General features: G+C 69.2%; 59 protein-coding genes and 1 tRNA gene (1 of these 60 only partly in view). 31 read left to right on the plus strand and 29 right to left on the minus strand.

Features of this window, described 5'->3' with window-relative positions:
• From WJM96_RS13870 to WJM96_RS13885, 4 genes are all read right to left on the minus strand, one after another.
• Window positions 1-786, minus strand: a 786-nt coding sequence (locus tag WJM96_RS13870; protein WP_424813107.1) for an outer membrane protein, incomplete at its 3' end; no start/stop codon positions are given.
• Window positions 787-968: 182 nt separating this feature from the next.
• On the minus strand, window positions 969-2,102 hold the full coding sequence (locus tag WJM96_RS13875) for a 5-(carboxyamino)imidazole ribonucleotide synthase (RefSeq protein ID WP_424813108.1): 1,134 nt from the start codon (window positions 2,100-2,102) through the stop codon (window positions 969-971).
• The gene (gene purE, locus WJM96_RS13880; protein WP_424813109.1) at window positions 2,089-2,586 is read right to left on the minus strand and encodes a 5-(carboxyamino)imidazole ribonucleotide mutase; all 498 of its coding nucleotides are present in this window, start codon (window positions 2,584-2,586) and stop codon (window positions 2,089-2,091) included. The genes WJM96_RS13875 and purE overlap by 14 nt, the downstream gene beginning before the upstream one ends.
• Window positions 2,586-2,786 (minus strand): YdcH family protein, encoded by a 201-nt coding sequence (locus WJM96_RS13885; RefSeq protein WP_424813597.1) that lies wholly within the window; start codon window positions 2,784-2,786, stop codon window positions 2,586-2,588. Before WJM96_RS13885 ends, purE begins: the two co-directional genes overlap by 1 nt.
• 181 nt (window positions 2,787-2,967) lie before the next feature.
• On the opposite strand from WJM96_RS13885, the gene WJM96_RS13890 reads away from it, so the two are divergent.
• Window positions 2,968-3,138 carry a YdcH family protein gene (locus WJM96_RS13890; RefSeq protein WP_424813110.1) on the plus strand — a complete coding sequence of 57 codons (171 nt, stop codon included), beginning with the start codon at window positions 2,968-2,970 and terminating at the stop codon, window positions 3,136-3,138.
• 15 nt (window positions 3,139-3,153) lie between these two features.
• Here the strand turns inward: WJM96_RS13890 and WJM96_RS13895 are convergent, their stop codons facing one another.
• Window positions 3,154-3,735: a DUF1013 domain-containing protein gene (locus tag WJM96_RS13895; RefSeq protein WP_424813111.1), complete on the minus strand. Its 582-nt coding sequence runs from the start codon at window positions 3,733-3,735 to the stop codon at window positions 3,154-3,156.
• A 131-nt stretch (window positions 3,736-3,866) separates the two neighbouring features.
• On the opposite strand from WJM96_RS13895, the gene WJM96_RS13900 reads away from it, so the two are divergent.
• Window positions 3,867-4,058: a DUF1192 family protein gene (locus WJM96_RS13900; RefSeq protein ID WP_424813112.1), complete on the plus strand. Its 192-nt coding sequence runs from the start codon at window positions 3,867-3,869 to the stop codon at window positions 4,056-4,058.
• Between the two features lie 29 nt (window positions 4,059-4,087).
• Here WJM96_RS13900 and WJM96_RS13905 read toward each other — a convergent pair whose 3' ends face one another.
• Window positions 4,088-4,546, minus strand: coding sequence for an Hsp20 family protein (locus WJM96_RS13905; RefSeq protein WP_424813113.1), 459 nt, complete (start codon window positions 4,544-4,546; stop codon window positions 4,088-4,090).
• 228 nt (window positions 4,547-4,774) lie between these two features.
• On the minus strand, window positions 4,775-5,002 hold the full coding sequence (rpmE, locus tag WJM96_RS13910) for a 50S ribosomal protein L31 (RefSeq protein WP_424813114.1): 228 nt from the start codon (window positions 5,000-5,002) through the stop codon (window positions 4,775-4,777).
• A 162-nt stretch (window positions 5,003-5,164) separates the two neighbouring features.
• Here rpmE and WJM96_RS13915 point away from each other — a divergent pair, with 162 nt between their 5' ends.
• From WJM96_RS13915 to WJM96_RS13935, 5 genes are read left to right on the plus strand one after another with little or no spacing between them, the layout of a single operon-like run.
• Window positions 5,165-5,722 carry a LemA family protein gene (locus WJM96_RS13915; RefSeq protein ID WP_424813115.1) on the plus strand — a complete coding sequence of 186 codons (558 nt, stop codon included), beginning with the start codon at window positions 5,165-5,167 and terminating at the stop codon, window positions 5,720-5,722.
• Window positions 5,723-5,731: 9 nt separating this feature from the next.
• Entirely contained in the window at window positions 5,732-6,715 is a 984-nt protein-coding gene (locus WJM96_RS13920) for a M48 family metallopeptidase (RefSeq protein ID WP_424813116.1), read from the plus strand.
• Window positions 6,716-6,749: 34 nt separating this feature from the next.
• Window positions 6,750-7,751: a hypothetical protein gene (locus tag WJM96_RS13925; protein ID WP_424813117.1), complete on the plus strand. Its 1,002-nt coding sequence runs from the start codon at window positions 6,750-6,752 to the stop codon at window positions 7,749-7,751.
• A 47-nt stretch (window positions 7,752-7,798) separates the two neighbouring features.
• Entirely contained in the window at window positions 7,799-8,233 is a 435-nt protein-coding gene (gene nikR, locus WJM96_RS13930) for a nickel-responsive transcriptional regulator NikR (protein ID WP_424813118.1), read from the plus strand.
• A 50-nt stretch (window positions 8,234-8,283) separates the two neighbouring features.
• Window positions 8,284-10,314: a TonB-dependent receptor gene (locus tag WJM96_RS13935; RefSeq protein WP_424813119.1), complete on the plus strand. Its 2,031-nt coding sequence runs from the start codon at window positions 8,284-8,286 to the stop codon at window positions 10,312-10,314.
• 60 nt (window positions 10,315-10,374) lie between these two features.
• Here the strand turns inward: WJM96_RS13935 and WJM96_RS13940 are convergent, their stop codons facing one another.
• The 4 genes from WJM96_RS13940 to WJM96_RS13955 all read right to left on the minus strand — a co-directional run bounded on the left by WJM96_RS13940 (window position 10,375) and on the right by WJM96_RS13955 (window position 11,934).
• Complete coding sequence (locus tag WJM96_RS13940) at window positions 10,375-10,707, minus strand: hypothetical protein (RefSeq protein ID WP_424813120.1); 333 nt, start codon at window positions 10,705-10,707, stop codon at window positions 10,375-10,377.
• 55 nt (window positions 10,708-10,762) lie between these two features.
• A complete protein-coding gene (locus WJM96_RS13945) occupies window positions 10,763-10,987 on the minus strand; it encodes a hypothetical protein (RefSeq protein WP_424813121.1) in 225 nt (74 codons plus the stop codon).
• A 13-nt stretch (window positions 10,988-11,000) separates the two neighbouring features.
• The gene (locus WJM96_RS13950; RefSeq protein ID WP_424813122.1) at window positions 11,001-11,615 is read right to left on the minus strand and encodes a class I SAM-dependent methyltransferase; all 615 of its coding nucleotides are present in this window, start codon (window positions 11,613-11,615) and stop codon (window positions 11,001-11,003) included.
• Between the two features lie 244 nt (window positions 11,616-11,859).
• Window positions 11,860-11,934, minus strand: a tRNA-Val gene (locus WJM96_RS13955).
• Window positions 11,935-12,018: 84 nt separating this feature from the next.
• On the opposite strand from WJM96_RS13955, the gene WJM96_RS13960 reads away from it, so the two are divergent.
• Window positions 12,019-12,771 (plus strand): DUF3108 domain-containing protein, encoded by a 753-nt coding sequence (locus WJM96_RS13960; protein ID WP_424813123.1) that lies wholly within the window; start codon window positions 12,019-12,021, stop codon window positions 12,769-12,771.
• Here WJM96_RS13960 and WJM96_RS13965 read toward each other — a convergent pair.
• Window positions 12,768-13,394: an HAD-IA family hydrolase gene (locus tag WJM96_RS13965; RefSeq protein WP_424813124.1), complete on the minus strand. Its 627-nt coding sequence runs from the start codon at window positions 13,392-13,394 to the stop codon at window positions 12,768-12,770. The genes WJM96_RS13960 and WJM96_RS13965 overlap by 4 nt on opposite strands.
• 93 nt (window positions 13,395-13,487) lie before the next feature.
• On the opposite strand from WJM96_RS13965, the gene glmU reads away from it, so the two are divergent.
• The gene (glmU, locus tag WJM96_RS13970) at window positions 13,488-14,783 is read left to right on the plus strand and encodes a bifunctional UDP-N-acetylglucosamine diphosphorylase/glucosamine-1-phosphate N-acetyltransferase GlmU (RefSeq protein WP_424813125.1); all 1,296 of its coding nucleotides are present in this window, start codon (window positions 13,488-13,490) and stop codon (window positions 14,781-14,783) included.
• A 1-nt stretch (window position 14,784) separates the two neighbouring features.
• Window positions 14,785-16,608 carry a glutamine--fructose-6-phosphate transaminase (isomerizing) gene (glmS, locus tag WJM96_RS13975; protein ID WP_424813126.1) on the plus strand — a complete coding sequence of 608 codons (1,824 nt, stop codon included), beginning with the start codon at window positions 14,785-14,787 and terminating at the stop codon, window positions 16,606-16,608.
• On the opposite strand, the gene WJM96_RS13980 is transcribed toward glmS, so the two are convergent.
• Window positions 16,609-16,890, minus strand: coding sequence for a hypothetical protein (locus WJM96_RS13980; protein ID WP_424813127.1), 282 nt, complete (start codon window positions 16,888-16,890; stop codon window positions 16,609-16,611).
• A gap of 71 nt (window positions 16,891-16,961) precedes the next feature.
• Window positions 16,962-17,813 carry a LysR family transcriptional regulator gene (locus WJM96_RS13985; protein ID WP_424813128.1) on the minus strand — a complete coding sequence of 284 codons (852 nt, stop codon included), beginning with the start codon at window positions 17,811-17,813 and terminating at the stop codon, window positions 16,962-16,964.
• A 77-nt stretch (window positions 17,814-17,890) separates the two neighbouring features.
• Between WJM96_RS13985 and WJM96_RS13990 the strand changes: the two genes are divergently transcribed.
• Window positions 17,891-18,901 carry a bile acid:sodium symporter family protein gene (locus WJM96_RS13990; RefSeq protein WP_424813129.1) on the plus strand — a complete coding sequence of 337 codons (1,011 nt, stop codon included), beginning with the start codon at window positions 17,891-17,893 and terminating at the stop codon, window positions 18,899-18,901.
• Between the two features lie 16 nt (window positions 18,902-18,917).
• Here WJM96_RS13990 and WJM96_RS13995 read toward each other — a convergent pair whose 3' ends face one another.
• Window positions 18,918-19,706 (minus strand): cyclase family protein, encoded by a 789-nt coding sequence (locus tag WJM96_RS13995; protein WP_424813130.1) that lies wholly within the window; start codon window positions 19,704-19,706, stop codon window positions 18,918-18,920.
• A 107-nt stretch (window positions 19,707-19,813) separates the two neighbouring features.
• On the opposite strand from WJM96_RS13995, the gene gabD reads away from it, so the two are divergent.
• The 12 genes from gabD to WJM96_RS14055 are packed head-to-tail and all read left to right on the plus strand — an operon-like array spanning window position 19,814 to window position 33,380.
• Window positions 19,814-21,286: an NADP-dependent succinate-semialdehyde dehydrogenase gene (gabD, locus tag WJM96_RS14000; protein WP_424813131.1), complete on the plus strand. Its 1,473-nt coding sequence runs from the start codon at window positions 19,814-19,816 to the stop codon at window positions 21,284-21,286.
• A 7-nt stretch (window positions 21,287-21,293) separates the two neighbouring features.
• Entirely contained in the window at window positions 21,294-22,373 is a 1,080-nt protein-coding gene (locus WJM96_RS14005) for a class I SAM-dependent methyltransferase (protein ID WP_424813132.1), read from the plus strand.
• On the plus strand, window positions 22,370-23,764 hold the full coding sequence (gene gorA, locus WJM96_RS14010) for a glutathione-disulfide reductase (protein WP_424813133.1): 1,395 nt from the start codon (window positions 22,370-22,372) through the stop codon (window positions 23,762-23,764). The genes WJM96_RS14005 and gorA overlap by 4 nt, the downstream gene beginning before the upstream one ends.
• A 57-nt stretch (window positions 23,765-23,821) precedes the next feature.
• Complete coding sequence (locus WJM96_RS14015; RefSeq protein WP_424813134.1) at window positions 23,822-25,207, plus strand: class II 3-deoxy-7-phosphoheptulonate synthase; 1,386 nt, start codon at window positions 23,822-23,824, stop codon at window positions 25,205-25,207.
• Entirely contained in the window at window positions 25,204-26,394 is a 1,191-nt protein-coding gene (locus tag WJM96_RS14020; RefSeq protein ID WP_424813135.1) for a nicotinate phosphoribosyltransferase, read from the plus strand. Before WJM96_RS14015 ends, WJM96_RS14020 begins: the two co-directional genes overlap by 4 nt.
• Window positions 26,395-26,435: 41 nt before the next feature.
• Window positions 26,436-27,272 carry a DMT family transporter gene (locus WJM96_RS14025; protein ID WP_424813136.1) on the plus strand — a complete coding sequence of 279 codons (837 nt, stop codon included), beginning with the start codon at window positions 26,436-26,438 and terminating at the stop codon, window positions 27,270-27,272.
• 31 nt (window positions 27,273-27,303) lie between these two features.
• Complete coding sequence (locus tag WJM96_RS14030) at window positions 27,304-28,968, plus strand: NAD+ synthase (protein ID WP_424813137.1); 1,665 nt, start codon at window positions 27,304-27,306, stop codon at window positions 28,966-28,968.
• Entirely contained in the window at window positions 28,965-29,360 is a 396-nt protein-coding gene (locus WJM96_RS14035) for a hypothetical protein (protein ID WP_424813138.1), read from the plus strand. Before WJM96_RS14030 ends, WJM96_RS14035 begins: the two co-directional genes overlap by 4 nt.
• Window positions 29,357-30,679 carry a glutamate--tRNA ligase gene (locus tag WJM96_RS14040; protein WP_424813139.1) on the plus strand — a complete coding sequence of 441 codons (1,323 nt, stop codon included), beginning with the start codon at window positions 29,357-29,359 and terminating at the stop codon, window positions 30,677-30,679. Before WJM96_RS14035 ends, WJM96_RS14040 begins: the two co-directional genes overlap by 4 nt.
• Window positions 30,676-32,097 carry a cysteine--tRNA ligase gene (gene cysS / locus WJM96_RS14045; protein WP_424813140.1) on the plus strand — a complete coding sequence of 474 codons (1,422 nt, stop codon included), beginning with the start codon at window positions 30,676-30,678 and terminating at the stop codon, window positions 32,095-32,097. The genes WJM96_RS14040 and cysS overlap by 4 nt, the downstream gene beginning before the upstream one ends.
• A 3-nt stretch (window positions 32,098-32,100) precedes the next feature.
• On the plus strand, window positions 32,101-32,889 hold the full coding sequence (locus WJM96_RS14050) for an RNA methyltransferase (RefSeq protein WP_424813141.1): 789 nt from the start codon (window positions 32,101-32,103) through the stop codon (window positions 32,887-32,889).
• Entirely contained in the window at window positions 32,886-33,380 is a 495-nt protein-coding gene (locus WJM96_RS14055; protein ID WP_424813142.1) for a DUF2165 family protein, read from the plus strand. The genes WJM96_RS14050 and WJM96_RS14055 overlap by 4 nt, the downstream gene beginning before the upstream one ends.
• On the opposite strand, the gene WJM96_RS14060 is transcribed toward WJM96_RS14055, so the two are convergent.
• Window positions 33,377-34,291 carry a LysR substrate-binding domain-containing protein gene (locus WJM96_RS14060; RefSeq protein ID WP_424813144.1) on the minus strand — a complete coding sequence of 305 codons (915 nt, stop codon included), beginning with the start codon at window positions 34,289-34,291 and terminating at the stop codon, window positions 33,377-33,379. The genes WJM96_RS14055 and WJM96_RS14060 overlap by 4 nt on opposite strands.
• Before the next feature lie 73 nt (window positions 34,292-34,364).
• Between WJM96_RS14060 and WJM96_RS14065 the strand changes: the two genes are divergently transcribed.
• Genes WJM96_RS14065 through WJM96_RS14075 form a run of 3 tightly spaced genes read left to right on the plus strand, consistent with a single transcriptional unit; the run spans window position 34,365 to window position 37,020 of the window.
• Complete coding sequence (locus WJM96_RS14065; RefSeq protein ID WP_424813145.1) at window positions 34,365-35,561, plus strand: CaiB/BaiF CoA transferase family protein; 1,197 nt, start codon at window positions 34,365-34,367, stop codon at window positions 35,559-35,561.
• A gap of 17 nt (window positions 35,562-35,578) precedes the next feature.
• Window positions 35,579-36,532, plus strand: coding sequence for a tripartite tricarboxylate transporter substrate binding protein (locus tag WJM96_RS14070; protein WP_424813146.1), 954 nt, complete (start codon window positions 35,579-35,581; stop codon window positions 36,530-36,532).
• Window positions 36,529-37,020 carry a MaoC family dehydratase gene (locus tag WJM96_RS14075; protein WP_424813147.1) on the plus strand — a complete coding sequence of 164 codons (492 nt, stop codon included), beginning with the start codon at window positions 36,529-36,531 and terminating at the stop codon, window positions 37,018-37,020. The genes WJM96_RS14070 and WJM96_RS14075 overlap by 4 nt, the downstream gene beginning before the upstream one ends.
• Window positions 37,021-37,075: 55 nt before the next feature.
• On the opposite strand, the gene WJM96_RS14080 is transcribed toward WJM96_RS14075, so the two are convergent.
• Window positions 37,076-37,279 carry a hypothetical protein gene (locus tag WJM96_RS14080; RefSeq protein WP_424813148.1) on the minus strand — a complete coding sequence of 68 codons (204 nt, stop codon included), beginning with the start codon at window positions 37,277-37,279 and terminating at the stop codon, window positions 37,076-37,078.
• Window positions 37,280-37,491: 212 nt separating this feature from the next.
• Here WJM96_RS14080 and rpsD point away from each other — a divergent pair, with 212 nt between their 5' ends.
• Window positions 37,492-38,133 carry a 30S ribosomal protein S4 gene (gene rpsD, locus WJM96_RS14085; RefSeq protein WP_424813149.1) on the plus strand — a complete coding sequence of 214 codons (642 nt, stop codon included), beginning with the start codon at window positions 37,492-37,494 and terminating at the stop codon, window positions 38,131-38,133.
• A 244-nt stretch (window positions 38,134-38,377) separates the two neighbouring features.
• Window positions 38,378-39,178: a hypothetical protein gene (locus WJM96_RS14090; RefSeq protein WP_424813150.1), complete on the plus strand. Its 801-nt coding sequence runs from the start codon at window positions 38,378-38,380 to the stop codon at window positions 39,176-39,178.
• A 56-nt stretch (window positions 39,179-39,234) separates the two neighbouring features.
• Here WJM96_RS14090 and grxD read toward each other — a convergent pair whose 3' ends face one another.
• The 11 genes from grxD to WJM96_RS14145 all read right to left on the minus strand — a co-directional run bounded on the left by grxD (window position 39,235) and on the right by WJM96_RS14145 (window position 49,317).
• Window positions 39,235-39,570, minus strand: a complete 336-nt coding sequence (gene grxD, locus WJM96_RS14095; protein ID WP_424813151.1) for a Grx4 family monothiol glutaredoxin — start codon at window positions 39,568-39,570, stop codon at window positions 39,235-39,237.
• A 25-nt stretch (window positions 39,571-39,595) separates the two neighbouring features.
• Window positions 39,596-39,829: a BolA family protein gene (locus WJM96_RS14100; RefSeq protein WP_424813152.1), complete on the minus strand. Its 234-nt coding sequence runs from the start codon at window positions 39,827-39,829 to the stop codon at window positions 39,596-39,598.
• Window positions 39,830-39,833: 4 nt separating this feature from the next.
• Window positions 39,834-42,032, minus strand: coding sequence for a phosphoribosylformylglycinamidine synthase subunit PurL (gene purL, locus WJM96_RS14105; protein WP_424813598.1), 2,199 nt, complete (start codon window positions 42,030-42,032; stop codon window positions 39,834-39,836).
• Window positions 42,033-42,079: 47 nt separating this feature from the next.
• Window positions 42,080-42,661 (minus strand): transposase, encoded by a 582-nt coding sequence (locus WJM96_RS14110; RefSeq protein ID WP_424813153.1) that lies wholly within the window; start codon window positions 42,659-42,661, stop codon window positions 42,080-42,082.
• Between the two features lie 52 nt (window positions 42,662-42,713).
• Window positions 42,714-43,673 (minus strand): Bug family tripartite tricarboxylate transporter substrate binding protein, encoded by a 960-nt coding sequence (locus WJM96_RS14115; RefSeq protein WP_424813154.1) that lies wholly within the window; start codon window positions 43,671-43,673, stop codon window positions 42,714-42,716.
• A 4-nt stretch (window positions 43,674-43,677) separates the two neighbouring features.
• Complete coding sequence (locus WJM96_RS14120; RefSeq protein ID WP_424813155.1) at window positions 43,678-44,133, minus strand: cupin domain-containing protein; 456 nt, start codon at window positions 44,131-44,133, stop codon at window positions 43,678-43,680.
• A 126-nt stretch (window positions 44,134-44,259) separates the two neighbouring features.
• Entirely contained in the window at window positions 44,260-44,511 is a 252-nt protein-coding gene (locus WJM96_RS14125) for a GlsB/YeaQ/YmgE family stress response membrane protein (RefSeq protein ID WP_424813156.1), read from the minus strand.
• A gap of 122 nt (window positions 44,512-44,633) precedes the next feature.
• Window positions 44,634-45,122: a PaaI family thioesterase gene (locus tag WJM96_RS14130; protein WP_424813157.1), complete on the minus strand. Its 489-nt coding sequence runs from the start codon at window positions 45,120-45,122 to the stop codon at window positions 44,634-44,636.
• Between the two features lie 84 nt (window positions 45,123-45,206).
• Complete coding sequence (locus WJM96_RS14135) at window positions 45,207-46,340, minus strand: sensor histidine kinase (RefSeq protein WP_424813158.1); 1,134 nt, start codon at window positions 46,338-46,340, stop codon at window positions 45,207-45,209.
• A 117-nt stretch (window positions 46,341-46,457) separates the two neighbouring features.
• Window positions 46,458-47,525: a P1 family peptidase gene (locus tag WJM96_RS14140; protein WP_424813160.1), complete on the minus strand. Its 1,068-nt coding sequence runs from the start codon at window positions 47,523-47,525 to the stop codon at window positions 46,458-46,460.
• A gap of 52 nt (window positions 47,526-47,577) precedes the next feature.
• Window positions 47,578-49,317 (minus strand): hypothetical protein, encoded by a 1,740-nt coding sequence (locus WJM96_RS14145; RefSeq protein ID WP_424813161.1) that lies wholly within the window; start codon window positions 49,315-49,317, stop codon window positions 47,578-47,580.
• 28 nt (window positions 49,318-49,345) lie between these two features.
• Between WJM96_RS14145 and WJM96_RS14150 the strand changes: the two genes are divergently transcribed.
• The 3 genes from WJM96_RS14150 to WJM96_RS14160 are packed head-to-tail and all read left to right on the plus strand — an operon-like array spanning window position 49,346 to window position 51,488.
• Window positions 49,346-50,017 (plus strand): DUF892 family protein, encoded by a 672-nt coding sequence (locus tag WJM96_RS14150; RefSeq protein WP_424813162.1) that lies wholly within the window; start codon window positions 49,346-49,348, stop codon window positions 50,015-50,017.
• A 29-nt stretch (window positions 50,018-50,046) separates the two neighbouring features.
• Entirely contained in the window at window positions 50,047-50,967 is a 921-nt protein-coding gene (locus WJM96_RS14155) for a manganese catalase family protein (RefSeq protein ID WP_424813163.1), read from the plus strand.
• 11 nt (window positions 50,968-50,978) lie between these two features.
• A complete protein-coding gene (locus WJM96_RS14160) occupies window positions 50,979-51,488 on the plus strand; it encodes a ferritin-like domain-containing protein (protein WP_424813164.1) in 510 nt (169 codons plus the stop codon).
• Between the two features lie 442 nt (window positions 51,489-51,930).
• Here the strand turns inward: WJM96_RS14160 and glf are convergent, their stop codons facing one another.
• Window positions 51,931-53,385, minus strand: the 3' portion of a protein-coding gene (glf, locus tag WJM96_RS14165; protein WP_424813165.1) for a UDP-galactopyranose mutase. Its footprint extends 813 nt past the window's final position; the window shows 1,455 of its 2,268 coding nt (coding positions 814-2,268); its start codon lies beyond the right edge, outside the window — the gene reads right to left on this strand; it ends in the stop codon at window positions 51,931-51,933.

The raw sequence follows: 53,385 nt of genomic DNA on the forward strand, positions 1-53,385 counted from the left end.
GAGGAAGGTACGGGCCGGAGCCGGAGCCGGGGCCGGAGCCGCCACCACCGGAGCCGGGCGCGGCGCGTTGAACGCGTAGCGCAGACCGACGAGGACCGAGTGGTTGTAGTTGGTCGGCTTGTAGTTGCCGGCGCCGAGCGGCGCACCGTTGTTCGCCAGGGCGACCGTGTTCAGCTCGGGCTCAAGCGTGCCCATGAAGCGGTACTCGGTCGTCAGCGCCAGGCCAGGGACCACGGCGTCGAGGCCGAAAGCCAGACCGGCGATGCCCTGATAGGCGAACTGACCGTCGCGGTCGTCCGTGCGGAGGCGCAGCGAGTTGTTCACGCGGCCGCCGACATTGCGCCAGTCGCTGAACACGTAGCCGACGCCGACGCCGAGGTACGGCGTGACGCTCACACCGGCCGGGTTCAGGCCGAGGTTGAAGTCGTACAGGGCATTCGCCATCGCGCCGTACTGGTGGATCGTGCCACCATTGCCGTACGTGCCGACGATGTTGCGGATGCTGTTGTTGCGGTAGTTACCCTCGAGCTCGACGCGGAGGCCGTTGCCGAAGCCCCAGCCGATGCTGCCGAGAGCGGTGTAGCCCCACTCGGTCTTCACGTCGTAGTTGCCGCGGACGGCAGCGTTGACCGTGTTGTTGCTGATCGTCAGACCGGTGTCGCTCGGCACGCGGTAGTTCGCGCCCACGCCACCAGCGATGTACAGGCCGCTGATCGGCGCCTGGGCCTGGGCGGCCACGGGCAGCGACAGAACGGTCGCAGCCAAAAGGGCCTTCTTGAGGCTCATCCTCGTTCTCCTTACGAATCTAAACTCGTTTGTTCGGTCGCGGCGCGGTGCTTGAGGCGCGATTCCTCGCTGCGTGGCTGCAACCTAACACTGGTCTGACCCTAAAGCATCACCCCTGCTGGGAATTGCCCCGATCTGTGGCCGCCGCGCCACAGGCCTGCGGGTCAAATTGCCACAGCAGCCTAAAGCCCCCCGAGGGCCTCGGTGTCGCTCAACTCGCGGAGGCTGCCGAGCGGCAGGAGGCGGTTGGCGTGCCCCAGTTTTCTGCCCGTCCGCGCTTCTTCCTTGCCGTACCAATGGGCCACCACACCCCTCTGCGCGACGAGACCGGGCCAGGCTTCCAGCCCTTCGGGGCCGACGAGATTGCGCATCACCGCATCCGCGTGGCGGGCGGGATTGCCCAGAGGCAGCCCGGCCACGGCCCGCACATGCTGCTCGAACTGGCCGCAGAGGCAGGCGTCCATCGTCCAGTGGCCGGAATTATGCGGCCGCGGCGCGATTTCGTTCCCCAGCACGCTGCCATCCGGCAGGAGGAACATCTCCAGCGCCACGACTCCGACGAGATCGAGGGCTTCCGCCACCCGGGCGGCATTGTCGCGCGCCAGGGCCGAGGCCTCGGCGGAAAGCCGGGCGGGTGCGAAGGAGAGGTCGAGAATGTGGTGACGGTGACGGTTCTCGATGGCGTCGTAGACGGCGACCTCGCCCGTCACCCCGCGGGCCGCGATCGCGGAGATCTCGGCCGCGAAGGGGACGAAGGCTTCGAGAATCAAGGGCTTGGGTGCCAGGCGAGCGAAAGCGGGGGCGGCGTCGCCCGGCTCGCGGATCACGGCCTGGCCGCGGCCGTCATATCCCATCCGCGTCGTCTTGAGCACGGCGGGCAGGCCGATCTCGGCCAGCGCGGCATGCAGATCCGACTCGGTGCGGACCTCGCGCCAGGGCGCAACGCGAACCCCGGCTTCCTCTAGAAAGCGCTTCTCAGCCAGGCGGTCCTGGCAGATGGAGAGGGCCCGGATCCCGGGGCGGCAGGTGGCGCGGCCTTCCAGCGCCTCCAGTGTCGCTGCCGGAACGTTCTCGAACTCGAATGTCACGATATCGACCGCGTCGGCGAAGCGGTGCAGCGCCGCCACGTCGTCATAGGCGGCGACCGTATGGGACGTCGCCACCTGCATGCCCGGCGAATCGGCCTCGGGCGCGAAGACGTGGGTGCGGAAGCCGAGCCGCGCGGCGGCCATGGCACTCATCCGGCCGAGCTGACCGCCGCCGAGGATGCCGATGGTGCCGCCGAGCGGCACCCGCACCCCATCAGACCGGGTCATGCGGAACTCCCTCGGTCTGGGCGGCGCGCCAGGCATCGAGACGGCCGGCCAGGTCCGGATCGGAGAGCGCGAGGATGGAAGCGGCGAGAAGGGCGGCATTGATAGCCCCCGCCTTGCCGATGGCCAGCGTGCCGACCGGGACGCCGCCCGGCATCTGCGCGATGGAGAGCAGCGAATCCATGCCCTTCAGCGCGTGGCTTTCGACCGGCACGCCCAGGACGGGCAGGGGCGTCATGCTGGCGGCCATGCCGGGCAGGTGAGCCGCGCCGCCGGCGCCGGCGATGATGACCTTGATGCCGCGGCCGCGCGCCGCGCTCGCATATTCGTAAAGCCGGACCGGCGTGCGGTGCGCGGAGACGACCTTGCACTCATGCGCGATGCCGAGCGCGGTGAGCGTCTCGTCCGCATGGCGCATGGTTTCCCAGTCGGAACGGCTTCCCATGATCACGCCGACGCGCGGCGCGGAATCTTTGTCGTGAGGCATCAGGCGATAATGTCGGGCAGCAACTGCCCCTCCAGCCAGGCGATCTCGTCCTTCAGCTTCAGCTTGCGCTTCTTGAGGCGCTGCATCTGCAATTGATCGCCGACGCCCGTTTCCAGGCGCGAGATCACGGTGTCGAGGTCGCGGTGTTCGCTACGCAGCTCATGCAGACGGCGAAACAAGGCTTCTTGGTCTGCCAGCATCAATCGGGCCGCCATCCTGTTGCGGGTGGGGTTCGGGACCGGGTTCATGGAGAGCGCGATTTCGCTCCCCATGCCCGGCAGGATCGGGATAGCATGTCTGGATGCGGCCGCAACAGGTCGCACAACCGGCGACGCCCTGGGCGTTTCCACCCAGGGCGATCCCCAGATAGGGAGCCACTGGATGCTGCATGCGCCGAGGGTTCGTGCCCTGGAAACCCGTCACGCCGAACTTGAACTCAGGATCGCCTCCGAGGGCTCGCGCCCTCGACCCGATGATCAAGCCCTGCAGCGGCTGAAGCGCGAAAAGCTGCAACTCAAGGAAGAAATGGAGAAGCTGCGCCGGGCGAACTGAGCTTCCCCGGCAGCCTCACTCGGTCTCGAGCGGGGTCGGCAGCGGCGTGGGGATGGCCAGGCCCTCGGCCCGGAGCCGTTCCTGCGCCGCCGTCACCGCGGCGTTCAGCGCGCCCTGGCTGCACAGGCCCAGGATGACGGGGTCGCGCGGCTTGATGTTCGCGCTGTTCCAGTGGGTGCGATCGCGCACCTTCTGGATCGTCTCCTTGGTGGTGCCCACCAGCTTCGCCACCTGTGCCTCGGTCAGCTCGGGATGGTTCCGCAGCAGCCAGGCGATGCCGTCCGGCCGGTCGTTGCGCTTGGCGACCGGCGTATAGCGGCCGCCCTTGCCGCGGCCCTTCGACGCGGGGATGGCATTGGGGGCGAGGTTCAGGCGCCCGGCCGGGTCGGCCTCGCAGCGCAGGATGTCCTCGCGCGTCACCTGGCCGTTGGCGACCGGGTCGTATCCGATGATGCCCTGCGCGACCTCGCCATCCGCGATGGCCTGGACCTCGAGCGGGTGCATCTGGACGAAATCGGCGATCTGCTCGAAGGAGAGGGAGGTCTTCTCGATCAGCCACACGGCGGTTGCCTTGGGCATCAGGGGCGGCTGGGCCATGTCAAGCTTCCATGGGGTGGGGTGCGCGATCGGGCACTCGCCCGGATTCTGCATGCCCTATAGTGGCACGTCCGGCCTGGGCCAAGCCCCGATAGGCCTGACGGTCCGGATGCGAAAGGAGGAAGGCGCCGATGTTCGACGAGGAGCCGAGGCCGCGGGCCTCCCGCCGCCTGGAGCCGGCTGCCCTGGCCGAATGGGCCGAGAACGAGCTCCGCGCCTATATCGAGGATCTCAAGGCCGAGATCGCCCGGGCCGAACAAGCGATCGCCGCGCGCTCGCATCAGCGGGCGGCGGCGGACGCCTTCTTCAGGAAAGTGGAGTAGGGGCCGGCGAAACCGCCGGCCCCCTTTGCTCAGGCCGCCTGCGGCAACTCGAGCTGACGCTGCGCGCCGGTCTCGATCTCGATGCGGCGGGGCTTCAGGGCCTCGGGCACCTCACGCTTCAGGGCGACGTGCAGCAGGCCGTTCTCCATCCGCGCGCCCTGGACCACCAGATGGTCGGCGAGCACGAAGCGGCGCTCGAAGGCGCGGCCGGCAATGCCGCGATGGATGTAGCGGCGCTCCTGTTCCTGGGCCTGCGGCGCCTTGCCGGTGACCACGAGGGTGTCGTCGCGGACCACCATCTCGATGTCGCCGGGGCCGAAGCCCGCCACGGCCATGGTCAGGACATAGCTGTCCTCGCCCGTCGCTTCGATGTTGTAGGGCGGATAGGCCTGGGTATCGGCCTGCGCGCGCACGCCGTCCAGAAGCCGGGCCACGCGGTCGAAGCCGATGGCGGTGCGGAAGAGAGGGGAAAAATCGATCGCGTTCATCAAAACCTCCTGCTTTAGCAAGGTTCAGTCGAGCATTCCGTCGCCGGCATCCCCGATGGGCGATGCGGCTTCGGATCCGCGCCACGGCCCGTTCACGGCGCCCTGGCAGCCCGAAGATGGAAAATCGCGCCGGCCAATTCAACCCGCATCACGAGCCGAAATAAAAAAACCGCCCAAGGCCAGTGGCCCCGGGCGGTTTTCCGGCTCCCCCAAAGGTGGAGGCGAGGATCAGCCCTTGCGGAGGCCGATGCCCGCAAACTTCTTGTTGAACTTCGCGACCTGGCCGCCCGTGTCCATGATGCGCTGCACGCCCGTCCAGGCCGGATGGCTCTTGGGGTCGATGTCGAGGCGGAGCGTCTCGCCCGGCTTACCGCCCGCGGTGCGAGTCTTGAAGGTCGTGCCGTCCGTCATGATGATGGTCAGCTCGTGGTAGGCGGGATGGGTATCGGGCTTCATGGCGCGGGCTTTCGGGATGCGGCAGGCGCGATGGCGTCCGGCCGTGGGTCGGCGGCGTGTAGGCCATCGGGCTCCCCGGCGCAAGTCATGAGAGCCATGCGAGGGCATTCCCCCGGCGCGCCTCGCCGGTCTAACCTGCCGTCCATCTAAGAGGGGGACGTGATGGAGTGGGCGATTCCGGCAGTCGTCGTACTGCTGCTGATCTGGTTGATGGTCGTTTACAACCGCCTCGTCGCCCTCCGGCAGGTGACGAACCAGTCCTGGTCGGACATCGAGGTCCAGCTCAAGCAGCGGCACGACTTGATCCCCAATCTCGTGGAGACGGTGAAGGGATACGCGGCCCATGAGAGCAAGACGCTCGATGCCGTGGTGAAGGCCCGCAACGTCGCGGCCTCCGCCCAGTCCCCGGATGCGATCGGCAAGGCCGAAGGCGCGCTGACGGCGCAGCTCGGCCGCATCTTCGCGCTGGCGGAATCCTACCCCGACCTGAAGGCCGATGCGGGCTTCCGCCAGCTGCAATCCGAACTCGGCGACCTCGAGAACAAGATCGCGGCCGCGCGGCGGTTCTTCAACAACTCGGCCCAGGAGTACAACACGGCGCGGCTGCAGTTCCCCGCAGTGTTCATCGCCAGCAACATGGGCTTCCATTCCGTGGAGTACTACGCGGTGCCGGAATCGGAGCGCGAGGCGGTGCAGTCCGTCCCGGCCGTGAAGTTCTAAGGAGCCCGCATGCGTGCCATCGGCCTCAGCACGCATGTGTGGAACAACAACTGGCGCTGCGCGCTGCTGCTGGCGGGCTTTCCCGTGCTGCTCGCGCTCTTTCTCTTCGGCTTCAGCCTGATCGCGGCCGATGGCGACCGGCCGCTGGGCAAGACCATCTACATCGCCATCCGGCAGATGCCGGTCTTTCTCGCCGCGGGCTCCGCGATCGCCGCGGTCTGGTTCGCCGTCGCCTGGGGCCTGCACCAGCGCATCATCGACGGGCTCACCGGCGCGAAGGAAGTGGACCGCCGCAGCGAGCCCGCCCTGTGGAACATGATGGAGGAACTCTGCATCAGCCGGGGCGAGGCGATGCCGCGGCTGGCCGTCATCGAGACGGAGGCGATGAACGCCTTCGCCTCGGGGCTGCGGCGGCGCGACGGCGCGGTCACGGTGACGCGGGGGCTCATGAACGCCCTCAGCCCCGCGGAGCTGCGGGGGGTGCTGGCGCACGAGCTCGCGCATATCCGCAACGGCGATGCGCGGCTGGGCGTGATCGCGGCCATCTTCGCGGGGATCATGAGCCTGGTCGCGGAGATGATCATGCGCACGCGCTTCCGCATCTCGGGCGGCGACCGCCGGGGAGGCGGGCTCGCGACGATCATCGGCATCGTGCTGATCCTGGTTGCCTCGGGGCTCGGGGTCGCGCTGCGCTTCGCCCTGAGCCGGAACCGCGAGTTCCAGGCCGATGCCTCGGCTGTGCAGATCACCGGCGATCCGGACGCGATGATCGGCGCGCTGCGGAAGATCCAGGGCCATTCCTCCATGCCCGAGGTGCCGAGCCAGGTGCGGGCCATGTTCTTCGACGACGACAAGCTCAGCCTCGGCGCCCGCTATTGGGCGACGCATCCGCCGATCGAGGATCGGGTGCAGGCGCTGGTGCGCTTCGCGGGCGGCCGGGACCCCGGCCCGACGCCGGTCCCGACGGCCGGCCCCTGGGCGCGCGCCATTTAAGCTTCCGGTAACCATCCGGGCCGATCCTGGCAGCATGCAGTCCGAGGACGGTGCCAGGGAGGAGCTTCGGCGGCTGGTCGAGCTTCTGGAGCTCAGTGGCCTCGCCGAGCGCCGGGGCGATGTCCGTGAGTTGCTGGAGCTCTCCCGAGGCATGCTCCAGGCGCCCCGGCACCCGGCCGCGCCCAGCGCGCCTTTCGTCCGGCCGCCGCCCTCCGCGCGCAAGATCGCGGGAAAGCTCGGCGTGCTGGCCGGGCTGGGGCTGGACGGGCTGGTGGCGGGCACCTTCTTCTGGGGGCTGGGCCAAGTGCTGACGGGCGCGGTGCCCGCGGCTTGGCGGCCCGACCTGCTCGCGCTGCTGGCGGGTCCGGCCTGGCTCCTCTTCCGGGTGCCCGCCGTGCCCGGCTGGCTGTACGAGGGCGGCTTCTACCTCCTCTATCACTGGGCCTGGGGCTGGGACTGGCTGGCCGAGGGCTTCAGCCGCTCGGCGATGGAGCGCTTCACGGCGCGCTGCGCGGCGCGCGAGGTGATGTGGGCGTGGCGGCGGCATCGCTTATCGCTGCTGCATCATCCCGGCCTCTCCGACGTCGAGAGCTTCCTGGAGCAGGGCTACGGCAAGCTTGCGCGGAAGGCCTTCCGCGAGCGCGCCGAAGCGATGGGCCGGGGCGGCGCGAGCCTGCGCGGCGGCGGCGCCGACGGCCGCGCGGCCGTGCGCCTCGCCAGGTTGCGATGGTCGGCGCTGATCCGCCTGTTCGAGGCGATCGCCGCCTCGCGCGCGCTCTGGCCACCGCCGGAACCGGAGAGCCCGCCCATCGTCCAGGCCGACGAGCCCGGGGCGGAGCCCCCGCCCGAGCCGCCCGAGCGCGCGCAGCGCCGGAGCGATCTGCGCGAGGTCATCCGCCGGAAGCGTCAGGACATTTCCACCGCCCATGGCTGGAAGCTGAAGACCCCGGGCGAGGTCGCGCAACGCGACGCCTATCTGCGCCAGACGCGCGAGGAGATCGCGGCTCTCGAGCGGGAGCTCGCGGCGCTCGGCTAATCCGCCGCGATGGGCGAAGATGGCCGCCGACTCAGCGGAGGACGCTCATGCAGCGCATCACGATCAGCCTCGACGACGCGCTGCTCGACTTCATCGACCGCTTCGGCGAGGGGCGGGGCTATTCGAGCCGCTCCGAGGCCATCCGCGACATCCTGCGGGAGACCGCCGCGCGAGAGGAGATGCAGGCCGATGCCAGCGCCCCCTGCGTGGCCGCGCTCAGCTACGTCTATGAGCACGAGACGCGCGACCTGGCGCGCCGCCTCACCACCGCGCAGCACGATCACCACGACCTGACGGTCGCGACGCTGCACGTGCATCTGGACCACGCCGAATGCCTGGAGGTCGCGGTGCTCAAGGGGCCCGTGGCGGCGGTGCGGGAATTCGGCGACAGCATGGTGACGCAGCGCGGCGTGCGGCTCGGCCACCTCCATCTCGTTCCGGTGGAGGGGCATGCGCACCCCCCGCACAAGCCCCACAAGTAGGAAGTTTATAAGAAATCTGCTGACGTCCCCGGAGCGATTCGGAGGCGAGATTGGCGCGGCAGGTTTGGGTATGGGCGGTAGCGCTGTGGCCGGGGATGGCCTGGGCGCAGGAAATTCGTCTGCCGGAGGTGCCGATCGTGGCGCCCGCGATGGCGGACCCGGCCTCGGCCAGCGAAGTCCGCGTCACGGGGAATGAGCTCCTGTCCCGCCCGGTCACCCGGCCGGCCGAGGTGCTGGAGGCGGCGCCTGGCCTCATCGTCACGCAGCACAGCGGCGAGGGGAAGGCGAACCAGTATTTCCTGCGCGGCTTCAACCTCGACCACGGCACCGACCTCGCCATCACGCTGGACGGCATGCCGCTCAACATGCCGACGCACGGGCATGGGCAGGGCTATACGGACCTGAACTTCCTCATCCCGGAACTGCTGGGCGGCATGCGCGTCCGGAAGGGGCCCTACTTCGCCGATGTGGGGGATTTCGGCAGCGCAGGCGCGCTCGATCTCACCTTGCGCGACACGCTGCCGCGGCCCGTCCTGCAGCTCACGGGCGGCAGCTTCGGCTATTGGCGCGCCCTCGCCATGGGCAGCTTCAACCTGGGCGCCGGCCGCCTGCTGCTGGCGGGCGAAGCGGCGGGCTATGACGGTCCATGGCGGCGGCCCGACGAGCTTCGCCGGATTAACGGCATCGCGCGCTACAGCCAGGGCGGCACGGCCGAGGGCTTCACCGTCACTGCCATGGCTTACTCGGGGCGATGGAGCGCTACGGACCAGATCCCGGCGCGCGCGGTCTCCGAAGGGATCATCTCACGGTACGGGACCATGGACCCGACGGATGGCGGCGAGACCCAACGCTACAGTCTCTCGGCCAACTGGCACCGGCAGATGTCGAGCGGCACGCTGCGCGCCAGCGCCTATGTGGTCCGCTCGACGCTCAGTCTCTTCAACAACTTCACCTACTTCCTCGACGATCCGGAGCATGGCGACCAGTTCCGCCAGCAGGACCGCCGGTGGGTGACGGGCTTCGATGTCAGCCACACCATGCCGGGCCAGGTCTGGGGCCGGGCGCTCGAGACGCGGATCGGCGTGCAGGGTCGCTACGACGACATCGCCCTGGCGCTGCGGCGGACCGAGGCGCGGGCGCCGCTCTCCACCGTGCGGACGGACGCGGTGCGCCAGGGCAGCATCGGGCTCTGGAGCGATGCGACGCTGCGCGCCACGGAGTGGCTGCGGGCCACGGTCGGCCTGCGGGTGGACGCGGCGGGCGGCCGGGTGAGCAGCCTCCTGCCGGAGAATTCCGGCCGCGCCTCGGATGCCCTGGTGAGCCCCAAATTCGGGCTGGTGCTCGGCCCCTGGCGCTCGACCGAGCTCTTTCTCAACGCGGGCACGGGCTATCACAGCAATGACCTGCGCGGCGCCACCATCTCGGTCGATCCGACGGACCGGCTGACGACGCTGTCGCGCGTGCCGCTCCTGGTCCGCAGCAAGGGCGCGGAGATCGGCGCGCGGACCCGCTGGGCGGAGGGGTTCGAGAGCAGCCTGGCCGTCTTCGTGCTCGATCTCGCCTCCGAGATCGTCTTCGTCGGCGATGCGGGCACCACCGAGGCGAGCCGTCCGTCGCGCCGCATCGGCGTCGAGCTGACGAACCGCTGGCAGGTGACGCCGTGGCTGTCGCTCGATGCGGATATCGCGGCCACGCGCGCGCGCTTCACCGATGACGATCCCGCCGGCGACCGCATTCCCGGCGCGCCCGAGGTGATCGCCTCGGCCGGCGCGAGTTTCGGCACCGGCGGGCCCGGCTGGTTTGGCACGGCTCGGCTGCGGTATTTCGGCGCGAGGCCGCTCGTCGAGGACAACAGCGTCCGCGCGGCGGCCTCAACGCTGGTGAATGGCCGGGTCGGCTACCGCTTCGAGAACGGCATGACGGCGCAGCTCGACTTGCTGAACGCCTTCAACGCCCGCGCCAATCAGATCGAGTATTTCTATACGTCGCGGCTGAGGTCCGAGGCCGTGGGCGTCGCGGACCGGCATATCCATCCGACGGAGCCCACGGCCTTCCGGTTCACGCTGAGCATTCCGCTCTGAACATGGAAACGCCGGGCCGCCCGCTTGGGGGCGACCCGGCGCCGCTTCGAGACCCGGACGTCAGTTCGTGCGGGAACCCGGAGCATTGGGCGCGCCCGGGGAGACCTGGCCGGGGATGGCCGGGCCGCCGGGATCCTGACGGGCCGCGGAGCCGGGCCGGGCCGGGGTGACAGCCATATTGGGGGCGGGGTCAGGCGCTCGCCCGGAAGGGGTGCCCGTCGGGTTTCCGGTCGAACCCGGGGGCGCGGAAGGCATGCCCGTCTGTCGGCTGACAGTGGCGCTGGGGTCGGAGCCGGGCGGGCGCGGCGTGTCGCTGCTGCCGCCCTGGGCGAAGGCCGCGACCGGCAGCGCGAGCAGGCCGGCAAGAAGATAGGGGGTGAAGGGGCGTTTCATCCGTTCCGTCCTTTTCATTCCGTCGAATGAAGAACGGTTAAGCTCGCCCTAGGTTTCAGTCGTCGACCTGGCGTGCCGGCGGGAAGGGCGCCTCGCGGCCCCCGCGAGCCTCGTCCTCCGGGCCGACCTCAAGCGGCTCCCGCTCACCCTCCATGAGAGCGCGGGCGAGCGCCTGCTGCACCCAAGCGGCCTCCGTCATCCCCGCGCGCCTGGCGGCGCGCTCGATGGCGGCGAGCATTTCGCTGCCGATCTTCAGGTCGATGGTTCCTGGATCCGGCATGTCTGGTTCCCCGCTATGGCTTGAAGTGGCGCTTGTTGAACCCCTGCCGTTCCCACCCGTCGCCATACGGATCGAAAATTTCCGTCGCGTTTCGAACGAAAAGCGCCGTGTTCTGGATCACTCCATAGAAATCGAACATATCTTCTTCACGAAGAAATTCGTAAAATCTGGTGATTGTGGGGATATGTATATCATCGACTGCGAGAAGAGACCAAGAATTCAAATAGGGATATATATGCCAGTAGTCCATCTCGACGAAGGGATAGGCGTGCGCGCCGTCGATGAGCGCGAAATCGATCTTGTTGCCGGCATCTCCAGTCTTGTCGCGGATGATATCGGGCAAATCGTGGAGCGTCTTCTGTGACGGACCCAAAACGAATTGGGTATTTTCCCCTTTGAAGATGCCGGATGCTTTGACGCTTTGGAGGCTATTGTCGTTTTCGCCGATCGTGAAGCAAATATGATGCTGACTTTTGTGATCCAGCATGAGTGTAGACAGGCCGCATCCCGTTTCGACAGAAAGATTGAGGCCTCCGGGAAAGTGAAGATCTATGGCGTTCCATAGAAAATCGACGACTCTCGGCGGCAGATTTCCGGCCTGATGCCATGAGGACAGGCCCTGTGCCATGGAGAACAATGTTTGCCGGAGTGGAGTTTCGTCCATTTCCAGATCCCCTGTCATAAGAAATATATTATCTATTATGAATTTCTTTGCTTTGGTGACGCGTGTCTGCTCAGGGCGCGAGGCCGAAGGCCTTGCGATCATAGAACAGCAGATCGTTATTTCAGGGAAGCGGGGGGACGATTCGAGGTGGCGGAAAAGCACCGCATGACGTCGCGGTAACCAGCCCATCGAAATGTAAGATGTCGGATGGTGGGCGCGACAGGGATTGAACCTGTGACCCCTGCCGTGTGAAGGCAGTGCTCTCCCGCTGAGCTACGCGCCCATCCGCGGCGCCCCCTTTGAAGCCGATGCCGCCGGGTGTCAAGACGAGGTTGCGGAAAGACATGCGCGTGGCCAATTGTTTCGCATGCTTCGATCCGCCACCCTCGCCCTGCTCCTGGCCGCCGGTCCGGCAAGCGCTGAGGTGTGGCAGGCTGGATACCTTTTCACCGCCGCCGGCATCCCCCTGATGGAGGCCCAGGTCGCCTTCGACATGGACAGGCCGGGCGCCCGCTACTTCGTCGAAACCCGCACCCGCCCGCGTGGCCTCGCGACCATCTTCTTCCGTGGCGAACAGGTCGCCCGCAGCGAGGGCGCCTGGCGCGGAAGCCTGCCCCGGCCCCTCCAGCACCGCAGCCAGGGCAATTGGCGCGGAACCCCGCGCCGGACGCAGATCGACTATGCCGCGGATGGCACGCCGCGCGTCACCGTCCTGGATCCCCAGCAGGACATGGAGCGAACGCCGATCCCCACCGAGGCGCTTCCCGGCACGCTCGATTCGCTTTCGGCCATGGTGCAGCTGGCCCGCCAGGTGCGGGAAACCAGTCGCTGCGACGGGCGGGCCCGCATCTTCGACGGAAGGCGCCTGACCGAGCTCACGGTCGCCACCGATGCCGTGCGGCAGGCCGATAGCGGCGGCTTGCCGAGCTGCGTGATCGAAAGCCGCATCGTGGGCGGCCTTCCGGTCGAACGGCCGGAGGATGCCCGCGTCATGCGGAGCATCGTCCACTTTGCCCCGCCGCGGGAGCCGGGGGCGCCCTTGCTCCCCATCCGGATCGAATTGCCGAGCCGTTGGTGGGGCACCCTGCAGGTCACCCTCGTGGGGCTTTCCCGGACCTAGAGCAGCAGCTTGGGCAGGTCAGCCGGGGTCTCGGCCACCATGTCGGCGCCCGTGCCCTCGCCATAGCCCCAGGCGGCGAAGACGGTGCGGACCTCCGCCCCGCTGCCGGCGCGGATGTCGTTCTGGTGGTCGCCGATCATGACCGCATCCATGGGATCGACGCCCAGCTGCGTCAGTACCCCGCGCACATGGCCCGGGTCGGGCTTGCGGACGGGCAGGCTGTCGCCGCCCACCACCAGGTCGAAATAGCCCCCGATCCGCAGCGCGCCGAGCAGGGCCCAGGTCGCCGCGATGGGCTTGTTGGTGCAGATGGCCGTCTGCCAGCCCTCGATGCCAAGGCGCTCCAGCGTCTCCACGATGCCGGGGTAGGGGCGGGTGAGCACGGCGCTATGCGCCTCGTAATCCTCGAGGAAGAGCTTCACCTCCGCCTCGACCAGCGGAAGGCCGCGCGCGGCGAAGGCCTTCACCAGCAGGGCGCGCGCCCCGTCGCCGACCATGAGGGCGACTTCGGGGACGGAAAAGGGCGCCAGGCCCTGCCGGGCCATGACGTGGTTGAGGGCGACCTGCAGATCGGGCGCGCTGTTCACCAGCGTGCCGTCCAGGTCGAAGATCGCGAGAGGCATGGGGGCTCACTAATCCGCCTCGAAACGCCCGGCAAGAAAGCGTCAGCCGGGGCGGGCTTGCGGTGCGGTGGGCCGGGCGGCTAGGCCAGGGGCATGCGCGTGGCCATCATTCTTGCGGCGGGGCAGGGCACCCGCATGAAATCGGCGATGCCCAAGGTGATGCACAAGCTCGCCGGGCGGCCGATGATCAATCACCTCATCGCGGCGGCGGAGCCGGTCTTCGACCGCATCATCGTCGTCGCCGGCCCCGGCATGCCGGAGCTGGAGCGCGCCGTGGCGCCGCATGCCTCCGTGATCCAGGCGGAGCGCCTGGGAACCGGCCATGCCGCGCGGATGGCCGCGCCGCTGCTGGAGGGCTTCGCCGGCGATGCCGCCGTGCTCTACGGCGATAACCCGCTGATCACGACCGCGACGCTGGAGCGCCTCGTCGCCGCGCGCTCGGATGCGGATCTCGCGCTGCTGGCGATGCGCCCGGGCGACCCCGCGAAATACGGCCGCGTGGTGCAGGACGCGACCGGCGCCGTGACGCGCATCGTCGAATGGGCGGATGCGAGCGAGGAGGAGCGCGCCATCGGCCTCTGCAACGCCGGCGTGGTCTGCGCGGCCTGGACGGATCTCTCGCGCTGGCTGTCCGGGCTCGGCAATGCCAACCGCCAGGGCGAATACTACCTGACCGACGTGGTCGCGGCCGCGCACGGCGAAGGGCGCCGCGTGCAGGCCGTGGAAGCGCCCGAGGCGGAGCTTCGCGGCATCAACAGCCGCGTGGAGCTCGCGACCGCCGAGGCCGAGGTCCAGGCCCGCCTTCGCGAGGCCGCGATGCTGAGCGGCGCCACGCTGGTGCAGCCCGCGAGCGTCACGCTGAGCTGGGACACGAAGCTCGGCCGCGACGTGGTGGTGGACCCGAACGTGGTCTTCGCGCCGGGTGTCACGGTGGAGGACGAGGTCGCGATCCGCGCCTTCAGCCATCTGGAGCAATGCGTGGTGCGGCGCGGCGCCATCATCGGGCCCTATGCGCGGCTGCGGCCGGCGACCGAGGTGGGCGAGGGCGCACATGTCGGCAATTTCGTGGAACTGAAGGCGGCGCATCTCGGCGCGGGCGCCAAGGCGAACCACCTGACCTATCTGGGCGATGTCACCGTCGGCGCGGCCGCGAATATCGGCGCGGGCACCATCACCTGCAACTACGACGGCGTGAACAAGCACCGCACCGAGATCGGCGCCGGCGCCTTCATCGGCAGCGACACGGCGCTGGTGGCGCCGGTGCGCGTGGGCGCGCGAGCGATCACGGCCGCGGGATCGGTGGTGACGGAGGACGTGCCGGAGGATTCGCTGGCCATCGCGCGGGGGCGCCAGGTCAACAAGCCCGGCCGTGGGGTGAAGGGGAAGTAGCATGTGCGGGATCGTCGGAGTCATCGGGCGCGAGGACGCCGCGCCGCGCCTGCTCGATGCGCTGAAGCGGCTGGAGTATCGCGGCTATGACAGCGCGGGCATCGCGACGCTGGTGAACGGCCATGTCGAGCGGCGGCGCGCCGAGGGCAAGCTCGGCAACCTCGCCGCCGTGCTGGAGGCGCAGCCGCTGCCCGGCACCACCGGCATCGGCCACACGCGTTGGGCCACGCATGGCGCGCCGGTCGAGCGCAATGCGCATCCGCATGCGACGGAGCGCGTCGCCGTCGTCCACAACGGCATCTTCGAGAACTACGCCGAGCTGCGCGCGGAGCTCGAGAAGCAAGGCCAGGTCTTCGAGACCGAGACGGACACCGAGACTTTCTGCCGCCTGCTCGACCAGCTGCTGAGCGAGGGCCTCGCGCCCGAGCAGGCCGCCGCCGCCGCGCTCAAGCGTGTCCATGGCGCCTTTGCCGTGGCGATGATGTTCGCCGGCGAGCACAAGAAGCTCATCGCCGCGCGGCAGGGCGCGCCGCTCGCCATCGGCTTCGGCGAGGGCGAGATGTTCGTGGGCTCCGACGCCATGGCGCTCGCCCCGCTCACGCGCCGCATCGCCTATCTGGAGGAGGGCGACTGGGCCGTCCTGGACCAGGACGGCGCGCATTTCTTCGACATCGACGATCAGCCCGTCTCGCGCCAGATCCGCACCACCGCCGTCTCCGGCGCCGCGACCGGCAAGGGCAACTACCGCCACTTCATGGAGAAGGAGCTCCACGAGCATCCGGCCGTGATCGGCGACACGCTGCGCCAGTATCTCGATCCGCGTACGCTGGAAGTGAACCTGCCGCGCCTGCCCTTCGACCCCGTGAAGGTGCCGCGCCTGACCATCACCGCCTGCGGCAGCGCCTTCCTGGCGGGCCAGGTCGGCCGCTACTGGTTCGAGCAGCTGGCGCGCATTCCCGTCGATGCGGATGTGGCCAGCGAACTGCGCTACCGCGACCCGCCGCTGCCCGAGGGCGGTGCGGCCATCCTCGTCAGCCAGTCGGGCGAGACGGCCGACACCATGGCCGCGCTCAAGCTGCTGCGCGAGAAGGGGCAGAGCGTGCTCTCGGTCGTGAACGTGCCGGAAAGCAGCATGGCGCGCGAGAGCGACGCGGCCGTGCTGACGGTGGCGGGCCCCGAGATCGGCGTCGCCTCCACCAAGGCCTTCACGGCGCAGCTCTCGGTCCTGGCCTGCCTCGCGATCGGCTTCGGCCGGAAGCGGCGCGAGCTGACCACCATGGACGAGGGCCGGCTGACCAAGGCGCTGCTGGAAGTGCCCCACAAGGCTGCCGAGGTGCTGGACCGCGACGCCGAGATCCACGCGCTGGCGGCCGAGGTCGCCAAGGCGCGGGACGTGCTGTTCCTCGGCCGCGGTTCGCTCTTCCCGATCGCGATGGAGGGCGCGCTGAAGCTGAAGGAGATCAGCTACATCCACGCGGAGGGATATGCGGCCGGCGAGATGAAGCACGGCCCCATCGCGCTGATCGACAGCCAGGTGCCGGTGATCGCCATCTGCCCCTCGGGCCCGCTCTACGAGAAGACGCTGTCCAACCTGCAGGAGGCTTCGGCGCGCGGCGGGCGGATCATGGCCTTCACCGATGCGGCCGGCGCCCCGAGCCTGGAGCGCTTCGCGGAGAAGGTGATCGTGCTGCCGGAGATCGATCCCTTCGCGCAGCCCATCCTCTACGCCATTCCCGTGCAGCTGCTGGCCTATCACGTCGCCGCGCTGAAGGGCACCGATGTGGACCAGCCGCGAAACCTCGCGAAGAGCGTCACCGTCGAGTAGCTAGCGCGGCACGATCCGCGGGGCTCCTCCCGGCGAGCCGGGTGGAGGGATCACGGGCGTGGTTTTCGGGTCGGGGTCCGGCACCGTGGGTGCGTGGATGCCCGGATCGACCTGCGGCGGGCGAATGACGCCGCGATCCGCAGGGCCGGGCGGAACCTGGGGCTCGGCCGGGGGGCGCGGCGCCGGTTCAAGCCGTTCCGGCGGCGTGACCGGCGGAGGCGGGGGCTGCGCGAAGGCTGCGCCGCCGATCAGCACGGCGGCCAGGGGCATCCAGGCTTTCATGGTGTCCTCCCGGCGGGGCTCGGCCCGGCCGATGGCTTTCAGGAGGAACGCCTGCGGCCGGCGGATGGTTTCTAGGCGCTCGGCCGCCGGAGCCGGTCTCCGCTCGCCTCGATGAGTGCCGAGAGGGCCAGTGCGGGGCCCCGCCGCGCGCCCGTGACGACGAATTCCACCTCGCCCAGGCTCGGCAGGCCCGGGCCCGACAGGATCTCCAGCCCCGCCGGCACCAGGCTCGCCGCGTGCGGCGCCACGCCGAGGCCCGCGAGAGCCGCCGCATCCACGCCCGTCTGCGTGCTGCTGCTGCAGACGAGGCGCCAGGCGCGGCCCTCCCGCTCCATCGCCTCCAGCACCCGCAGCCGCGTGATGCTGGGGGGCGCGAGCAGGATGAGGGGCAGGGGCTCCGCCGGGTCGGGCGCGAAGCCGGGCCGGGCGATCCAGACCAGCGGCTCCTTCCAGACGCCCCGGCCGCGCGCATCGCCTTCGGGGCGCTTGGCGAAGACGAGATCGAGGGCGCCTTCGGCCAGCAGCGCATGGAGCGCGCCGCTCTGGCCGACCGTGAGCTCCAGGTCCACGCGCGGATTCTCCCGCGTGAAGTCGCGCAGGATCTCGGGCAGGCCCTGGAGCAGCACGTCCTCCGAGGCGCCGAAGCGCAGCTTTCCCCGAAGCTTGCCGGAGGTGAAATGGCGCCGGGCGCGAGCCTCGGTATCCAGCACCGAGCGGGCGAAGCCCAGCATGGCCTCGCCATCCGGCGTCAGGCGGACGCGGTGGGTGTCGCGCAGGAAGAGGCGGCGGCCACAGGCTTCCTCCAGCCTGCGGACATGGCCGCTGACCGTGGATTGCCGCAGCCCCAGCTGCTGCGCGGCGGCCGAGAAGCCGCGCAGCTCGGCCACGGCCTGGAAGCTGCGGAGAAGCACGGGGTCCAGCATGGTGATCGCATTTCGTGATGACAGTGAGCACGGTAATCGGACTTCAGGATAGGGCCAAGCGGGCGCAGATTGACCGCATGAAGTTCCGCCTTCCCATCGACGGTTTTGTCCTCGCCCTGATCGGCACGGTGGGCCTCGCCTCGGTCCTGCCCGCGCATGGGCAGGGGGCGGAGGCCGCGGGCTGGGCCGCCAAGCTCGCCATCGCCTTCCTCTTCTTCCTCTACGGGCTGCGGCTCGCGCCGCGCGCGGCGCTGGACGGGCTGCGGCAATGGAAGCTGCACCTGGCCGTGCTGGGCTCCAGCTTCGTGCTCTTCCCGATGCTGGGGCTGGCGCTGGGGCTGCTGCCGGAGGCCGTGCTGGCGCCGGAGCTCTATGCGGGCGTGCTCTTCCTCTGCGTGCTGCCTTCCACCGTGCAGTCCTCCATCGCCTTCACCTCCATCGCGCGCGGCAATGTCGCGGCGGCGGTGTGCAGCGCCTCGGCCTCCAACCTCCTCGGCATCCTGCTGACGCCGGCGCTGGTGGCGCTGCTGATGCATGGGGCGGGCGCCGGCATCTCGCTGGGCGTGCTGGGCGATCTCGCGATGCAGCTCTTCCTGCCCTTCGCGCTCGGGCAGGCGCTGCGGCCGCGCCTCGGCGCCTGGGCGCAGCGCCACCGGGGGATCCTGGGGCGGATGGACCGGCTCTCCATCCTGATGGTGGTCTACGTGGCCTTCAGCGAGGGCGTCACCAGCGGCATCTGGCACCGGCTGGATGCGGGGCAGCTCGCGGTCCTGCTGCTGGTCTGCGCGGCGCTGCTGGGCGCCGTGCTGGGCCTGACCATGTGGCTGGCCCGGCGCCTCGGCTTCTCTCGCGCGGACGAGATCGTCCTGGTCTTCTGCGGCTCCAAGAAGAGCCTCGCGAGCGGCCTGCCGATGGCGAGCGTGATCTTCGCCGGCAGCCAGGTCGGCCTGGTCGTGCTGCCGCTGATGCTCTTCCATCAAATGCAGTTGATGGTCTGCGCCTGGCTGGCGAAGCGATATGTTTCCTGCCCTGAGGCGCCGGGCGCCGCCTCCGGCGGCTTGGCTGCGCGCCGCGCGCTGGCGCCCTGAAACCGGCCGCCATCTTTTACTCGTCGATGATTGCGACGGCCCGCGTCCATCCGGCGCTGCCGCGATGCACCTTCACCGGGAAGCACGCCACCGTGAATCCGGTTGCGGGAAGCTGGTCCAGGTTCGCCAGCTTCTCCAGGTGGCAGTAGCCGATCTCCCGCCCTGCGCGATGCCCTTCCCAGATCAGCGAGGCATCGCCCGTCTCGGCCACGCGCTTCCTGGTGTGGCTGAAGGGCGCGTCCCAGGACCATGCATCCGTGCCCACAAGCCGCACGCCTTGCTCCAGCATCCAGAGTGTCGCGGCCTTGCCCATGCCGCAGCCCGTGTCGATGAAGTCGTCCTGACCGTAGCGCGTGCCGGCCGCGGTGTTCACGACGACGATCTCCAGCGGCTTCAGCGTATGGCCGATGCGGTCCAGCTCCCGCTTCACGTCGTCGGGCGTGCAGACGTAGCCGTCGGGCTTGGTGCGGAAATCCAGCTTCACGCCCGGCTGGAAGCACCAGTCGAGCGGCACCTCGTCGATCCGCCAGGAGGGCTCGCCCCCCGGCACCGTGCGCTCGTTCATGCGCGAGAAGAAGTGGTACGGGGCGTCCAGATGCGTGCCGTTATGGGTGCTGATATTGACCTGCTCGACGGCCGCATACTCGCCTTCGGGCAGGGCGGCGACCGGCACCTCCATGTACTCGGCCATGGCGGGCGCGCTCATGTGGTGGTCGATGTACTTGATATCCGGCAGCATGCGCGGCGGGTCACTCGCGATGCCCGACTTGAGTGCGACGGAGATGTCGATGATGCGGCGCGGCATGCGGCCTCCCGGTTCGTTTCCTTGCCGGAAAGCCTAGGCAGCGGCCCCGGCCCTGACAATTGCGCCGGATGGGCCTATCTTCCCGGTCAGGACGGAGGATAACCACCATGCTCGACACGACCGCCAAGCTTCCCCTGAAGGATCCGGATCTCTTCCGCCAGGCGAATTGCATCAATGGCCAGTGGGTTCAGGCCGATAGCCGCAAGACCGTAGCGGTGAAGAACCCCGCGACCGGCGAGATCGTGGGGCATGTCCCCGCCATGGGTCAGGCCGAAACGCGCCGCGCCATCGAGGCCGCGAACGCGGCGCTCCCCGCGTGGCGCAAGCTTCTGGCCAAGGATCGCGCCGCCATCCTGCGCAAGCTCTTCGAGCTGATGATCGCCAATACCGACGACCTCGCGGCGATCATGACGGCCGAGCAGGGCAAGCCCTTGGCCGAGGCGAAGGGCGAGATCGCCTATGCGGCGAGCTTCATCGAGTGGTTCGCCGAAGAGGGCAAGCGCATCTACGGCGACGTGATCCCGCAGAACGCCCAGGGCCGCCGCGTCATCGTGATGAAGGAGCCGATCGGCGTCTTCGCCGCCATCACGCCCTGGAACTTCCCGGCCGCCATGATCACCCGCAAGGCCGGCCCCGGCTGGGCCGCCGGCTGCACGGGCGTCATCCGCCCGGCCTCGCAGACCCCGTTCTCGGCCCTGGCGCTGGCTGTGCTGGCCGAGCGCGCGGGCATGCCGGCCGGCGTGTGCAACGTCATCACCGGCCCGGCGCGGGAGACGGGCGCGGAGCTCACCTCCAACCCGCTCGTGCGCAAGCTGACCTTCACCGGCAGCACCGAGGTGGGCCGCACGCTGCTGGAGCAATGCGCGCCGACTATCAAGAAGACCAGCATGGAGCTGGGCGGCAACGCGCCGTTCCTCGTCTTCGACGACGCCGATCTCGACGCCGCTGTGCAGGGCGTGATGGCCAGCAAGTACCGCAACACCGGACAGACCTGCGTCTGCGCCAACCGCGTGCTGGTGCAGGAGGGCGTCTATGACGCTTTCGCCGCGAAGCTCAAGGAGGCGGTGGAGAAGCTGAAGGTCGGCAACGGCATGGAGCCGGGCGTGACGCAGGGTCCGCTCATCAATTCCGACGCCGTGGCCAAGGTGGAGGAGCATATCGCCGACGCGACCAAGCACGGCGCCAAGGTGCTGACCGGCGGCCATCGCCATGAGAAGGGCGGCAACTTCTTCCAGCCCACCGTACTGACCGATGTGCCGCACGACGCGCTGATCTTCCGCGAGGAGACCTTCGGCCCCGTCGCGCCGCTCTTTAAGTTCAAGACGGACGAGGAAGGCGTGGCGCTGGCGAACGACAGCGAGTTCGGCCTCGCGGCTTATTTCTACGCGCGCGATGTCGGCCGCATCTTCCGCGTGGCGGAGGGCATCGAGGCCGGCATCATCGGCATCAACGAGGGCCTGATCTCCACCGAGGTCGCTCCCTTCGGCGGCGTGAAGCAGTCGGGCCTGGGCCGCGAGGGCAGCAAGTACGGCATCGACGACTATCTGGAGATCAAGTACCTCGCGCTTGGCGGAATTTGATCGCCGCATGAGTGGACTGCGCGCGAGGGTCTTCCAGCACGGGTTGGCCACCGCGCTGTGGCGCCGGTTGCCCGAGGAGGCGAAGGTCAAGCTGCGCCCCGTGCTCGGCCTGCCCGAGATGGTGGCGGCGGCCGAGCCCGCGGCCGATCCGGAGACTGCGCCGCAGCCGGTGAAGCCTTTCCAGGAGGTGGATACGCTCGAGGAAATGCTCGAGCGTATCGAGGCCGTGCGGAGCCGCGCGCCGGGCGCCCCGCAGGACACCTATTACGACCTCACCACCCTCCATCTGAAGCCGCCGCCCGAGGCGCTGCGGATGCGGGAGCTCGATCCCTTCTCGCCCGAGTATTCCGAGCTGGCCATGGAACTCATGGACCGGCTGCGCGGCCGCGGCGGCTACACGCCCGGCCATGACGAGCTGATCCACCACACCATGCAGGACCGCGATCTTTGGAGCGGTCTCTCGCCCTTCGACTATCGCGATCCGGTCCTCGTCGCTGAGTTCTTCGACTGCTACGCCTCGATGCTGCGGCAGATCGGCGCGCCGCCGCCGGCTTCGGTCCTGGAATACGGGCCGGGAACCGGGCAGTTCCTCATCACGCTCGCGCGCTTGGGCTATCGCTGCCATGCGGTGGACATCGAGCAGGAATACCTCACGCTCATCCAGCGGCAGGCCGAGACGATGGGCCTCTCCATCGCCTGCGACCGCGACGTCTTCGGCGAGGGCTTCGGCGACGAGCGCTTCGACGCCATCATCTTCTTCGAGGCCTTCCACCACTGCCCCGATATGCCGGGCCTTCTCAGCCGCTTGCGGGACCGGGTGGCGCCGGGCGGCCGCATCATCCTCTGCGGCGAGCCGCTGATCCCGGACGGGATGACGGACGGGCCGGTGCCCTATGCCTGGGGTCCGCGGCTGGATGCGCTCTCCATTGAATCCATCCGGCGGGGCTGGATGGAGCTGGGCTTCCAGTACAGCTACCTGATCGAGGCCTTCCATCGGACCGGATGGGCCCCCAGCTACTTCCCGCATCAGACTTACCGTTCCCACATGATTGTCGCTTCGCGGCATCCGGACTGGACACCTCCATGACCTACGACTTCGACCTCTTCGTGATCGGCGGCGGTTCGGCGGGCGTGCGCACGGCGCGCATCGCGGCGGGCCATGGCGCGCGCGTGGGCGTGGCGGAGGAGCGGTTCTGGGGCGGCACCTGCGTCAATGTCGGCTGCGTGCCGAAGAAGCTCATGGTGAACGCCGCCGAATACGGCCAGTGGGCGCAGGACGCCCTGGCCTTCGGCTGGAACATCGAGAATCACGGCCATGACTGGCTGAAGCTCGCGCAGGCGCGGGATGCCGAGGTGGCGCGCCTCTCGGGCATCTATGGCCGCATGCTGCAGGGCGCGGGCGTCCGGCATTTCGACGCGCGCGCGACCTTCATCGACGACCATACGCTGCAGGTCGGAGACCAGAAGGTGACGGCCGAGCGCATCGTCATCGCCACCGGCGGCCGCGCCACGCGTCCGGATATCCCGGGCGCCGAGCTCGGCATGATCTCCGACGGGCTGTTCGAGCTGAAGGCCCTGCCGAAGCGCGCCGCCGTCGTCGGCTCGGGCTATATCGCGCTCGAATTCGCCTGCCTGCTGGGCGGCCTGGGCGCGGAGGTGGAGGTCTTCTTCCGCGCCGACCAGCCCCTGCGCGGCTTCGACGGCGACATCCGCCTCGCCGTCACCGAGGCCATGACGGCCCAGGGCATTACGATGAGCGCCGGCTGCGTGCCGACACGCATCACGAAGATCGACGACGCGCTGATGCTGACGCTCACCAACAACTTCACGCGCGAGGTGGACGCGGTCTTCTTCTGCACGGGGCGCGAGCCCTATACGCAGGGTCTCGGCCTGGAAAAGGCGGGCGTTACCGTGAAGCCCGGCGGCGCCATCCCGGTGGATGACGAGCACGCGACCAACGTGCCGCACATCTACGCGATCGGCGACGTGATCGACCGCGTGAACCTGACCCCCATGGCGACCGCCGTGGGGCATGCCCTGGCCGACACGCTCTTCGGCAAGAACCCCCGCAAGGCGAGCTACGAGAACGTCCCCACCGCCATCTTCACCTCGCCCCCGATCGGCACGGTGGGGCTGTCGGAGGAGGAGGCCGCCAAGCGGGGCCCGGTGGACGTCTACGTCAGCAAGTTCACGCCCATGCGGCACACCATGACGAAGCGCGAGGGCCGCAAGACCCTGATGAAGCTGGTGGTGGACCAGGCGACGCAGAAGGTGGTCGGCGCCCACATGCTGGGCGAGGACGCGGCAGAGATCATGCAGGGCATCGGCATCGCGGTGGTGATGGGCGCGACCAAGCAGGATTTCGACCGGACCATCGGCATCCACCCCACGGCGGCCGAGGAGTTCGTGACCCTGCGGACCCGGACCCGCGTTGCGGGCATGCCTGCTGCCGAACCAGCGAAAACCGCGGCCGAGTAGCGTTTTCCGCCATCCTGCCGTAACCTGTCCGGCCAATTGACCTTGGAGTTCTGTGCCATGGCGCGCGACTGGCGCCCCTCCTCCTGGAGGCAGATGCCCATCCGGCAGGTGCCGGAATATGCCAATCCCGCGGCCCTCGCGGCGATGGAGGGCAAGGTCGCGACCTTTCCGCCCCTCGTTTTTGCAGGCGAGTGCGAGCGACTGAAGGCCGCGCTCGCCGAAGCTTCCGAAGGCCGGGCTTTCGTGCTCCAGGGCGGTGACTGCGCGGAGAGCTTCGCCGATTTCCGCGCCGACACCATCCGCGACACCTTCAAGGTGCTGCTGCAGATGGCCGTGGTGCTGACCTTCGGCGCGGGCATGCCCGTGGTGAAGCTCGGCCGCATGGCAGGCCAGTTCGCCAAGCCCCGCTCCTCGGATGTCGAGAAGCAGGGCGATGTCACGCTGCCCTCCTATCGCGGCGACATCATCAATGGCGCCGATTTCACTGCCGAGGCCCGCCTGCCCGACCCGCAGCGGATGGAGTTCGCCTACCTGCAGTCGGCGGCGACGCTGAACCTGCTGCGTGCCTTCGCGACCGGCGGCTTCGCCGACCTGCACCAGGTGCATCGCTGGAACCTCGACTTCGTCGCCCGCAGCCCGCTGTCCAAGCAGTATGAGGGCCTGGCGTCCCGCATCGACGAGACGCTGAGCTTCATGGCCGCCTGCGGCATGAACAGCGACAACGCGCCGCAGATCCGCGAGACGGCCTTCTACACGAGCCATGAGAGCCTGCTGCTTCCCTATGAAGAGGCGCTGACGCGCGAGAGCAGCACGCATCTCGGCAAGACCTACGCCTGCTCGGCCCACTTCCTCTGGATCGGCGACCGCACCCGCCAGCCGGACGGCGCGCATGTCGAGTTCCTGCGCGGGGTCGCGAACCCGATCGGCATGAAGGTCGGCCCCTCCATGGAGGCCGACGAGCTGCTGCGCCTCACGGAGATCCTGAACCCGGCCAACGACGCCGGCCGCCTCACCCTCATCACCCGCATGGGGCATGAGAAGGTGGAGCAGAAGCTGGCCCCGCTGGCCCGCGCCCTGCGCGCCGCCGGGCGCAAGGTGGTCTGGCTCTGCGACCCGATGCACGGCAACACCACCACGCAGAACGGCTACAAGACGCGCAGCTTCGACGCGATCCTGGCCGAGGTGCGCCGCTTCTTCGACGTCATGTCCGCCGAGGGCACCGTCGCCGGCGGCGTGCATGTGGAGATGACGGGCCGCAACGTGACCGAGTGCATCGGCGGCGCCCATCGCCTGACGCCCGCGGACCTCGCGGCCAACTACGCCACCTTCTGCGATCCCCGGCTGAACGCCGAGCAGTCGCTGGAGCTGGCCTTCCTCATCGCGGAGGAGCTCAAGGCGCATCGGGCGCGGCCTGAGCGCGGGCTGGTCCAGGCCGCGCAATGAGCGAGACGTCCGACCGACCAAAGGCCCCGGCCGGTCGGCCGGACCTCGAGCGCGATATCACGGCGCGCACGGACAGCTACTTCAACCGCACGCGCCGCATCGTCGAGAAGTTCGGCGACAGCCGCGTCACCTACGCGGTCTTCCTGCGCCGGCCGGTCATCTCCGCGCCGCGCATGGCCGTCGAGTGGCTGGAGCGCGTGGCCCGCGCGCGTGGCACGCCCTTCGAGATCGAGGTGAAGTACCCCGAGGGCTCCTGGGTCGGCGCGGGCGATCCGCTGCTCTACCTCACCGGTTCCTTCGCCGCGCTCTCGGACCTCGAGACGCTGTATCTCCAGAAGCTCGGCCCGGCCTGCGTGGCCGCCCACAACGCCTACCAGATGTGCCTGGAGATGCCGGAGACGGCTTTCCTCGCCATGGAGGCGCGGCACTGCGCGGGCTTCGAGATGCAGGACATGATGGCCTATGCGGCCTCGGTCGGCAGCGCGGCGGCGCGGCGCGAGGGGGCCAAGGGCTTCGTCGGCAATGCCACGGACGCCACCGCGCATTGGTTCGGCAACGAGACCGGGCGCGGCACGATGCCGCATGCGCTGATCGGCTACGCGGGCTCCACGCTCCGCGCCGCCGAGATGTTCCGGGAGACCTTCCCGGACGAGCCTCTGACCGTGCTGGTCGACTATTTCGGCATGGAGGTCACGGATGCGCTGGCCGTGTGCCGGCGCTTCCCCGAGATCGCGGCGGCCGGGCGCATGTCCGTGCGGCTCGACACCCATGGCGGCCGCTTCCTCGAAGGATTGGACCCGGCCGAAAGCTACGCCGTGCTGGAGCGCCATGCGCCCTCGGCCATCCGGCGCTACCGCAGCGATGCGGAGCTCAGGCACCTGGTGGGCACCGGCGTTTCCGCCGCCGCCGTCTGGCGCATGCGCGAGGCGCTGAACGAGGCAGGTTTCGACAAGGTCCGCATCGTCGCCTCCTCCGGCTTCTCCGTGCAGAAGTGCCGCGTGATGAACGAGGCGCATGCGCCGGTCGACGTGGTGGGCACGGGCAGTTTCATCCCGGATATCTGGAGCGAGACCTACGCCACGGCCGATATCGTGGACTATGACGGCACGCCGCGCGTGAAGCTGGGCCGCGAGTTCCTGCTGCGGCAGGAAGGCCGCCGCCGCAACGGCAACGGGCACGGCGCCTGAGTCTCACGCCGCGCCAGCAGGGTCTGCTCTGCGCCTTCGGCGTGCTGTTCATCTGGACGGGCTTCCTGCTCTTCTCGCGCATGCTGGCCGTCCAGGCCTTCACGCCCTGGGACGTCGCGGCGCTGCGCTATTCCGGCGCCTTCCTCACCGCGTTGCCTCTCCTGGCCTACCGGGGCTGGGGCAGCCTGACGGCGGGGAGGGCGATGGCCATCTGCGCGGCTGCAGCCTTCGGCTTCCCCCTCTGCGCCTATTGGGGCTTCCACTTCGCGCCGGCCGCGCATGGCGGGGTGCTGCTGCCGGGCCTGCTGCCCTTCCTGGCCGCGGGCCTCTGGTGGTGGACCTTCGGCGAGCACTGGAGCTGGCAGCGGACCCTCTCGCTCGGGATCGTCGCGGCCGGCATCGGGCTGCTGGCCTCCGAGACCTTCCGCTCGCACCCCGGCGCCTGGCGGGGGGATCTCTTCTTCATCGCGGGCTGCATGAGCTGGACCGCCTATATGTGGATGGTCCGCCGCTGGGGCGTGAAGGCGCTGGACGCGACGCTGGCCGTGGCGCTGATCGCCGCGCCCCTCTACCTGCCCATCTGGTGGCTGGCTCTGCCGACCGGGCTGGGCGAGGTGCCCTGGGGGGCCATCCTCTTCCATCTCTTCTACCAGGGCACGCTGTCCGTCGTGGTGGCGGGCTCGCTCTTCACCCGGGCGGCCGTGCTGCTGGGGGCGCCGCAGACCTCCATGATCACCTCCATCGTCCCGGCCATGGTGGCGCTGGGCGCCTGGCCGCTCCTGGGCGAGACGCTGGGCTGGGTGGGCTGGGCCGGCGTGGCGGTCGCGACCTTTGGCATGATGGCCGGTGTGGCCGGTCCCGCGTTGCGGATGCGTTGACCCTGGACCAGCCGCCGCCTACTTCGAAGGCATGATCGACCGCATCCGCATCGCCCTGGCGCAGATGAACCCCCATGAGGGTCAGTTGCGCGCCAACGCCGCGAAGATCCGCGCGCTGAGGGCGGAGGCCGCCGCCGGCGGCGCCGACCTGCTGGTCACGCCCGAATTCAGCATCGCCGGCTACCCGCCCGAGGACCTGGTGCTGAAGCCCGCCTTCCGCGCCATGTGCGAGGCGGAGATCCAGGCCCTGGCCGAGGAGACTGCCGATGGCGGCCCCGGCCTCGTCGTCGGTGGGCCCTGGTACGAGGGCGGCAAGCTCTTCAACGCGGCCTTCCTGCTGGATGGCGGCAAGATCGTCGCGCGCCGCGCCAAGCACGAGCTGCCGAACTACGGCGTCTTCGACGACAAGCGCGTCTTCGATCCCGGCCCGGCGCCCGGCCCGGTGAACTTCCGTGGCCTGCGGCTCGGCCTGATGATCTGCGAGGACTGGTGGTTCCCTGCCGTCTCCGAGACGCTGAGCGAGAGCGGGGCGGAACTGCTGCTCTCCATCAACGGCTCGCCCTTCGAGGTGGACAAGGCGCAATCGCGCGTGGACCTCGCGGTGGCGCGGGTGGTGGAGACGGGGCTGCCCTTCGTCTTCCTCAACCAGAATTGCGGCCAGGACGAGCTGGTCTTCGACGGCGCGAGCTTCGTCTTGAACTCGGACCGCAGCCTTGCCGTCCGCATGCCCTCCTTCACGGAGGCGCTGGGCTTCACCGACTGGACGCGCAACGGCGACGTCTGGCGTTGCGAGCCGCAGCCCATCCCGCCGGCCGAGGCGCGCGCGCAGCAGATTTACAGCGCGATGGTGCTGGGCCTGCGCGACTACGTGAACAAGAACGGCTTCCCCGGCGTGGTGCTGGGCCTTTCGGGCGGCATCGATTCCGCGATCTCGGCCGCCGTCGCCGCCGATGCGCTCGGGCCGGACCGCGTGCGCTGCGTGATGATGCCCTCGCCCTATACCAGCCAGGAGAGCCTGGAGGATGCGGCTGAGTGCGCCCGCCTGCTGGGCATCCAGTACGACACCATCCCCATCGGCCCCGCGATGGACGCCTTCCACACGATGCTGGCGCCGAGCTTCGCCAACCGCGCGCCCGACATCACGGAGGAGAACATCCAGTCGCGCATCCGCGGCGTCACGCTCATGGCGCTCTCGAACAAGTTCGGGAACATGCTGCTGACCACCGGCAACAAGAGCGAGATGAGCACGGGCTACGCCACCATCTACGGCGACATGTGCGGCGGCTATTCCGTGCTCAAGGACGTCTACAAGACCGACGTCTTCGCCGTCTGCCGCTGGCGCAACGACAACTTCCCGGCGGGCGGGCTCGGCCCGAAGGGCGCCGTGATGCCCGAGCGCGTCATCACCAAGCCCCCCAGCGCCGAGCTCAAGCCCGACCAGAAGGACCAGGACACCCTGCCGCCCTACGAGGTGCTGGACGCCATCCTGAACGGGCTGGTCGAGGAGGAGCGCAGCGTGGACGAGCTCGTCGCGCAGGGCTTCGAGCGTGCGCTGATCCTGCGCGTCTGGCGCATGCTGGATCGCGCCGAGTACAAGCGCCGCCAAGCGCCCCCGGGCGTGAAGATCGGCCGCCGCGCCTTCGGCCGCGATCGCCGCTACCCCATCACCAACGGCTTCACCGGACTGGTCACTTGAGCATCGAAGACGACATCCTCGGCAAGGCCGAGGGCATCGAGGTCCGCATCATGGACCTGTCCGGCGCCAATGGCTCCGAGCCGATCGAGACGGTGCGCGGCTTCACGTCGCTCGCCCATGCCAACGCTTTCGCGCGGCGCTACGTCCGGGATTCGATGGAGATCTGCCGCCCGCGCGGCGCCAGCGCCGACGAGGCGCGCGATGCCTGGTTCGCCTTCGGCGAGGACGCCGTGATCGATGGCACGGAAGGCGCCTGGACGAGCGCGAGCGAGCTCGCGGATTTCGCCGCCGCGCCGTCGCGCGACCCGGAGGACCGCAACTGGCGCAGCCTCGACCCTCGCCGCATCGGTGACGACGAGGATGACGGCGACGACGAGGGAGAGGGCGCATGAAGCTCCGCTTCGCGCCTTCGCCCACCGGGCATCTCCATGTCGGCAACGCGCGCATCGCGCTCGCCAACTGGCTGCTGGCTCGCAAGCTCGGTGCCGAGCTGGTGCTGCGCCTCGACGACACGGATGTCGGCCGCAGCAAGGCGGAATTCGCCCAGGCCATCGAGGAGGACCTGCGCTGGCTCGGGCTCGACTGGGACACGAGCTTCCGCCAGCTGGACCGGCTCGCTGCCTATGCCGCCGCCGCCGAGCGGCTGAAGGCCAGCGGCCATCTCTACCCCTGCCTCGAGACCGAGGAGGAGCTGAACTACAAGCGCGACCAGCGCCTCAAGCAGGGCCGCCCGCCGATCTACGACCGGGGCGCGCTGAAGATGACGGCCGAGCAGCTCGCCCGCGCCATGGAGAACGGCAAGCGCCCCTATTGGCGCTTCAAGCTCTCCGGCACCACCGTGGAGTGGCAGGACGGCGTGCTGGGCCGCCGCGCGGTGAAGCTGCCCTCGCTGAGCGACCCCGTGCTGATCCGGGCCGACGGCTCGCCGCTCTACACCTTCACCTCCGTCGTCGATGACCTGGAGACGGGCGTCACGCATATCGTACGCGGCGAGGACCATGTCACCAACACGGGCGTGCAGCTCGATATCTGGCGCGCGCTGGGCGGTGACGTCCGCAAGGTGCAGTTCGCGCACCTGCCGTTGCTGACCGATGCGGATGGCGGCCCGCTCTCCAAGCGCATCGGCTCGCTCTCGCTGCGCCAGCTGCGGCGCGACGGCGTGGAGGCGGCTTCGGTCACCGGCTATCTCGGTGCCCTCGGCACCTCGCACGATCCGTCGCCGGCGACGCCGCGTCAGCTGCTGGAGAGCTACGACCTCGCCGCGGTCTCGCATTCCTCGCCCCGCTTCGATCCGCGGCAGATGCTGGCGCTGAACCGCAAGCTGCTGCACGCCATGCCCTTCGAGGAAGCACGGCCGCACCTCCCGGCCGGCGCCGATGCGGCGTTCTGGGATGCCGTGCGCGGCAATCTCGACCTCATGCCCGAGGCGAAGCATTGGTGGGAGGTGGTGCGCGGCCACATCGCGCCCGTCGAGCAGCCGGAAGAAGCGGCCTACCTCCAGCAGGCGCGCGAACTGCTGCCCGCCGAGCCCTTCGACGCCGAGACCTGGCCGCGCTGGACGGATGCCCTCAAGGCCGCCACCGACCGGAAGGGCAAGGCGCTGTTCATGCCGCTGCGCCTCGCCTTGACCGGCGAGGATCATGGCCCCGACCTCAAGACGCTGCTGCCGCTGATGGGCCGTGCGCGCGTCCTCGAAAGACTTTCCGCATGACCGAGCTTCGCTTCCACAACAGCCTGACGCGGCGCGAGGAGCCCTTCCGCGCGCTCGATCCGGAGCATGTGAAGCTCTATGTCTGCGGGCCCACGGTCTATGACCTCGCGCATCTCGGCAATGCGCGGCCGGTCGTGGTGTTCGACGTGCTGGCGCGGCTGCTGCGCCGCCTCTACCCGCGCGTGACCTATGCGCGGAACATCACGGATGTGGACGACAAGATCAACGCGCGCGCCCGCGAGTCCGGCGAGCCGATCTCGGCCATCACCGCCCGCACCACGGCGGATTTCCATCGCGACATGGCCGCGCTCGGCAACCTGCCGCCGGATGTGGAGCCGACCGCGACGGCGCATATCGCCGAGATGATCGCGATGAACGAGAAGCTCATCGCGCGCGGCCATGCCTATGCGGCCGAGGGCCATGTGCTCTTCAGCGTCGGCAGCTTCGGCGACTACGGCAAGCTCTCCGGCCGCAATCAGGATGAGCTGCTGGCCGGCGCGCGCATCGACGTGGCTCCCTACAAGCGCGACCCGGGCGACTTCGTGCTTTGGAAGCCCAGCGCCGACGACATGCCGGGCTGGGACAGCCCCTGGGGCCGCGGCCGGCCGGGCTGGCACATCGAGTGCTCGGCCATGTCCTGGAAGCATCTGGGCGAGCAGTTCGACATTCATGGCGGCGGCGCGGACCTGCTCTTCCCGCACCATGAGAACGAGGTCGCGCAGTCGCGCTGCGCCTTCGGCACCAGCTTCATGGCGCACACCTGGCTGCACAACGGCATGCTGCTGGTGGACGGCGAGAAGATGTCGAAGAGCCTCGGCAACTTCTTCACGCTGCGCGACATCCTGGCCCAGGGCCCCTGGGTGGGCGAGGCCTTCCGCCTGCTGCTGCTGCGCACGCATTACCGCTCCGCGCTCGACTACACCCAGGCTGGGCTGGAGGAGGCGAAGCAGGAGCTCGACGACAGCTACTCCATGCTCTCCCGAGCGCCCGCCGCGCCTGAGTCGCCCCTCATCGGCGAGATGGCGGAATGGGCCGTAGCGCCCCTGCTCGACGACCTGAACACGCCGCTGGCCATCAGCCGCCTGCGCGACCTTCGCACGCTGGAAAATGCCGCGACGGTGGGTGGCTCGGCCGCCGCCGTGCTCGGGCGCATCGGCAAGCCCTGGACGCTAGTGCCGGGCCAGGCCGCCGCGGCCTTCCGCGAGGCCGCCGGCGTGCTGGGCCTCGCCCAGGGCGAGCCGCAGGCCTGGCTGCAGGGCGGCGTGGATGCCGGCGCGATCGAGGCCGCCATCGCCGCCCGCGCTGCCGCCCGCCAGAATCGCGACTTCGCCGAGGCCGACCGCATCCGCGCCGCGCTGCTGGCCGACGGCATCGTGCTGGAGGACAGCGCCGGCGGCACCATCTGGAAGCGCGCCTGAGCCATGCGCGAGGAAGGCGCAGCGCCGCTCGTCGCGCCGGATGGCGAGACGCCCATCGTGGTGCTGGTGCGGCCGCAGCTCGCGGAGAATATCGGCACCACGGCGCGCGCGATGGCCAATGGCGGGCTGTTTCACCTGCGCCTCGTCGCGCCGCGCGACGGCTGGCCCCAGCAGCGCGCCTGGGCCGCATCCTCGGGTGCCGACCGGTTGCTGGATGCCGCGCAGGTCTTCGAGACCGTCGATGAAGCGGTCGCCGATTGCCACCGCGTGATCGCCACCTGTCCGCGCCCGCGCCATGTCGTCGTGCCCGTCATGACGGCGCGCGGCGCGGCGGCCGAGCTGCGCGCCATCAACGCGCGCGGCGAGCGTGTGGCCATCCTCTTCGGCCCCGAGCGCGCGGGGCTGGAGTCCGAGGATCTGGCACGCGCCGATACGCTGGTTCGCTATCCGCTCAACCCGGAATTCAGCTCGCTCAACCTCGCCCAGGCGGTGATGGTGATGGCCTATGAATGGTGGGTCGCGGCCGATGGCACGCCGCCGCGCGAGCTGCAGACCCACAAGACCCATGTCGCCACCAAGGGCGAGCTCGAGAACTTCATGGGCCACCTGATCGACGAGCTCGACGCCTGCGGCTTCCTGCGCAACGAGCCCAAGCGCCCGGGCATGATCCGCAACCTGCGCCACTGGTTCCAGCGCGGAGAGGTCACGGAGCAGGAGCTGCGGACACTCCACGGCGTGGTGGCCGAGTTGTCGCGCGGGCGCATGCGGCACGGGCGCCCGGAAAAGCCATGACCCTGCGGCTGGCGAAGATCTTCATGAGCTTCGCCTTCGCGGCCTTCGCGCTGCTCGTCGCCTTCGACAACGTCATCGACTACGAGACCAACTTCGCCTTCGTGCGACATGTGCTGAGCATGGACACGACCTTCGAGGCCGGCGCGCTGCGGGGCCGCGCGATCCTGAATCCCAGCTGGTGGCATGCGGGCTACGCGCTGATCATCGCGGGCGAGGCGCTGACGGGAATGCTCTTTCTCGCGGGTGCCATCCGCATGCTCGCAGCCCTGCGCGCGCCCGCCGCGCGTTTCGAGGCCGCGAAGTCCTGGGCCATCCTGGGCGCCATGGCGGGCTTCGGCGTCTGGTTCGTCGGCTTCATGATCGTGGGCGGCGAGTGGTTCCAGATGTGGCAGTCGCCGCAATGGAACGGCCAGACGGCCGCCTTCCGATTCTACACGCCGCTCATGCTGGGCCTGGTCTTCCTGGCGATGCCGGAACGCGAATTGCCTTAGCCCTCCGCGCGCATGGTCTCGAGCAACCAGTGTCGGAACGCCTGCAGCGCCGGGTCGCTGGCGCGCTCCTGCCGCCAGGTGAGATAATAGCCGGCCTCCCGCCGCAGCACGGGCGCAAAGGGCTCGAAGAGCCGCCCCGCCGCGATATCCCTCGCCACATGCCGCCGCTGGCCGAGCGCGATGCCGTGGCCGTGCTCGGCGGCTTCATAGGCGACGCTCAGCTCCTCGAAGATGATCGTCTCGGCGTCGGCCGGAACCGGCGATCCGGCGGCGGCGAACCATTCCGGCCAATCGCGCGGGAACCAGCGCAAGCCGATGAGCCGCAGCTCGCCGATGGCCTCCACCGGATAGGGCGCGCCGCGCGGGTCGAGCAGCGAGGGCGCGCAGACCGGGCACAGCTCGTCGCGGAACAGCAGCTCGGACGCCTCGCCGCGCCAGGGCGGCTTGCCGTAGCGGATGCGGAGGTCGAAGCGACCGCCGCCCGGCCCCGCGCGGTCATGTGCCGAGGCGAGCCGCAGGTCGACGCCCGGATGCGCCGCATGGAATTCCGGCAGGCGCGGCACCAGCCAGCGTGAGGCGAAGCCGGAATAGGCCTGCAGCACCAGCACGCGTCCGCCCGTCCGCTGCGCGGCAAGCGCCGCAGCCGCCTCCGTCATGCGGTCCAGCGCCAGACCCACCTGCCGAGCGAAGGCGGCGGCGCCCTCCGCCGCGATCAGACCGCTGCCCGTGCGTTCGAAAAGGGGGAAGCCGAAATGCTCCTCCAGCGCCGCGACCGCACGGCTGATGGCGCCCTGCGTCACGCCCAGCTCCTCGGCGGCGCGGGTGAAGCTCAGATGGCGCGCGGCGGATTCGAAGGCGCGCATGGGGTTGAGCGGCGGGGGGCGGCGGCGCTCGTGATGAGTTTTCCTCATGATGCTCTGACTATTACTGGTTTGCGGCGGCTCGCAAGCGGCGCGACACAACGCCCCTGAGAGGAACGCCCCAATGTCACTGCCCAGCCATCCCGACCTGCCGCTTGCCGGCCTCCGCGTGCTGGCGCTGGAGCACGCCGTCGCGGCGCCGATCGCCACGCGCCAGCTCGCCGACATGGGCGCGGAGGTGATCAAGCTGGAACGTCCCGGCGCCGGCGATTTCGCGCGCGGCTACGATGGCGCGGTCCGGGGCATGTCCTCCTTCTTCATCTGGCTGAATCGCGGCAAGCGCAGCGTCACGCTGGACGTGAAGGCACCCGGCGCGGCCGGGATCCTGGCGCGGCTGGTGGGCTCCGTGGATGTCGTCGTGCAGAACTGGGCGCCTGGAGCGACCGCCCGGCTGGGCCTTTCCTGGGAAGCCCTGTCGGCCCGGCATCCGGGCCTGATCCTTTGCGACATCTCCGGCTATGGCGAGGGCGGACCCTATGCGAACCGCAAGGCCTACGACCTGCTCATCCAGGCCGAGGCCGGGCTAATGAGCGTGACCGGCACGGCGGAGATCCCGGCCCGCGCGGGAATCTCGGCGGCCGACATCGCCACGGGCATGTACGTCTCCTCCGGCATTCTCTCGGCGCTGGTCCGGCGGGGGCGGAGCGGGCAGGGGGCGCATCTGCAGGTCGCGATGCTGGATGCCATGGCCGAATGGCTCGGCAATTCGCTCTACCATGCCGCCTATGGCGCGGGCCCGCCGGAGCGCCGTGCGAGCAGCCATCCGAGCCTGGCACCCTATGGCGTGCACCACGCGGGCGATGGCCAGGTCATCTTCGGCATCCAGAACGATCGCGAGTGGCCGGGTTTCTGCCGGATCGTGCTCGGGAAGCCGGATCTCGCGGCCGACCCGCGCTTCGCCACCAATATTGCCCGCGTGCAGAACCGTGAGGCGATGACGGCGATCATCGAGCGGGAATTCGCGGCGCTCGGCAGCGCCGAGGTGACGGCGCGGCTGGAGCGCGCGGGCATCGCCAATGGCCGCATGAACGATGCGCGCGAGGTCTGGAACCACCCGCAACTCGCCGCCCGCGATCGTTGGCGGGAGGTGGCAACCCCGGTCGGGGCCGTCCGCGCCATGCTGCCGCCCGTGACCTTTGGCGATGTGGAGGCCGCGATGGGCGAAGTCCCTGCCCTCGGCGCCCATACCGATGCCGTGCTGGCCGGCCTGGGCTTCACGTCGGCGGAGATCGAGGCATTCCGCGCCGCTGGCGCCATCTGACAACGAAAGAGGAAACCATGCTCAGAAGACGTCACCTGATCGCGGCGGGGCTCGCCGCGCCGGCCCTGGCCCGCGCGCAATCCAACAGCCTGCGGTTGATCGTCCCCTATGCGGCGGGCGGCCCGACCGACATCCAGGCGCGCATCCTCGCGGAGACCTTGCCTCCCTTCCTGGAAAGCCGCGTCGTGGTCGAGAACCGCACGGGCGCGGGCGTGATGGTCGGCACCGATGCCGTCGCCAAGGCGGCGCCGGACGGCCAGACCGCGCTGCTTACCACCGTCGCGCATGCCGTGAACCCGTCGCTGATGCCCAGCCTGCCCTACGACACCGAGAAGGACTTCGCGCCCGTCGCGCTGGTGGCGAAGGTGCCGCTCGTCGTGCTGGTGCGGAAGGACCTGCCGGTGGCCGACATGCGCGGCTTCCTCGACTGGCTGAAATCCCGCAACGGGCAGGCGGTCTATGGGTCGGCAGGCGTGGGCAGCGCGCCGCACCTGGGCACGGCGCTGCTGCTGATGATGGCGGGGCTGGAGGCGGTGCACATTCCCTATCGCGGCTCGGCGCCCGCGATGACGGATCTCGCGGCCGGGCGGATCGACTTCTACATCGACGCGGCGGCGAGCGGCCTCGCCCAGGCACGCGCCGGCATGGGCCGCGCCATAGCGTGGTCGATGCTGACGCGCAGCGAGGTGGCACCCGAGCTGCCGACCATCGCCGAGAGCGGCGTGCCGGGCTACGAGGCCTATACCTGGAGCGGCGTCTTCTTCCCGGCGGGCACGCCGCGCGAGATGGTGCAGCGCCTCAACGCCGCCACGCGCCAGGCCGTGGCAGAGCCGCGGCTGCGCGCCCGCTTCGCCGAGCTCGGCGCCGAGTTGGCCGAGCCCGCGCCGCCCGAGGCGCTGGGTCAGTTCGTCACGCAGGAAATCGCGAAATGGCGCGAAGTGGTGCGCCGGTCAGGGATGAGCACGCAATGAACGACACCGCATTCGATCCGCGCCGGCACCGCATGGTGGCCGAGCAGCGCTGGTTCGAGGACTTCCAGCTGGGCGAGCGCTTCCCGCTGCCCAGCCGCACGATGACGAGCGCCATCTTCCTCGCCTTCCAGGCGGCGAGCGGCGACAACCACCCGATCCACTACGACCGCGAGTTCTGCCGTGCGCATGGGCTCAAGGACATGCTGGCCCATGGCTTCCAGATCGCGATTCAGACGGCGGCCGGGGCGGGGATGTTCCCGCACCTCGTCGAGGACTCGCTGAAGGCCTTCCTGGAGCAGTCCAGCCGCTTCCTGCACCCTGTGGTGCTGGGGGACACGCTGTACCCGTGCCTGGAGGTGGACGAGCTCTCGCCCAACCGCACGACGGGCGTGGTCGGGCTGCGCAGCACCGTCCACAACCAGGATGGCGTGATGGTGCTGGAGGGGCGGCACCGCTACCTCATCCGCAAGCGGCAGCCGGCTGGCTGAGACTTTGGAGCGGCTGATTCACCGCTTCGGCGAAGCCGCAGGAGCGGATCAGACGCTAGACCAGCCTCTTCGCCAGTTTGCGCGCCAGGAGGTAGCCGAGGCACCCGCCCACCGGCGCCCCTGGCAGCACGAGCAGCCACCCCATATGGATGCCCTGCGAGACGGCGATGAGCCCGAAGCCGAGCATCAGCCCGCCCACCAGGCTGCCGACGACGCCCGCCGTCAGGCCGAGGATCAGGATCTCTTCGCGCGTCACCATGGCGACCGGAGTAGTCGGGGCGGCTCGGGTTTGACAAGCCCGGCATCAGGGCCTAAACGCCGCGCCATTCCTGGGAAAGAGGACACGCCTTCGGGGCGTGCGCCCGCTTCGGTCCGCGAGGGCCAAAGACTACCGGGACAACCCGCGAAGCTGAGAATGGCTCCGCAAGCAACGAAAGGTCCGGTCGCCCCTCGGCGCCGGAAGAGCCGCGCATGACGAAGCGCCTTGCCTCCAAGTACAAGATCAACCGCCGCCTTGGTGAGAACCTCTGGGGCCGCGCGAAGAGCCCCGTCTCCAAGCCCCGCAAGGGCGAGCAGGGCGCCCGCACCTATGGCCCCGGCCAGCATGGCCAGCGCCGCAAGAACAAGCCGACCGACTTCGGCATCCAGCTGATGGCCAAGCAGAAGCTCAAGGGCTACTACGGCAACATCGGCGAGAAGCAGTTCCGCAAGTATTACGACGAGGCCGTGCGCCGGAAGGGCGACACCTCCGAGAACCTGATCGAGCTGCTGGAGCGCCGCCTCGACACCATCATCTACCGCCTGAAGTTCGCGGTGACGCCCTTCGCGGCGCGCCAGTTCGTGAACCATGGCCACGTGCTGATCAACGGCAAGCGCCTCAACATCCCCTCCTACCTCGTGAAGGACACCGACACGATCGAGGTGAAGGAGAAGTCGAAGCAGCTGACCATGGTGCTGGACGCCACGCAGGAAGCCGGCCGCGATGTGCCGGAGTACCTCGAGGTCGATCACCGCGCGATGAAGGGCCGCATCCTGCGCGCGCCGAAGTTCAGCGACGTTCCGTACCCGGTCCAGATGGAGCCGAACCTGGTCGTCGAGTTCTACTCGCGCTGATTTCGGCCCCGTTTCGGGGAATATTTCGAAGGCGGTGCGGCATGTCCGCGCCGCCTTTTTCATTTCCGGAACGTCACGGCAGAGTGGTTGACGATTCGGCATGATCCCCGGCACACAGAACCCCATGCCAGCGACTGACCCCGTCCCGCTCCGCGAAGTCCTCGAAGCAACTGTCAAGGCGACACATTACGCGTTCCTCGGGCGGGAGGTTGATCCCACTTGGCTCATCGCCTTCGCAGATGAGTTGGCCCGCCGTGCCGCCTCGCAGGCGCTGCCGGATGTGATCGGCGACTTCATGAAGCTGATCTACACGAGCCCTGAGGCCCAGGGCCGTGTTCTCAGCACGCTGGAGGCCCGTGGCATCGAGCCCGTGGTGGCGCCCGGCCTCGCGGCGAGGCCCTCGCCGCTGGCCTGCATCTCTGCGGGGTGCCTGCCGCAGACGGCTGGGCTGTTGCGGCACGCGACGCTGCGCCGCTGGGCCGGCCCCTTCGACTGGATGACCATTCCGCCCGAGGCCGTGCGCGACTGCATCGTGGATGATTGCGCCTCGCTGCTCATGTCCTCGGAATACGAGCAGATTCCTGAAGGCGAGCGGCCTGGCAAGGAAGGATACCTCTGCCGCCACCGCCGTTTCTCCGAGCTCTACGGCCCCACGATCTTCCACCACTACGATCCGACCGAGCAGAACGGCTATGCCGCGCTGGAACGTTCGGCGCTGCGTTTCCGCGACGCCCTGCGCGGCCTGCATGGGAAGATGCTGCTGCAGATCTCCGAGGAGAATTCGCGCTCGCTGCCCGCCTTCGAGGACACGGCCGACATGCTCGACCGCTCGGCGCGTGGCGCGATCCTGGTGACGATCGCGATGGTGCCGGGCACGCCCAATGGGCCCTTCCCGGAGATGGAGCTGCACAAGACGCGCGGTCCGCACCGCTACTTGCGCTGCCACACCCTCTCCAAGCCCAAGGGCATCGGCTTCGCCGATCTCCTGGACGAGGTGGTCCTGCTGCGCGGCGCGCTGGCGGCCCCGCAGCTCGACGGCATGTAGCGTCCGGTCCGCGGTGGCGAGGGCGCCGCCGCGGTAACCCGGCCGCCGGTAGGGCCTTAAGCCTCGGCCTTCGTCGCGATGCCCTTTTCCTTGAGCATCGACTGCAGCTCGCCGGACTGGAACATCTCCATCACGATGTCGCAGCCGCCCACGAACTCGCCGTTCACGTAGAGCTGCGGGATGGTCGGCCAGTTGGTGTAGGCCTTGATGCCCTCGCGGATCTCGGGATCCTCGAGCACGTTCACGCCTTTGAACGGCACGCCGACATGGCTGAGGATCTGCACCACGCGGGCCGAGAAGCCGCACTGCGGGAAGACCGGCGTGCCCTTCATGTAGAGCACCACGGGGTTGCCCTGGATCTCGGACTCGATGCGCTCGGTGACGCTGGTCATCGCTGGGTTCCTTGCTGAATTCGGTTCAATCGGGCGCGCTGGTCTGCAGCGCGAGGGCGTGCAGCACGCCGCCCATCCGGCCCTGCAGGGCCGCGTAGACGAGCTGGTGCTGCTTCACGCGCGACAGGCCGCGGAATGATTCCGAGACCACCGTGGCGGCATAATGGTCGCCATCACCCGCCAGATCCTCGATGGCCACCTTCGCGTCCGGCATGGCGGATTTGATCAGAGCCTCGATTTCGGCCGGCTGCATCGGCATTCGGTCACATCCCCCGCATCAGTTCGGGCAGCGTGGATTCGTTCGCCGCCGTCAGTTCATCCACCGATATGGCATCGCCGCCCGGAATCTCCAGAGTTTTCCCGCCGGCACGGCCCAGCGCAAGGGCCGGAACGCCCGCCAGCTTCGCGGCTGCGAGAAGCGCCGCGCCATCGGCCACCGCCAGCACGTAGCGGGACTGGTCCTCGCCGAACCAGAAGCCGTGGTCGCCCTTCGCGTCGAGCTTCGCGCCCACGCCCGAGGCCATGCACATCTCGGCCACCGTCACCAGCAGGCCGCCATCCGCGCAGTCGTGGCAGGCGCGCACGCGGCCGGCCAGGATCTCGGTCCGGACGAAGTCGCCGTTGCGGCGCTCGGCGGCCAGGTCCACCGGCGGGGGCGCGCCTTCCTCTCGGCCCGCGATCTCGCGCAGCCAGAGCGACTGGCCGAGCCAGCCCGCCGTCTCGCCGATCAGCACCAGATCCGCGCCTGCCGGCATGGCGAGGCCCACGGCCTGGGCCACGTCCTCCAGCACGCCCACGCCGCCGATGGCGGGCGTCGGCAGGATCGCGGTGCCCTCGGTCTCGTTGTAGAGCGAGACGTTGCCGCTGATCACCGGGAAGTCGAGCGCCCGGCAGGCCGCGCCCATGCCGCGCACGGCGGCCGCGAACTGGCCCATGATCTCGGGCTTCTCGGGGTTGCCGAAATTCATGTTGTCCGTGATGGCGCGGGGCAGGGCGCCGACGGCGGTCAGGTTGCGCCAGGCCTCGGCCACGGCCTGCATGCCGCCGGCCTCGGGGTCCGCCTGGCAGTAGCGCGGGGTGCAGTCCGTCGTCATGGCGAGCGCGCGGACATGGTCCTCGATGCGGACGACGGCGGCGTCCGCCTGGCCCGGCCGCTTGGCCGTCTGGCCGCCCACCTGGGCGTCGTACTGGTCCCAGATCCAGCGGCGCGAGCAGAGGTCCGGGCTCGCGACCAGGGTCTTCAGCGCGGCGGCGATGCCGACCGGATCGGCCACCTCCTTCGCCGCGATCACGGGGCGCTTCGGCGTCTCGGCCGTCGGGCGGCGGTAGAGCGGCGCCTCCGATTCGAGCGGCGCCAGCGGGATGTCCGCCTCGACCAGCCCCTTGTGCTTGATGACGATGCGCCCGGTATCCGTCAGGCGGCCGATCACCGCGAAATCCAGCTCCCACTTGCGGAAGATGGCTTCCGCCAGCGCCTCGCGGCCCGGCTTGAGCACCATGAGCATGCGCTCCTGGCTCTCGGAGAGCATCATCTCATAGGCGGACATGCCTTCCTCGCGCTGGGGGACATGGTCCATCTCCAGCTCGACGCCCATGCCGCCCTTGCCCGCCATCTCGACGCCGGAGGAGGTGAGGCCCGCCGCGCCCATGTCCTGGATGGCGACGATGGCGTCGGTCGCCATCAGCTCGAGGCAGGCCTCGATGAGCAGCTTCTCGGCGAAGGGGTCGCCGATCTGCACCGTGGGGCGCTTCTCCTCGCTGTCCTCGGAGAATTCGGCCGAGGACATGGTGGCGCCATGGATGCCGTCGCGCCCCGTCTTGGAGCCGACATAGACGACCGGATTGCCCACGCCCGTCGCGGCGGCCGTGAAGATCCGGTCCTCCTTGAGAATGCCGACCGTCATGGCGTTGACCAGCGGGTTGCCGTTGTAGGCCGGGTGGAAGTTCACCTCGCCGCCCACGGTGGGCACGCCCACGCAATTGCCGTAGCCGCCGATGCCGCGCACCACGCCGTCCACGATGTGGCGCGTCTTGGGATGCTTCGGGTCGCCGAAGCGCAGCGCGTTGAGGTTGGCGATGGGGCGCGCGCCCATGGTGAAGACGTCGCGCAGGATGCCGCCCACGCCCGTCGCCGCGCCGTTGTACGGCTCGATGAAGCTGGGATGGTTGTGGGATTCCATCTTGAAGACGGCGGCCAGGCCCTCGCCGATGGCGATGACGCCCGCATTCTCGCCGGGGCCGACGAGGACCCAGGGCGCCTTGGTGGGCAGTTCCTTCAGCCAGACGCGGCTGGATTTGTAGGAGCAGTGCTCGCTCCACATCACCGAGAAGATGCCGAGCTCGGCCAGCGTCGGATCGCGGCCGAGGATGGCGAGGGCGCGCTGGTACTCGTCCGGCTTGAGACCGAATTCGGCGGCAAGCTGCGTGGCGCGTTCGGGGGCGAGGGGAGGGACGGAGGCCATGCGCCGTATTTCGGGGAGCGCGAGGGGCTTGTCCAGCGACGGAACGCTCATCGCCAGCATGCCTTCAATGCGCTCGGGATGTAGCGGCGCCCGGCGGCGGTGGTCAGCAGCCTTCGCATGCCGAGGCACCAGCGGACGACATAGGCCCTGTTCCGCTCAAGCAGCGGAAAGCGCACCGGAATTTTCATCGCGAAGAGGGTTTCGGACAAAATCGGATTGGCCACCATCCAGGGCGGGCCGGGCAGGGCCCGCTTCAGGTTCAGGCGGCGGGCCAGGACGTTGAGCCCGAGGCCCCGGATGCGCATGGCGCGGCTGGCGGCGCGGCAGATCAGGCCCTCGATCTCCCGCAGCGGATGGGATTTCGGCGCGGCGGCCAGCGCGATGAGAAGACGTTCCCAGAAGCCGCCATGGGTGAGGCGGCGGAAATAGCGCGCGACGGTGGCGGCGGGGCCGTGTCCGGGCGGAAGCAGGCGCCAGGGATCGTCGGTGGCGGCGAGGCGGAAGATGGCATCCATCCGGCCGCGCGGGTCGCGGATGGGGCGGCCGCGGGTGTCGGAACGGGCAAGGAGCGGGAGAAGCGCGGACCACTGCGCGTCGGTGAGGGAGGCATGGGGGATGCGGAGGGGCATCCCCGGATGATAGGAAAAATATCTTAGATTCGCAAGCGAATCATCGGCCGCCTCACTCCACCGAGATCGAGGCCGCCTCCGCCAGCCCCTTCCACTTCGCGAGCTCCTCCGCCACGAAATTGCGGAAGGCCGCGCTGCCCTGCGCTGCCGGGTCCGAGCCTGCCGCCGTGATGCGAGCGGCCATTGCCGGGTCCGCCAGCACTTCCAGCACGGCGGCCGAGAGCGCCTGCACGATCTCCGGCGGTGTCGCGGGCGGGGCGAAGACCCCCATCCATCCGGTGGCTTCATAGCCCGGCACCGCCTCGCGCACCGCCGGAACGCCGGGCAGCTGCACGGCGCGGCGGGCGCCGCAGGTGGCCAGCGGCACGACCCTGCCGTCCTGGATCAGCCGCAGCACGGCCGAGAGGCTGTCCACCATCAGCGGGATGCGGCCGCTCATCAGGTCCGCCTGCGCGAGCGCCGAGCGATAGGGGATGTGCCGCAGGTTGAGTCCGCCGCGCATCGCGAGCAGCGCGCCCGAGAGATGCTGCGTCGAGCCGAGGTCGCCGCCCGCATAGTCCAGCGGCGCGCCGGGCGCGCGCCCGCGCGCGATGAGGCCGGCCAGGCTCGAAAACCCGGCATCCGGCGCGGCGATGAAGACCAGCGGGAAATCCGCGACGCGCGCGACGGGCACCAGATCGCGCAGCGGGTCGTAGGGCAGGCGCCGGTTCACGGCGGGCAGGATGGCGATGGGGCCGCTGCTGCCCAGCAGAAGGGTGTGCCCGTCGGCGGGGGCGCGCATGGCGGCCTCCACGCCGATGGCGCCGCTCGCACCCGGGCGGTTCTCCACCACCACGGGCACGCCCCAGGCCGGGGCCAGCCGCTCGGCCAGCAGCCGCGCCAGGATGTCCGGCACGCTGCCGGCCGAAACCGGCACGAGGAGGCGGATCGGCCGGGCCGGGAAAGCCCGGGCGCCGGCCGCCGGCAGCACGGTTCCCAGGCCGAGGAACAACCCCGCCCGGCGCGCGATCACCGCGTCAGACCCACTCGGGCTCGGCGACCGCATCGACCTCGATGTTGACCACCACCTCCTCGGTGCCGCTGCGGACCAGCACGCAGTGCAGCTCCTCCGTGTCGGAGGCATTGAGCTCCTGGTGCGGCACATAGGGCGGGACGAGGAACCAGTCCCCGGGGCCGGCCTTGGTGATGAATTCGAGCCGGTCGCCCCAGCGCATCAGCGCATGGCCGCGCACGATGTAGATGATGCTCTCCAGCTCGCCATGATGGTGCGGGCCGGTCTTGGCGCCGGGTCTGATGAGGTTGGTTCCGGCCCAGAGGCGCTGCGCGCCGTTGCGGCTGCCGCTGATCGCCACCATGCGCCCCATGCCCATGGTCTCGGGCGTGTCGCCGCTTCGCTGGTGGGAGAGGACGCGCTTGATCCCGTGCTGGCGCCAGTCGGTGGCGGCTGGCTTCACGGCTCCGTCGTCGGGCATTTCACGAATTCCTGCAGTATGAAGTTTTGATCATAACTTCATACTGCAGGAATTCAAGGCGAGGCGGGCAGCGCTCCTGCCGGGATGGTCCCCAACAGGAAGGCGCCTTGCCCGTTCCACGCAGCGTCAGCGGCGAATGGCCCGCGCGCCCCAGATCAGGATGCAGGCGCCGACGAAGCCCGCGACGAGATAGCCGAGCCATCCGCCGAAGGAGACGCCGACCAGGCCGAAAAGCAGGCTGGCCACCGCCGCGCCGACGATGCCGAGGATGATGTTCACGAAAACGCCGGTGTCGCTCTTCATGAAGTTGGAGGCGATCCATCCGGCCAGGCCGCCGATGATGATGGCCGCGATCCAACCCACGCCTTGTTGTTCCATGTGTCTTCTCCTTCTGAGCCACCCTTGAACAGCAGGGATGGAGGCCGGTTGTCTCCCCGGCGCGAAAATCCTGGCGGAAGGATGGGTGGGCATGCAACTTGAACCCGCCGGCCGGCGGCGGGTCAGCTCTTCAGGATCATCAGCGTCGAGGAGCCGTAGGCGTAAAGCGTCTCGCCCGCATCGCCCGTCAGCCGCGCCTCCGCGATCGCGATGCGGCCGCCGCGGCTCACCACGCGCCCCTCGCAGGTCACGAGGCCGCTCTTGGTCGTGAGCGCCTTGGCGTAGTTGACCTTCAGCTCCAACGTCGTATGGCCTTCGCCCGGCTTGAGCGTCGTGCGGATGGAGTTCCAGAGCGCGGCGTCGAGGATGGTGGCCGCGTAGCCGCCATGGGCGATGCCGATGCTGTTGTAGTGCTGCTCGCCCACCTCGCCCTGCATCACCGCCAGGCCGGGCTCCGCGCGCACCAGCTGGAAGCCCATCAGCGCGAACATCGGCGAGCGCTGCGCGCCATCCGCGATCTGCGCCTGCATGGCCTCGAGCCCCGCCATCCCGGCATAGGGCGAGGGGCCCTCGGCGACATCCCAGGTGACGGTGTGGCTGCGTGTGGTCATCGGTTCGGCCCGTGTTGCGTCACCGATGCTTAGGGCGCGCGGCGCCGCGCGCCAACCTCACGCGGTGCGCCCGGCGTCCCAGAGTCAGGCGGCCGCAGATCGCTTGAGCGTCACCGTCAGGCTCGTGCTCGGGCGCGAGCGGTCCACTTCCAGCCCGCCGCGGCCTTGCGTCTCGAGCAGCCCCTGCACGATGCTCATGCCGAAGCCCTTGCTGTGCGCGGGGTCGAAATCCGCGGGCAGCTGGCCCTCGTCCTCGACGCGCATGCGCACGCCGTCCTCCACCGGCTCCAGGCTCGTCGTGACGGCGCCGCGGCCGTACTTGAAGGCGTTGGTCAGCAGCTCCACCAGGATGAGGCCGAGCGTCGGCGCCTCGGAGGCCGGCCATTCCAGCGGCAGGCCCTGGAAGCGCACGGCGCGGCCGGCGGCGCCGGAATGGCTGCGCGCCTGTTCCTGGACGAGCTGGCGCAGATAGGCCGCGAGGTCCACGTCGCCCTTGGCGCCGGTGCGGTACAGCTGCTCGTGCATCGCGCTGAAGGTGGAGACGCGCGCCGCGCTTTCGCGCAGCTCGTCCGCCGCGGCGGGAAAGGCGCTGAGCTCGGCCTGCATGGTGAGCAGCGTCTGCACGGCGGAGAGGCTGTTCTTCACGCGATGATGGATCTCCTTCATCAGGATGTCCTTCTCGCGCAGCGCCTCGTCGCGCTCCCGCAGCGCGCGGCGCAGCTCGAACTGCGCCATCACCTGGCGCGCGAGCGAGGCCAGCGCACGCTCCTGCGTTTCGGTCAGGCCCTCGGGGCGGGGCCGGTCGTCCAGCACGCAGACGGTGCCGAGCGGCAGGCCCTCATCCGTCGCGAGCACGGCGCCGCCGTAGAAGCGCAGATGCGGCACGTCGGCGACCGCCGGAAACTGCTGGAAGCGCGGATCGGTCGCGAGGTCGGGGACGATGAAGAGGTCCTGGTTCTGCCGGATCGCGTGCGAGCAGACCGAGACGTCGCGCGGCGTCTCGTCGATCGGCAGGCCGAGCTTGGCCTTGAACCACTGCCGACCCTCGTCGATCAGCGTCACCAGGGCCATGGGGGTGTGGCAGATCTCGGCCGCGATTTTCACGAAATCGTCGAAAGTCTTCTCCGGCGGCGTGTCGAGGATATCGTAGCTGCGCAGGGCGGAAAGGCGGTCTTCCTCGCGCCAGTCCGGGCGAGCTGCGGGAATAGTATCAGGCAAAGGCAATCTCCCGGGCTGAGCGCACGGTAAATACATGCAAAGGAATGAAATTTAAGGCAAGCGCTGCGCGCCGTCCTCCTTCATCTCCTCATTGAACGCCAGAAGGCTTTTGTCGTTTTACGTCGCGCCAAGGCGATGATGCCGCAGAATTCGCGCAACCTCCTCATGCGGAATCGCCTTGAGTTCCCGCCCCTCGTGTCCCGTCGTGGTCACGGCCTGGAGCATGGCGCGGTAGACCGCTTCCTCCACCGCCTCGACCGCCGCGTGGAAGAGGGGCGACATGGCGTCGTTCGGCAGCTCCTCATAGCTCGCGGCGCCCTTCCGCCGCCCGGGCGTGCGGCGCACAGATTCGGCGGTCGAGAAGGCCAGCGCATAATCGCCCGAGCCGTTGGACATGCTGGACCCCGTGCGCGCGATGCCGAGGAACGCCCGCCGCGCGAGCCGCGCGAGGTTGCGATCGGACAGCGGCGCGTCGGTCGCGAGCACGATCATCATCGAGCCATCCGCGCTCGCATCATCCAGCTTCTCGCGCAGATAGTACTGGCCGAGCGCCTGGCCCACCGGCGCGCCGTTGATGGTGAGCACGCCGCCGTAATTCGTCTGCACCAGCGCGCCCACCATCCAGCCGCCGGCCCCCTTCGGCACCGCGCGCGAGGCGGTCCCGATGCCGCCCTTCCAGCCGAAGGCCTGGGTGCCGGTGCCCGCGCCCACACAGCCCTCGGCGACGGGGCCTGGCGCGCAGGCGGCCAGCGCATCGAGCACGTGCTGCTTCGTGACGTGGCGGCCGCGGATGTCGTTCAGCACGCCGTCATTCGTCTCTCCCACCACGGCGTTGACGGAGAGCACGCGCTCGTTCCCCGGCTGCGCCAGCGTCCATTCCACAAGGCCCGCGATGCCCTCGGCCACCGAAAGCGTGTTGGTGAGGATGATGGGCGTCTCGATCTCGCCCAACTCCTGGATCTGCGTGGCGCCGGCGAACTTGCCGAAGCCATTGCCGGCGGCGAAGCCCGCGGGGAGCTTGTCCTGGAAGATGTTTCCGGGATGCGGGCGGATGGCGGTGACGCCGGTGCGGATGGAGGCGCCCTGGTTCAGCGTGACATGGCCGACGGTGACGCCGGGGATGTCGGTGATGGCGTTGAGGGGGCCGGGCGGCAGGATGCCGGCGACAAACGGCGTCTTGATCATCCCGCCTGCCCTACCACCAAGTCTCGGCGCGAGGCCACCCGCGTTTCGCGGCTCAGTCGCGCCGGATGGCGATGGCCAGGTCCCCCGCTGCCATGGTGACGGGCAGGAGCAATCCGCCTTCCTTGGAACGGAGCTCCAGCCCTCCCGTCTCCTCGCCTTTCCGCGTGTCCCAGAAGGTCGCGCGATATGAGCCGGGCGCGAGCCCGGGCACCTGCAGCACCGCGGTGATCTCGCCGCGCGATTCCACTCGCCGCAGCCCTGCTTCCGGCGGGGCCAGTTCCTGCCGCAGCAGCCAGATGACGGCCTGGCCGGAATCGCCACAGCCGAAGGCGTGCAGGCGTGCTTGGCCGGTTCCGATCCGGTCGCTCAGGTTGCGGCGATCGAAGGATGGCCAGTCGATCAGCGGAAGGAAATCCGCCATGGCGCGCTGCGCGCGGCGCATGCCCAGCGTCAATGCATGGGGATGACGATTGGGCCAGCGCATCCCCCCGCCCGCGCCGCCGGAGGCGAGATGCGCCCATTGGATGTGGCGGAAATATTCATCGTCGAAGGCTTGGGGCAGGGTCAGGTGGCGATCCTTGAAGCTGTGGATCGGTCCGTGCTCGGAATCGAAGAAGGGGCGCCGGTCGGTGATTTCGCGCAGCGCTTGCTGCGTGAGCCGGCCGACGGCCAGGGCGGGCGCGACCGTGTCGCGGGGATCGTCGATCGTGCCCTCTTCGTAGAAATGGCTGTTGGCGAAGTCGAGGCGGGGATGGCGGAAGATCGGATCCGCGGTTTCCGGCGTCCGGATCAGCTCCGGGCCGAAGATCGAAGCGCATTGCAGATGCGCTCTCCCATGCAGCCGCATCTCGAGAGCGCGCAGATGGGAGCCGACATCATCGATGAACTCCGCGAAGGCCTCGGGCCGGTTTCCGGCTTGCGCGGGATGCATCTCGTTCCACAGGTCCCAGGCGAAGATGACGCCGCTGCCGCCCCAGCGCTCGGTCGCGAAGGCGAGCCGCGCTTTGACGGCCGCGCGGGTCGCGGGGCAGATCAGCAACTGCTCACGCGACGCGCAGGGCCCGCCCTGGGCGGCGTTGTAGGGATGGTGGCGCCAGCGGATCCAGGTGAAGAAGGTGTCGTAGGGCGTCAGCAGAACGCGCATCCCTAGCCTGGCGCATAGCGCGAACAGATCGTCCCAGAGCTGGACCATCGACGGCAGGAAGCGGCCCACCGGCCGTTCGAGATAGCGGTAGCGGCCCTGGGCATATTCCAGCATCAGCCGCATGCAGGTGACGCCGTGGTCGCGCAGATGGCGGATGTGGCGTTCCACCGCGGGGAGATCTGGGCGACGGAACAATCCGGCGAGCTCCGGCCAGTCGATCGCGTCGTTCTGGCCGATGGGCGTCCAGGCCTTGCCGGAGGCGGTGACGAAATAGGGCGCGCGGGGCGCGCGCTCGATCCACGGCAGGTTTTCCGAAGCGGACGCATCCGTGGCAGGTGGCGCGATCTCGCGGGCAGGCTTTCGGCGCAGCTGGGTCAATGCCGTTTCGGCCTTTCTGACGGTGGGGCTGAGGGCAGAACGGCCGAAATGAGCTTGGGTTCCGCCGCAGGGGAAAGCTTCGAAAGTCGCGGGGCGAATCTCCCTAAGAAATATCAAATATAAATCCACCAAAAAGCACAGAAGCAAAAAATTTCTTTCCGAATGTGGAAGATAGCATTTGTTAGGTCCGCCCATAACAAATGATGAAAAATAATAATCGGCCCGCGGTGAAACTATTATTTCTGACGGACGGTTCTTCTCGTTGCGCAAAGCCGCTGTCGCGCACTGAGGAGTCCCCATGGAAGACGACGTCGAAAAGCTCCTGATCGAGCAGCTCAAGGACGCTTACAGCGCGGAGAAGCAGGCGCTTCGCTGCATGCAGCAGTCGGCGAGGATGGCCACGTCGCCCCTGCTGAAGATGGCTGTCGAGGCGCATGTCGAGGAGACGAGGGACCAGATTGGCCGCCTCGACGAGATCTTCCAGGCGATGAACGCCAAGCCGGGCCGCAAGCTTTGCCTTGCGATGAAGGGCCTGGTCGAGGAAGCGGCCGCCGAGGCGGGCGAGCACGAGAAGGGTGCCCTGCTGGACCTGGTGATCTCGGCCTCCCTGCAGCGCATCGAGCACTACGAGATCGCCGCCTACTCCACGATGATGATGACGGCGGAAGCCTTGGAGCTTCAGCCGGTGGTGAAGGTGCTGCAGCAGACCTTCGGCGAGGAGCAGCAGACGCAGGCCAAGCTCGCTGCGATGGCGAGGGCCGAGCTGATGACCTCCGCGCTGGAGGATGACGGCGAGGAGGATGCCGAGGAGAAGCGGCCGCCCGCCTCATCCCAGCGTGCGCGGACCCCGAAGGCGGCCGCCAAGCCGGCCGCGGGGGGATCCGCGAACACCCGGCCGCCGGAGCGCAAGCCCTCCGGCGGCGCGAAGCGCCGCTCCCCCGCCCGTTCCGCGCCCGCGCGGGCGCGCTGACGCCTCGATCCCACCCCCAGGAGAAGCCCATGTTCCAGCGCATCAACAAGCTGCAGGTCGACCTGCCGCCGCCCACCCGTCCCGACCCGAATGCAGCGGCCGCGCTGCAGGAATTGCTCGGCGGCAAGTACGGCGAGATGTCCACGCTCGGGAACTACCTGTTCCAGAGCTTCAACTTCCGCAGCAAGAGCAAGCTGAAGCCCTTCTACAGCCTCGTCGCCGCCATCACCGCCGAGGAGCTGGGGCATGTCGAGCTGGTGAGCAACGGCATCGCCATGCTCAACAACGGGCCGGACAGCGACATCGACGAGCAGGATGGCGGCGACATCTCCGGCGCCCCCTTCGAGGCGATGAAGGACATCCGTTCCTTCGCCAGCTTCGCCTCGGCCGGCGGCGGGGCCCTGCCGGTCAACAGCAACTCCATGTCGTGGAACGTCGACATGGTGACGACCACCGGCAACGTGATCTTCGACCTGCTGCACAATTTCCACCTGGAATGCGGCGCGCGGCTGCACAAGCTGCGGGTCTACGAGACGCTGTCCGATCCCACCGGCCGCGAGGTCTGCGGCTATCTGCTCGTCCGCGGCTCGGTGCACGCGCATTCCTACGCACTGGCGATCAAGAACCTGACCGGCGTCGCCATCGAGCAGATGCTGCCCGTGCCGAACATACCGCTCGGCAACATCCCCGAATGCCAGAAGTACCTGGACGAGGGCTCGCACCGCCGCCTCTACACCTTCAGCCCGGCCGACTACACCGAGTTGGCCGGAATCTGGGGCAATGGCGAGATGGCCCTGCCCACCGATCCGCCGGGCGAGCTCGAGGTCGTCCCGGGCATGCCATCGGGCGGCAAGATCCATGACCTGACCGGAATGCCCTCTGCCTTCGCCCCGGACTACGCGCCGGAGGAGATGCTCGAGATCGCGGCCAAGCTGACGAAGGCCATGTGAAGGAAATCACCATGTCAGAGAGTATCCAGGACATCTATGTGACGGGCCTCGTCAACGCGAGGGCCGTCGAAACCCAGGCCATCCAGCTGCTGTCGCGGCAGGTGGAGCGGCTGGAAAGCTATCCCGAGATGGAAGCCGTCCTGCGGCGCCACATCTCGGAGAGCGAGGCGCAGCGCGACCGGCTCGATCAACTCCTCGAGGAACTCGGGACCTCGAGCTCGACCCTGAAGGACATGGTCACGGGGCTGATGGCGAATGCGGCGGCCCTGGGCCATGCCGTGGCGCCGGACGAGGTGATCAAGAACTCGCTCGCGAACTATGCCTTCGAGCACTACGAGATCGCCACCTACCAATCCCTCCTGACCCTGGCGGATATGGCAGGGCACGGCGCCGCGGCCCCGGCGCTGCAGCAGTCCTTGTCGGAGGAGGAGCGCATGGCGCAATGGTGCGCCGACCATCTAGACGCCACGACGCGCCGCTACGTCCAGCTTCGCGTCACCGGGCAGAAGGCCGGCGTCTGAACCTCGCCCACGGCGTGCTACGGCGCGCCGTGGGCGGCCTTCGCCAACCGGCGGAGGATCGGCCGAGGCGAAGGAGCGCTCCTCTTTCACCCGGCCGACCGGGCCATGGGCGCAGTGGCGCTCATCATCCCCTCCATCCCAGGATCGACGCAGGCTCCCAGCACTCGCGTGCCTTCCGCGCGGCCACTCCGCACGCGTCGGTGAGAGCCATGGATCCGCATCCGACGAAGCAGCCTTCCATCGAGGCCCGCGCGGCGCGCGGCGTTTCGTTGCGGGCACCACCCGGATCAGCGGTGACGCCAGCAGATTCGCCTCCTGACCTCCCGCCGGCGCCGCGCGTCATGCCCGCTGCTGGCGGCGGAATCGATCCGGCCACCGTCCGCGATGCCGGCGGGGAAGCGCCCTCGCGGCCTCCTCAGACGAAGCTGCGAAAGCCGCGGCCTCAGTCGGCGGCCACCGCCATCGGCCGCTCGAGCAGGCGGCGCGCGGTCGCGAGCGCCTGGCCCACGACCTGGTCCATGTTCAGATAGCGGTAGGTGCCCAGCCGGCCCAGGAAGGTCACGCCCTCCTCCGCATCGGCTGCGGCTTCGTAGCGCTTGAACAGCGCCTGGTTCGCCGGGTTCGGCACGGGGTAGTAGGGCTCCCCTTCGGCAGAGGAGGTCTCGCGGCAGATGCTGGTATGGCGATGGGACTGCCCGGTGAGGTGCTTGAACTCGGTGCAGCGCGTATAGGGCGTGTCCAGCCCGGGGAAATTGATCGTGGCGACCGGCTGCGCGAATTCCAGCGGCAGCGTCTCGTGCTCGAACCGCAGCGAGCGGTAGGGCAGGGCGCCGAAGCGCTGGCCGAAATACTCGTCCACGGGGCCGGTGAAGACCATGTGGCCGAAGCGCCCCTTGGGAACATCCCGGTAGGAGGTGCCGGTCATCACGGTGATGTTCTCGTGGTCGAGCATGTTCTCGAACATGCGCGTGTAGCCGCGCAGCGGCATGCACTGGTGCCGGTCCTGGAAGTAGCGGTCGTCGTCGCTGGTGCGCGTGGGCACGCGCGCCGTCACCGAGCGGTCCAGTTCCGATGGATCCACGCCCCATTGCTTGAGCGTGTACCCATGGAAGAACATCTCGTAGAGGATCGGCCCGACCGACGAGACGACGAAGTCGCGGGCGGAGCGGATGTCCGCCGAGGGCCGCGCGAGCTGCGCGAGGAAGCCGCGAGCGGCCTCCTCCGTCCGCAGCGCCGTGCCGAAGACGCGGTTCAGCGTCGTCCGGTTGACCGGCATCGGCACGAGGCCTGCCTCGACCTGCGCCAGCACGCGATGCTCATAGGGGCGCCATGCGGTGAAGCGGGAGAGGTAGGCCAGGACCTCGTCGCTGTTGGTGTGGAAGATGTGCGGGCCGTAGCGATGGATGAGCAGCCCCGCCGCGTCGTGCTCGTCATAGGCATTGCCGGCGATGTGCGGCCGCTTGTCCACCACCAGCACCCTGGCGCCGGACGAGGCCAGCCGTTCCGCCATGACGGCGCCGGCGAAACCCGCGCCGACGACGAGGTGGTCCGCGATGCGCGCCGGCCGCGCCTGCAGGGCCGGGAGCGGCAACACGCGGCGCTTCTCCTCGGCCTCGAGCAGCGAGGCCATCCGCGCCGCGATCACATCCCAGGAACTGGCCGCCAGGAGGGTGTCCGCCGCGACGAAGTCCGAGCTGTCGGCACGCGCCATGGCCAGCTCGGCCGCGGCGACGAATCCCTCGGCATCCTCGGCGATGGCGACGGCTTCGATGCCTCCGAAGCGGCGCAGCACGTCGGAAACCGGCGTCGAGATCACGCGGCACCCGCCGGCCAGGTATTCCGGCGCCTTGGTGGGGCTGATGAACCGCGTCGCGTCATTGAGCGCGAAGGGCATCAA

The organism is Roseococcus sp. YIM B11640 (assembly GCF_049727625.1).
In the GTDB taxonomy this organism is placed as follows: domain Bacteria; phylum Pseudomonadota; class Alphaproteobacteria; order Acetobacterales; family Acetobacteraceae; genus Roseococcus.

Excerpts from the sequence above, each read along its gene's own strand:
- WJM96_RS13875 (WP_424813108.1), bottom strand. The coding sequence starts at position 2,102 with ATGACCCGGTCTGATGGGGTGCGGGTGCCGCTCGGCGGCACCATCGGC.
- purE (WP_424813109.1), bottom strand. The coding sequence starts at position 2,586 with ATGCCTCACGACAAAGATTCCGCGCCGCGCGTCGGCGTGATCATGGGA.
- WJM96_RS13885 (WP_424813597.1), bottom strand. The coding sequence starts at position 2,786 with ATGCTGGCAGACCAAGAAGCCTTGTTTCGCCGTCTGCATGAGCTGCGT.
- WJM96_RS13890 (WP_424813110.1), top strand. The coding sequence starts at position 2,968 with ATGCTGCATGCGCCGAGGGTTCGTGCCCTGGAAACCCGTCACGCCGAA.
- WJM96_RS13895 (WP_424813111.1), bottom strand. The coding sequence starts at position 3,735 with ATGGCCCAGCCGCCCCTGATGCCCAAGGCAACCGCCGTGTGGCTGATC.
- WJM96_RS13900 (WP_424813112.1), top strand. The coding sequence starts at position 3,867 with ATGTTCGACGAGGAGCCGAGGCCGCGGGCCTCCCGCCGCCTGGAGCCG.
- WJM96_RS13905 (WP_424813113.1), bottom strand. The coding sequence starts at position 4,546 with ATGAACGCGATCGATTTTTCCCCTCTCTTCCGCACCGCCATCGGCTTC.
- rpmE (WP_424813114.1), bottom strand. The coding sequence starts at position 5,002 with ATGAAGCCCGATACCCATCCCGCCTACCACGAGCTGACCATCATCATG.
- WJM96_RS13915 (WP_424813115.1), top strand. The coding sequence starts at position 5,165 with ATGGAGTGGGCGATTCCGGCAGTCGTCGTACTGCTGCTGATCTGGTTG.
- WJM96_RS13920 (WP_424813116.1), top strand. The coding sequence starts at position 5,732 with ATGCGTGCCATCGGCCTCAGCACGCATGTGTGGAACAACAACTGGCGC.
- WJM96_RS13925 (WP_424813117.1), top strand. The coding sequence starts at position 6,750 with ATGCAGTCCGAGGACGGTGCCAGGGAGGAGCTTCGGCGGCTGGTCGAG.
- nikR (WP_424813118.1), top strand. The coding sequence starts at position 7,799 with ATGCAGCGCATCACGATCAGCCTCGACGACGCGCTGCTCGACTTCATC.
- WJM96_RS13940 (WP_424813120.1), bottom strand. The coding sequence starts at position 10,707 with ATGAAACGCCCCTTCACCCCCTATCTTCTTGCCGGCCTGCTCGCGCTG.
- WJM96_RS13945 (WP_424813121.1), bottom strand. The coding sequence starts at position 10,987 with ATGCCGGATCCAGGAACCATCGACCTGAAGATCGGCAGCGAAATGCTC.
- WJM96_RS13950 (WP_424813122.1), bottom strand. The coding sequence starts at position 11,615 with ATGGCACAGGGCCTGTCCTCATGGCATCAGGCCGGAAATCTGCCGCCG.
- WJM96_RS13960 (WP_424813123.1), top strand. The coding sequence starts at position 12,019 with ATGCTTCGATCCGCCACCCTCGCCCTGCTCCTGGCCGCCGGTCCGGCA.
- WJM96_RS13965 (WP_424813124.1), bottom strand. The coding sequence starts at position 13,394 with ATGCCTCTCGCGATCTTCGACCTGGACGGCACGCTGGTGAACAGCGCG.
- glmU (WP_424813125.1), top strand. The coding sequence starts at position 13,488 with ATGCGCGTGGCCATCATTCTTGCGGCGGGGCAGGGCACCCGCATGAAA.
- glmS (WP_424813126.1), top strand. The coding sequence starts at position 14,785 with ATGTGCGGGATCGTCGGAGTCATCGGGCGCGAGGACGCCGCGCCGCGC.
- WJM96_RS13980 (WP_424813127.1), bottom strand. The coding sequence starts at position 16,890 with ATGAAAGCCTGGATGCCCCTGGCCGCCGTGCTGATCGGCGGCGCAGCC.
- WJM96_RS13985 (WP_424813128.1), bottom strand. The coding sequence starts at position 17,813 with ATGCTGGACCCCGTGCTTCTCCGCAGCTTCCAGGCCGTGGCCGAGCTG.
- WJM96_RS13990 (WP_424813129.1), top strand. The coding sequence starts at position 17,891 with ATGAAGTTCCGCCTTCCCATCGACGGTTTTGTCCTCGCCCTGATCGGC.
- WJM96_RS13995 (WP_424813130.1), bottom strand. The coding sequence starts at position 19,706 with ATGCCGCGCCGCATCATCGACATCTCCGTCGCACTCAAGTCGGGCATC.
- gabD (WP_424813131.1), top strand. The coding sequence starts at position 19,814 with ATGCTCGACACGACCGCCAAGCTTCCCCTGAAGGATCCGGATCTCTTC.
- WJM96_RS14005 (WP_424813132.1), top strand. The coding sequence starts at position 21,294 with ATGAGTGGACTGCGCGCGAGGGTCTTCCAGCACGGGTTGGCCACCGCG.
- gorA (WP_424813133.1), top strand. The coding sequence starts at position 22,370 with ATGACCTACGACTTCGACCTCTTCGTGATCGGCGGCGGTTCGGCGGGC.
- WJM96_RS14015 (WP_424813134.1), top strand. The coding sequence starts at position 23,822 with ATGGCGCGCGACTGGCGCCCCTCCTCCTGGAGGCAGATGCCCATCCGG.
- WJM96_RS14020 (WP_424813135.1), top strand. The coding sequence starts at position 25,204 with ATGAGCGAGACGTCCGACCGACCAAAGGCCCCGGCCGGTCGGCCGGAC.
- WJM96_RS14030 (WP_424813137.1), top strand. The coding sequence starts at position 27,304 with ATGATCGACCGCATCCGCATCGCCCTGGCGCAGATGAACCCCCATGAG.
- WJM96_RS14040 (WP_424813139.1), top strand. The coding sequence starts at position 29,357 with ATGAAGCTCCGCTTCGCGCCTTCGCCCACCGGGCATCTCCATGTCGGC.
- cysS (WP_424813140.1), top strand. The coding sequence starts at position 30,676 with ATGACCGAGCTTCGCTTCCACAACAGCCTGACGCGGCGCGAGGAGCCC.
- WJM96_RS14050 (WP_424813141.1), top strand. The coding sequence starts at position 32,101 with ATGCGCGAGGAAGGCGCAGCGCCGCTCGTCGCGCCGGATGGCGAGACG.
- WJM96_RS14055 (WP_424813142.1), top strand. The coding sequence starts at position 32,886 with ATGACCCTGCGGCTGGCGAAGATCTTCATGAGCTTCGCCTTCGCGGCC.
- WJM96_RS14060 (WP_424813144.1), bottom strand. The coding sequence starts at position 34,291 with ATGAGGAAAACTCATCACGAGCGCCGCCGCCCCCCGCCGCTCAACCCC.
- WJM96_RS14065 (WP_424813145.1), top strand. The coding sequence starts at position 34,365 with ATGTCACTGCCCAGCCATCCCGACCTGCCGCTTGCCGGCCTCCGCGTG.
- WJM96_RS14070 (WP_424813146.1), top strand. The coding sequence starts at position 35,579 with ATGCTCAGAAGACGTCACCTGATCGCGGCGGGGCTCGCCGCGCCGGCC.
- WJM96_RS14075 (WP_424813147.1), top strand. The coding sequence starts at position 36,529 with ATGAACGACACCGCATTCGATCCGCGCCGGCACCGCATGGTGGCCGAG.
- WJM96_RS14080 (WP_424813148.1), bottom strand. The coding sequence starts at position 37,279 with ATGGTGACGCGCGAAGAGATCCTGATCCTCGGCCTGACGGCGGGCGTC.
- rpsD (WP_424813149.1), top strand. The coding sequence starts at position 37,492 with ATGACGAAGCGCCTTGCCTCCAAGTACAAGATCAACCGCCGCCTTGGT.
- grxD (WP_424813151.1), bottom strand. The coding sequence starts at position 39,570 with ATGACCAGCGTCACCGAGCGCATCGAGTCCGAGATCCAGGGCAACCCC.
- WJM96_RS14100 (WP_424813152.1), bottom strand. The coding sequence starts at position 39,829 with ATGCCGATGCAGCCGGCCGAAATCGAGGCTCTGATCAAATCCGCCATG.
- purL (WP_424813598.1), bottom strand. The coding sequence starts at position 42,032 with ATGGCCTCCGTCCCTCCCCTCGCCCCCGAACGCGCCACGCAGCTTGCC.
- WJM96_RS14110 (WP_424813153.1), bottom strand. The coding sequence starts at position 42,661 with ATGCCCCTCCGCATCCCCCATGCCTCCCTCACCGACGCGCAGTGGTCC.
- WJM96_RS14120 (WP_424813155.1), bottom strand. The coding sequence starts at position 44,133 with ATGCCCGACGACGGAGCCGTGAAGCCAGCCGCCACCGACTGGCGCCAG.
- WJM96_RS14125 (WP_424813156.1), bottom strand. The coding sequence starts at position 44,511 with ATGGAACAACAAGGCGTGGGTTGGATCGCGGCCATCATCATCGGCGGC.
- WJM96_RS14130 (WP_424813157.1), bottom strand. The coding sequence starts at position 45,122 with ATGACCACACGCAGCCACACCGTCACCTGGGATGTCGCCGAGGGCCCC.
- WJM96_RS14140 (WP_424813160.1), bottom strand. The coding sequence starts at position 47,525 with ATGATCAAGACGCCGTTTGTCGCCGGCATCCTGCCGCCCGGCCCCCTC.
- WJM96_RS14150 (WP_424813162.1), top strand. The coding sequence starts at position 49,346 with ATGGAAGACGACGTCGAAAAGCTCCTGATCGAGCAGCTCAAGGACGCT.
- WJM96_RS14155 (WP_424813163.1), top strand. The coding sequence starts at position 50,047 with ATGTTCCAGCGCATCAACAAGCTGCAGGTCGACCTGCCGCCGCCCACC.
- WJM96_RS14160 (WP_424813164.1), top strand. The coding sequence starts at position 50,979 with ATGTCAGAGAGTATCCAGGACATCTATGTGACGGGCCTCGTCAACGCG.